General features: G+C 45.2%; 51 protein-coding genes (2 of these 51 only partly in view). 26 read left to right on the top strand and 25 right to left on the bottom strand.

All coding sequences use genetic code 11. The annotated features are described in order from the left end of the window. Positions 1 to 716, bottom strand: partial view of a nucleoside recognition domain-containing protein gene (locus tag HQQ92_RS08390; protein ID WP_173244546.1) — the 5' portion only. The gene continues 511 nt to the left of window position 1, outside the view; the window shows 716 of its 1,227 coding nt (coding positions 1-716); its start codon is at positions 714 to 716; the stop codon falls past the left edge of the window. A gap of 224 nt (positions 717 to 940) precedes the next feature. Between HQQ92_RS08390 and rsmF the strand changes: the two genes are divergently transcribed. Next, entirely contained in the window at positions 941 to 2,383 is a 1,443-nt protein-coding gene (gene rsmF, locus HQQ92_RS08385; RefSeq protein WP_217272618.1) for a 16S rRNA (cytosine(1407)-C(5))-methyltransferase RsmF, read from the top strand. Positions 2,384 to 2,625: 242 nt separating this feature from the next. Here rsmF and HQQ92_RS08380 read toward each other — a convergent pair whose 3' ends face one another. The 9 genes from HQQ92_RS08380 to apbC all read right to left on the bottom strand — a co-directional run bounded on the left by HQQ92_RS08380 (position 2,626) and on the right by apbC (position 9,707). Continuing rightward, positions 2,626 to 3,414: a TatD family hydrolase gene (locus tag HQQ92_RS08380; RefSeq protein ID WP_173244540.1), complete on the bottom strand. Its 789-nt coding sequence runs from the start codon at positions 3,412 to 3,414 to the stop codon at positions 2,626 to 2,628. 133 nt (positions 3,415 to 3,547) lie between these two features. Further along, on the bottom strand, positions 3,548 to 3,874 hold the full coding sequence (locus HQQ92_RS08375) for a PilZ domain-containing protein (protein WP_028759752.1): 327 nt from the start codon (positions 3,872 to 3,874) through the stop codon (positions 3,548 to 3,550). A 6-nt stretch (positions 3,875 to 3,880) separates the two neighbouring features. Continuing rightward, complete coding sequence (holB, locus tag HQQ92_RS08370; protein WP_173244537.1) at positions 3,881 to 4,837, bottom strand: DNA polymerase III subunit delta'; 957 nt, start codon at positions 4,835 to 4,837, stop codon at positions 3,881 to 3,883. Further along, a complete protein-coding gene (gene tmk / locus HQQ92_RS08365) occupies positions 4,831 to 5,457 on the bottom strand; it encodes a dTMP kinase (protein ID WP_028759750.1) in 627 nt (208 codons plus the stop codon). Before tmk ends, holB begins: the two co-directional genes overlap by 7 nt. A 22-nt stretch (positions 5,458 to 5,479) precedes the next feature. Then, entirely contained in the window at positions 5,480 to 6,517 is a 1,038-nt protein-coding gene (gene mltG / locus HQQ92_RS08360) for an endolytic transglycosylase MltG (RefSeq protein WP_173244534.1), read from the bottom strand. Beyond that, positions 6,514 to 7,323, bottom strand: coding sequence for an aminodeoxychorismate lyase (gene pabC, locus HQQ92_RS08355; protein ID WP_173244531.1), 810 nt, complete (start codon positions 7,321 to 7,323; stop codon positions 6,514 to 6,516). The genes mltG and pabC overlap by 4 nt, the downstream gene beginning before the upstream one ends. Positions 7,324 to 7,328: 5 nt before the next feature. Next, a complete protein-coding gene (gene dcd, locus HQQ92_RS08350) occupies positions 7,329 to 7,910 on the bottom strand; it encodes a dCTP deaminase (RefSeq protein ID WP_028759747.1) in 582 nt (193 codons plus the stop codon). Positions 7,911 to 7,941: 31 nt separating this feature from the next. Continuing rightward, positions 7,942 to 8,580: a uridine kinase gene (udk, locus tag HQQ92_RS08345; protein WP_028759746.1), complete on the bottom strand. Its 639-nt coding sequence runs from the start codon at positions 8,578 to 8,580 to the stop codon at positions 7,942 to 7,944. 11 nt (positions 8,581 to 8,591) lie between these two features. Next, positions 8,592 to 9,707, bottom strand: coding sequence for an iron-sulfur cluster carrier protein ApbC (apbC, locus tag HQQ92_RS08340; protein WP_006086266.1), 1,116 nt, complete (start codon positions 9,705 to 9,707; stop codon positions 8,592 to 8,594). A 160-nt stretch (positions 9,708 to 9,867) separates the two neighbouring features. Between apbC and metG the strand changes: the two genes are divergently transcribed. Both metG and HQQ92_RS08330 read left to right on the top strand, forming a co-directional pair. Beyond that, entirely contained in the window at positions 9,868 to 11,937 is a 2,070-nt protein-coding gene (metG, locus tag HQQ92_RS08335) for a methionine--tRNA ligase (protein ID WP_173244527.1), read from the top strand. Positions 11,938 to 12,233: 296 nt separating this feature from the next. Then, positions 12,234 to 13,190 carry an AEC family transporter gene (locus HQQ92_RS08330; protein WP_173244524.1) on the top strand — a complete coding sequence of 319 codons (957 nt, stop codon included), beginning with the start codon at positions 12,234 to 12,236 and terminating at the stop codon, positions 13,188 to 13,190. A gap of 152 nt (positions 13,191 to 13,342) precedes the next feature. Here the strand turns inward: HQQ92_RS08330 and HQQ92_RS08325 are convergent, their stop codons facing one another. Both HQQ92_RS08325 and HQQ92_RS08320 read right to left on the bottom strand, forming a co-directional pair. Next, positions 13,343 to 14,095, bottom strand: coding sequence for a Nif3-like dinuclear metal center hexameric protein (locus HQQ92_RS08325; RefSeq protein WP_173244521.1), 753 nt, complete (start codon positions 14,093 to 14,095; stop codon positions 13,343 to 13,345). A 70-nt stretch (positions 14,096 to 14,165) separates the two neighbouring features. Further along, positions 14,166 to 14,636, bottom strand: a complete 471-nt coding sequence (locus tag HQQ92_RS08320) for a glycine zipper 2TM domain-containing protein (RefSeq protein WP_028759742.1) — start codon at positions 14,634 to 14,636, stop codon at positions 14,166 to 14,168. Between the two features lie 54 nt (positions 14,637 to 14,690). Here HQQ92_RS08320 and aat point away from each other — a divergent pair, with 54 nt between their 5' ends. The 3 genes from aat to infA all read left to right on the top strand — a co-directional run bounded on the left by aat (position 14,691) and on the right by infA (position 16,402). Further along, positions 14,691 to 15,404, top strand: coding sequence for a leucyl/phenylalanyl-tRNA--protein transferase (gene aat / locus HQQ92_RS08315; protein WP_173244518.1), 714 nt, complete (start codon positions 14,691 to 14,693; stop codon positions 15,402 to 15,404). Then, positions 15,391 to 16,101: an arginyltransferase gene (locus HQQ92_RS08310; protein WP_028759740.1), complete on the top strand. Its 711-nt coding sequence runs from the start codon at positions 15,391 to 15,393 to the stop codon at positions 16,099 to 16,101. The genes aat and HQQ92_RS08310 overlap by 14 nt, the downstream gene beginning before the upstream one ends. 82 nt (positions 16,102 to 16,183) lie before the next feature. Further along, positions 16,184 to 16,402, top strand: a complete 219-nt coding sequence (gene infA / locus HQQ92_RS08305) for a translation initiation factor IF-1 (protein WP_006081934.1) — start codon at positions 16,184 to 16,186, stop codon at positions 16,400 to 16,402. 116 nt (positions 16,403 to 16,518) lie between these two features. Here the strand turns inward: infA and clpA are convergent, their stop codons facing one another. Further along, a complete protein-coding gene (clpA, locus tag HQQ92_RS08300; RefSeq protein ID WP_173244515.1) occupies positions 16,519 to 18,786 on the bottom strand; it encodes an ATP-dependent Clp protease ATP-binding subunit ClpA in 2,268 nt (755 codons plus the stop codon). Between the two features lie 43 nt (positions 18,787 to 18,829). Then, positions 18,830 to 19,138, bottom strand: a complete 309-nt coding sequence (gene clpS / locus HQQ92_RS08295; RefSeq protein ID WP_006081936.1) for an ATP-dependent Clp protease adapter ClpS — start codon at positions 19,136 to 19,138, stop codon at positions 18,830 to 18,832. Positions 19,139 to 19,332: 194 nt separating this feature from the next. On the opposite strand from clpS, the gene cspD reads away from it, so the two are divergent. Beyond that, positions 19,333 to 19,539, top strand: coding sequence for a cold shock domain-containing protein CspD (gene cspD, locus HQQ92_RS08290; protein ID WP_173244513.1), 207 nt, complete (start codon positions 19,333 to 19,335; stop codon positions 19,537 to 19,539). A gap of 321 nt (positions 19,540 to 19,860) precedes the next feature. Here the strand turns inward: cspD and HQQ92_RS08285 are convergent, their stop codons facing one another. After that, positions 19,861 to 22,086 (bottom strand): NADP-dependent isocitrate dehydrogenase, encoded by a 2,226-nt coding sequence (locus HQQ92_RS08285; protein ID WP_173244510.1) that lies wholly within the window; start codon positions 22,084 to 22,086, stop codon positions 19,861 to 19,863. A 343-nt stretch (positions 22,087 to 22,429) separates the two neighbouring features. Here HQQ92_RS08285 and rluE point away from each other — a divergent pair, with 343 nt between their 5' ends. The 6 genes from rluE to HQQ92_RS08255 all read left to right on the top strand — a co-directional run bounded on the left by rluE (position 22,430) and on the right by HQQ92_RS08255 (position 28,511). After that, a complete protein-coding gene (gene rluE, locus HQQ92_RS08280; protein ID WP_217272616.1) occupies positions 22,430 to 23,215 on the top strand; it encodes a 23S rRNA pseudouridine(2457) synthase RluE in 786 nt (261 codons plus the stop codon). Positions 23,216 to 23,260: 45 nt separating this feature from the next. Then, positions 23,261 to 23,755 carry an NUDIX hydrolase gene (locus HQQ92_RS08275; protein ID WP_105252674.1) on the top strand — a complete coding sequence of 165 codons (495 nt, stop codon included), beginning with the start codon at positions 23,261 to 23,263 and terminating at the stop codon, positions 23,753 to 23,755. Positions 23,756 to 24,079: 324 nt separating this feature from the next. After that, a complete protein-coding gene (mnmA, locus tag HQQ92_RS08270; RefSeq protein WP_173244504.1) occupies positions 24,080 to 25,198 on the top strand; it encodes a tRNA 2-thiouridine(34) synthase MnmA in 1,119 nt (372 codons plus the stop codon). Positions 25,199 to 25,201: 3 nt separating this feature from the next. After that, positions 25,202 to 25,819: a high frequency lysogenization protein HflD gene (gene hflD, locus HQQ92_RS08265; RefSeq protein WP_028759733.1), complete on the top strand. Its 618-nt coding sequence runs from the start codon at positions 25,202 to 25,204 to the stop codon at positions 25,817 to 25,819. 29 nt (positions 25,820 to 25,848) lie between these two features. Continuing rightward, entirely contained in the window at positions 25,849 to 27,219 is a 1,371-nt protein-coding gene (purB, locus tag HQQ92_RS08260; RefSeq protein WP_113940534.1) for an adenylosuccinate lyase, read from the top strand. 152 nt (positions 27,220 to 27,371) lie between these two features. Beyond that, positions 27,372 to 28,511, top strand: coding sequence for a cupin domain-containing protein (locus HQQ92_RS08255; RefSeq protein ID WP_173244501.1), 1,140 nt, complete (start codon positions 27,372 to 27,374; stop codon positions 28,509 to 28,511). A gap of 176 nt (positions 28,512 to 28,687) precedes the next feature. On the opposite strand, the gene HQQ92_RS08250 is transcribed toward HQQ92_RS08255, so the two are convergent. Further along, on the bottom strand, positions 28,688 to 29,137 hold the full coding sequence (locus HQQ92_RS08250) for a DUF4826 family protein (protein ID WP_011789106.1): 450 nt from the start codon (positions 29,135 to 29,137) through the stop codon (positions 28,688 to 28,690). Positions 29,138 to 29,418: 281 nt separating this feature from the next. Here HQQ92_RS08250 and HQQ92_RS08245 point away from each other — a divergent pair, with 281 nt between their 5' ends. Both HQQ92_RS08245 and HQQ92_RS08240 read left to right on the top strand, forming a co-directional pair. Beyond that, on the top strand, positions 29,419 to 30,453 hold the full coding sequence (locus tag HQQ92_RS08245; protein WP_173244498.1) for a Glu/Leu/Phe/Val dehydrogenase: 1,035 nt from the start codon (positions 29,419 to 29,421) through the stop codon (positions 30,451 to 30,453). A gap of 212 nt (positions 30,454 to 30,665) precedes the next feature. After that, positions 30,666 to 31,010, top strand: a complete 345-nt coding sequence (locus HQQ92_RS08240; protein ID WP_011789104.1) for a hypothetical protein — start codon at positions 30,666 to 30,668, stop codon at positions 31,008 to 31,010. 136 nt (positions 31,011 to 31,146) lie between these two features. Here the strand turns inward: HQQ92_RS08240 and HQQ92_RS08235 are convergent, their stop codons facing one another. The 4 genes from HQQ92_RS08235 to ppsA form a co-directional block, all read right to left on the bottom strand. Further along, the gene (locus HQQ92_RS08235) at positions 31,147 to 31,563 is read right to left on the bottom strand and encodes a MarR family winged helix-turn-helix transcriptional regulator (protein ID WP_028759729.1); all 417 of its coding nucleotides are present in this window, start codon (positions 31,561 to 31,563) and stop codon (positions 31,147 to 31,149) included. Between the two features lie 144 nt (positions 31,564 to 31,707). Continuing rightward, a complete protein-coding gene (locus HQQ92_RS08230; RefSeq protein WP_173244495.1) occupies positions 31,708 to 32,181 on the bottom strand; it encodes a DUF1285 domain-containing protein in 474 nt (157 codons plus the stop codon). Positions 32,182 to 32,307: 126 nt separating this feature from the next. Next, the gene (locus tag HQQ92_RS08225; RefSeq protein ID WP_173244492.1) at positions 32,308 to 35,349 is read right to left on the bottom strand and encodes an FAD-binding and (Fe-S)-binding domain-containing protein; all 3,042 of its coding nucleotides are present in this window, start codon (positions 35,347 to 35,349) and stop codon (positions 32,308 to 32,310) included. Between the two features lie 98 nt (positions 35,350 to 35,447). Beyond that, a complete protein-coding gene (ppsA, locus tag HQQ92_RS08220) occupies positions 35,448 to 37,817 on the bottom strand; it encodes a phosphoenolpyruvate synthase (protein ID WP_028759726.1) in 2,370 nt (789 codons plus the stop codon). Between the two features lie 124 nt (positions 37,818 to 37,941). Here ppsA and HQQ92_RS08215 point away from each other — a divergent pair, with 124 nt between their 5' ends. The 4 genes from HQQ92_RS08215 (at position 37,942) to HQQ92_RS08200 (ending at position 41,529) form a co-directional block, all read left to right on the top strand. After that, positions 37,942 to 38,754: a pyruvate, water dikinase regulatory protein gene (locus HQQ92_RS08215; protein WP_028759725.1), complete on the top strand. Its 813-nt coding sequence runs from the start codon at positions 37,942 to 37,944 to the stop codon at positions 38,752 to 38,754. Between the two features lie 182 nt (positions 38,755 to 38,936). Then, positions 38,937 to 40,001, top strand: a complete 1,065-nt coding sequence (locus HQQ92_RS08210) for a 3-deoxy-7-phosphoheptulonate synthase (protein WP_028759724.1) — start codon at positions 38,937 to 38,939, stop codon at positions 39,999 to 40,001. A gap of 180 nt (positions 40,002 to 40,181) precedes the next feature. Continuing rightward, on the top strand, positions 40,182 to 40,646 hold the full coding sequence (locus HQQ92_RS08205) for an acyl-CoA thioesterase (RefSeq protein ID WP_173244489.1): 465 nt from the start codon (positions 40,182 to 40,184) through the stop codon (positions 40,644 to 40,646). A gap of 220 nt (positions 40,647 to 40,866) precedes the next feature. After that, positions 40,867 to 41,529 (top strand): response regulator transcription factor, encoded by a 663-nt coding sequence (locus HQQ92_RS08200; RefSeq protein ID WP_028759722.1) that lies wholly within the window; start codon positions 40,867 to 40,869, stop codon positions 41,527 to 41,529. Between the two features lie 64 nt (positions 41,530 to 41,593). Here HQQ92_RS08200 and cysB read toward each other — a convergent pair whose 3' ends face one another. Further along, positions 41,594 to 42,577: an HTH-type transcriptional regulator CysB gene (gene cysB / locus HQQ92_RS08195; RefSeq protein WP_028759721.1), complete on the bottom strand. Its 984-nt coding sequence runs from the start codon at positions 42,575 to 42,577 to the stop codon at positions 41,594 to 41,596. Positions 42,578 to 42,805: 228 nt separating this feature from the next. Here cysB and zomB point away from each other — a divergent pair, with 228 nt between their 5' ends. After that, on the top strand, positions 42,806 to 43,585 hold the full coding sequence (gene zomB / locus HQQ92_RS08190) for a flagellar motor control protein ZomB (protein ID WP_028759720.1): 780 nt from the start codon (positions 42,806 to 42,808) through the stop codon (positions 43,583 to 43,585). Between the two features lie 225 nt (positions 43,586 to 43,810). Here the strand turns inward: zomB and topA are convergent, their stop codons facing one another. Beyond that, the gene (gene topA / locus HQQ92_RS08185) at positions 43,811 to 46,453 is read right to left on the bottom strand and encodes a type I DNA topoisomerase (RefSeq protein ID WP_173244486.1); all 2,643 of its coding nucleotides are present in this window, start codon (positions 46,451 to 46,453) and stop codon (positions 43,811 to 43,813) included. Positions 46,454 to 46,783: 330 nt separating this feature from the next. Between topA and astB the strand changes: the two genes are divergently transcribed. Continuing rightward, positions 46,784 to 48,118, top strand: a complete 1,335-nt coding sequence (gene astB, locus HQQ92_RS08180; RefSeq protein ID WP_173244483.1) for an N-succinylarginine dihydrolase — start codon at positions 46,784 to 46,786, stop codon at positions 48,116 to 48,118. Positions 48,119 to 48,221: 103 nt separating this feature from the next. On the opposite strand, the gene HQQ92_RS08175 is transcribed toward astB, so the two are convergent. Beyond that, positions 48,222 to 50,663, bottom strand: a complete 2,442-nt coding sequence (locus HQQ92_RS08175; protein ID WP_173244480.1) for a hypothetical protein — start codon at positions 50,661 to 50,663, stop codon at positions 48,222 to 48,224. Positions 50,664 to 50,885: 222 nt separating this feature from the next. Between HQQ92_RS08175 and HQQ92_RS08170 the strand changes: the two genes are divergently transcribed. The 4 genes from HQQ92_RS08170 to HQQ92_RS08155 all read left to right on the top strand — a co-directional run bounded on the left by HQQ92_RS08170 (position 50,886) and on the right by HQQ92_RS08155 (position 54,937). Further along, on the top strand, positions 50,886 to 52,208 hold the full coding sequence (locus HQQ92_RS08170) for a dicarboxylate/amino acid:cation symporter (RefSeq protein WP_105252686.1): 1,323 nt from the start codon (positions 50,886 to 50,888) through the stop codon (positions 52,206 to 52,208). Between the two features lie 171 nt (positions 52,209 to 52,379). Beyond that, entirely contained in the window at positions 52,380 to 52,739 is a 360-nt protein-coding gene (locus HQQ92_RS08165) for a hypothetical protein (RefSeq protein ID WP_105252687.1), read from the top strand. A gap of 183 nt (positions 52,740 to 52,922) precedes the next feature. Then, on the top strand, positions 52,923 to 53,597 hold the full coding sequence (locus HQQ92_RS08160) for a response regulator (protein WP_028759714.1): 675 nt from the start codon (positions 52,923 to 52,925) through the stop codon (positions 53,595 to 53,597). Next, positions 53,588 to 54,937, top strand: a complete 1,350-nt coding sequence (locus HQQ92_RS08155) for a sensor histidine kinase (RefSeq protein ID WP_028759713.1) — start codon at positions 53,588 to 53,590, stop codon at positions 54,935 to 54,937. Before HQQ92_RS08160 ends, HQQ92_RS08155 begins: the two co-directional genes overlap by 10 nt. Positions 54,938 to 54,952: 15 nt before the next feature. Here HQQ92_RS08155 and HQQ92_RS08150 read toward each other — a convergent pair whose 3' ends face one another. Further along, positions 54,953 to 55,648: a 2OG-Fe(II) oxygenase gene (locus tag HQQ92_RS08150; RefSeq protein ID WP_173244477.1), complete on the bottom strand. Its 696-nt coding sequence runs from the start codon at positions 55,646 to 55,648 to the stop codon at positions 54,953 to 54,955. 118 nt (positions 55,649 to 55,766) lie between these two features. On the opposite strand from HQQ92_RS08150, the gene HQQ92_RS08145 reads away from it, so the two are divergent. Beyond that, entirely contained in the window at positions 55,767 to 57,029 is a 1,263-nt protein-coding gene (locus tag HQQ92_RS08145) for an HD-GYP domain-containing protein (RefSeq protein WP_028759711.1), read from the top strand. 188 nt (positions 57,030 to 57,217) lie between these two features. Here the strand turns inward: HQQ92_RS08145 and corA are convergent, their stop codons facing one another. Further along, positions 57,218 to 57,671, bottom strand: partial view of a magnesium/cobalt transporter CorA gene (corA, locus tag HQQ92_RS08140; protein WP_028759710.1) — the 3' end only. The gene runs 494 nt beyond the window's last position; the window shows 454 of its 948 coding nt (coding positions 495-948); its start codon lies beyond the right edge, outside the window — the gene reads right to left on this strand; the stop codon is at positions 57,218 to 57,220.

Here is a 57,671-nt window from a genome sequence, read left to right as displayed (position 1 = left end):
CCATTGCCCATTGCCGTCGACACAGTGCCAATGGCCTCAGCACTTAAGGTCATCAGATAAAAACCACTCGCCACTAATCCTGAGAGCATCAAGGCGCCATAACCGAGCACCACTGAGTTTAATAATGAAATTCGCTGCACTAACGCCACAACCAGCAAGCCCGCCAATGTCGATGCCGAAGTAGCCAGTAAAATCGGCAAGAAAATATCCGCAGGCGCAGCGGCACCTTGCTGGGCACGGTAAAGGAATACCGTCACAGGCACTAAGGTCACAGAGGAAGTATTGAGTACTAAAAATAAGATTTGCGCATTCGTCGCCACGGTTTTTAGCGGATTTAAACTCTGCAAATCATGCATCGCCTTTAAACCAAGTGGTGTGGCAGCATTATCTAACCCAAAGATATTCGCTGTTAAATTCATCGTGATACTGCCAAAGGCCGGATGCCCCTTGGGCACTTCAGGCATCAAACGGCGCAGTAATGGCTCAAACACAAAGGCAATAGCGCCGACAACGCCAGCCTTTTCTCCTACCTGCATCAATCCCATCCACAGAGAAAGCACGCCAATCAGCCCAAGGGAAATTTCAGCGGCAAGCTTAGCGCTAGCAAATAATGCGACGACCGAAGCCGATAGGACTTCTATGTGCCCATTGAACAGTTGCACCGCTATTGCCAGCAATGCCGTGATAAAAAAAGCCAACCACACACGATTCAGCACGCTAATCCCCTTATTTTTATTTGTTTTTATTCTATTAGCTCATGGCTACTGAGTGCTAGCTTTATGGCGACTCATTCTGATATCGCTGAAATCGTCAAAGTATAAACATTAAATCACAATAGCAGCCTTGGCTGCTCGGGAGAAAATCTCAGACCCAATAAGGGATTATGATATACTCGCGCCAGTTGATACACAGTCTATTTTCCTATGGTTCAATGAAATCAATGGTCCAATTAAATCAAAATTTTATCGATACAATCACCCAAGAGCTCCCCGCCCATTTATCCATGGACGAGTTTATTGCCGCCTGCGACAGGCCGCTTAGACGTTCAATTCGGGTCAATACCTTAAAAATCAGCAGTGACGACTTTAAGACCTTGATGCAACCTAAGGGCTGGACGTTCGATCCTATTCCTTGGTGTGAAGACGGATTTTGGATCAGTTACGAAGAAGAACAACTCGGCAATGCCTTAGAGCACATTCAGGGCCTATTCTACATTCAAGAAGCCAGCTCTATGTTGCCGCCGACCGCACTTTTTACACCGAATGCACATTGGCAGTGCGTACTCGATCTCGCCTCCGCACCCGGTTCAAAAACCACTCAAATGGCCGCATTGATGCGAAACCAAGGCTTATTGGTGGCTAATGAGTATTCGGCGAGCCGCGTGAAAGTATTGCACGCCAATGTGCTGCGCATGGGCGCGAGCCACTGCGCCCTCACTCATTTCGATGGCCGTGTATTTGGCGAATACCTGTACGAAAGTTTTGATGCCGTGCTTATCGATGCGCCCTGTGGCGGTGAAGGCACAGTGCGTAAAGACACCGATGCTCTAAAACACTGGAGCCTAGACGATGTGCTGGCGATTAGCGAAACCCAAAAAGCCTTAATCGAATCGGCGTTTCTCGCCCTGAAACCCGGTGGCAGTTTGGTCTACTCAACCTGCACCTTAAACCGCCTCGAAAACCAAGGCGTGTGCGAGTATTTAAAGCAAGTCTACGGCGATGCGGTGCAGTTTGAATCCTTAAGCGATTTATTTGATGGTGCAGATCGAGCTACAACGCCCGAAGGCTTCTTACATGTCTGGCCACAGATTTACGACAGTGAAGGTTTCTTTGTCGCTAAATTGACAAAAACCGCCTCAGTGCCGCGTTTACAACCAGAGCCTACACTACAGAAAAATTTTCCCTTCACGCCCGCATCAGCGAAACAAGCCCAAGGGATCAAAGACTATTTTCAGCAGGATTTAGGCATCAGCTTACCGGACGAACTCATCATGGTTCGCGATGATGAATTCTGGCTATTTCCGCATGAATTCAACGCTTTTATCGGCCGTATGCGCTTTCAGCGTATTGGTATTAAACTCGCCGATAACAGTAAACACGGCTTTAAAGTCCGCCATGAAGCGATTATTGCATTAGCAGGAAAACAACTCAGCCCAACCGCAAAAACGGTCGATGTGAGCGATGTTGAAGCGAAAGAGTATTTGATGGGGCGAGATATTGCCCTAAACACCGCAGTGAAAGCTCAAGGTGAAGTGATCGTCTGTTATGGCGGTGCACCATTAGGCATGGCGAAACATTTAGGCAATAAGTTAAAAAACAACCTACCCAGAGACTTAGTGAAAGATAAAGTGTTACTACTACCAGAACAGGCGAAATCGTTATAATTTCGCTGTTTTTTAGCGATAAATAACCTAAAAAAGGGGGAAAGTGAGCGCGACTATAAGACAAAAGCTCGACTACACTCAGTCTATTGTAAAGCGCACTGCATGGCGCTTTCACCTGTAGCGCACGGCTCTTCAATGAGCCATTCCCCTAGGCCCAAGCAGCTTTAATCGTTTTGGGCCTTTTTTTATGCCTGTACGCTAACAATCACACAATCGCATAAAGTGATTCAAAGCACTTGCAGCTAACGGCCAACTAAACGCGCTGCATCTTTGAATAAATTAAAGAAGTTATTGCTGGTGTATTCAGCAAGATCTTCGTAACGCTCACCTCTAAGCTCTGCCACAAACTCAGCCACATCACGCACATAGGCAGGCTGATTTTCTTGTCCACGGTGTGGGATCGGCGCCAAATAAGGCGAGTCCGTTTCAACTAGCAGACGATCCTGAGGCACTTTGCGAATAACGGTTCGCAGATCACCCGCATTTTTAAAAGTGACTATGCCAGAAACCGAAATATAAAAGCCGAGATCAATCGCCGCTTTCGCCATCTCCCAGTTCTCGGTAAAGCAATGCAGCACGCCGCCAACGTTATCCGCGTTACCCTGCTTAAGCATAGTGATCGTGTCTTCACGTGCATCACGGGTATGGACAATTAGAGGTTTATTCACTTCTACCGCAAGGGCAATCTGCTGCTCAAAACATTGTTGTTGCAGCAGTTTAGTTTCGTCGGCATAAAAATAATCTAACCCCGTTTCACCAATCGCGACCACTTTAGGATCGGTGGCAAAGCGACGAATTTGCTCAACATCGAGGCCTTCTTTAACGTCTAATGGATGCACACCCGATGACAAAAATACCTGTTCGAAGGCTGCAACTTTATCTCGCATCGATTCAAATCCCTGCTGGCGTACATTCACGCACAACATATAGTCCACGCCACGAGCTTTAGCATTAGCAAGAATCTGTTCTAAGGTTTGTTGATCAGGCGCCGCTTTGAGGCGATCGAGATGGCAGTGTGAATCAATAAGCACAAGGATTTCCAAGCAGAGTAACAAAGGACGACAAGGATACCCAGCCAAGAGATCGAGGTCAAATTCAACAGAAGTAAATAGCCAGTTTAGGCAGTGAACAAACGTTTAAACCAGATCAATAATGCAGGCTAAGCTACATAGTGCAGGTTAGATCGCCGGAGGCGAGTTCGCGGGACAGTAACTTTTCGATATGGTGTTTATGGCTATCTGGCTCAGAAATAATTTTAATGCCAATCCCCACAGGGCGGCCACCCGACGCTCCTAAGGGATTAATCCACACCACAACACCACGAAATTCATTAGTGAGGGTTGCGCCGGGTAAACGATACGCAATCGTCAGCGGTTGGCCAAGATAATGACTTTCACTGGTCGCAATAAATAATCCTGCCGGCTTAATAAAAGGCATATAGGCACGATATAACTGATGTAAAGTATCAAAATTAACGACGAGATCTACCATGGCATATTACTTATTTGTTATCTCTCTATATTCTAAGACATAACTTTGACACAGGGCCAGATAATTGACGCTCGGCATTGTGCTTAAGCTATGACACATTCCCATGATCTTAGCCGCCAAATTCCCGAGCTGCGCATGAACAAACGCATCTTGATGGCTATTTTTCAGTAAAACCTGTCGTATAAGTAGGTACAAAACCTTAAGAACATCAATTATTTGTTGTTCACTTATTATTAACAAACTAGCACACAGATGACCAGACGACAAACTTTGTGCCCAATCTTTGCGAAATTGTAGCAAGGATTGATACCGACTCTGTTGGCTACCCTCAGACTGCAAACTCTCAGCCAACTTTAACGGCCCCCCCACCACACTCAAACACCAAGTCACATCCTCTTGAATACCACATCGCTGGGCAAGCCAGTTTTTGATGACCTCTCGACTCGGAACGACAAAGGGAATGCGTTGACAACGACTGCTAACCGTCGCCATCAAACGTGCAGGCGTATCCGACTGCAAAATCAGTAAGGTGTCTTTACCTGGCTCCTCAAGGGTTTTAAGGAGTGCGTTCGCGGCTGCGGAGTTAAGACGCTCGCTGTGGTGGATAATCGCTACACGCCTGCCACTTTGCTGTGCGGTGGCTGTCAGACGCGTACACAGCTCACGAATTTGATCGACTTTAATTTGATTGCCATCGGCGGCGATATGATAAAAATCAGGATGATTGCCCGCATCATAGAGCTGACAAGACTTACAAAAACCGCACGCTCCCACAGGCGTTGGCTGCAAACACATAGCCGCGCGCGCCATAAACACACTCAGCAACTCACCACCATAGGCTGAATCAATGCCCACGAGTTGTGCGTGAGGTATTTTTTGACGCGCTAATTGCGCTAAAAATGCCTGTCTTGGCCCTTCGAGCCAAGGTAATTGCTCAGCCGTAAATCCGGACTCGGCTACCATACCATCGCCTGAAGCACGGCTAAGATATCTTTGTGCACTTCAGCCATAGTTTGGCTCGCGTCTATAACCACGATACTGTCATCTTCGCTGGCAAGTTTGAGATATGTAGCGCGTGCTCGCTCAAAGAAATCAATCGCTTGTTGCTCAATTCTATCAAGCTCACCACGTTTAGCTGCACGGGTAAGCCCAAGCTTAGGATCTAAATCTAAGTACAAAGTAAGATCGGGTTTAAATCCCTTTAGTGTTGCAGTGCTCACCGCTTCCACTAACGGCATTAAACCTCTGCCACCACCTTGATAAGCTAATGACGATAGATTATGTCTATCACCCAATACCCATTGCCCTTGCGCAAGCGCGGGCTTTATGACATTAGCAACCAACTGAGCTCTGGCAGCATAAATGAGTAAACACTCGGCCTCATCACACAGGGGATCGTTCGCATCGGCAATCTTAACTAAATCACGGATACGTTCAGCCAATGGTGTACCGCCCGGTTCGCGGGTGCAAATCGGTGCTTTACCCGTATGTTTTTCAATAAAGTCGCGAATAAGGTTAATCGCACTCGACTTACCTGCGCCTTCTAAACCTTCAATAACGATAAATTTTGCAAAAACTGACATTGGATTTTCTTTCTCTGCATTTTTACTTTGGGGATTTTTCTGGCGTCGCTGGTTTTATCTTACGCTGATAGACGTCTACGGCGTGATTGTGTTCTTCAAGCGTGGTTGAAAACACATGGGTGCCATCGTTGCGCGATACAAAATAAAGGTAACTCACACTGGCGGGCTTAGACACGGCCATCAATGAGGCTTTACTCGGTGCAGCTATCGGCGTCGGCGGCAATCCAAAGATGCGATAAGTATTAAAAGGCGTCTCTTCGACTAAATCTTTGCGGGTGATATTACCCTTATAGCGATCACCCATGCCGTAAATAACGGTCGGATCGGTTTGCAGACGCATACCTAGGTTAAGACGATTAACAAATACACCGGCGATTTGCTCACGCTCATGGGCTTGGCCGGTTTCCTTTTCAACTATCGATGCCAAAATCAGCATTTCATAGGGCGATTTTAACGGCAAATTTGGCGCCCGTTCTGCCCACGCTTTGGCAAGCTCCTGCTCCATCATTTTATAGCTTTGAGTCAGCATGACTTTAGCATCCGCCTCGGCGGTATAATGATAAGTGTCGGGGAAGAATTTTCCTTCAGGCAAACCAGAATCATCGCCTTGTGCCATCAATACCGCTGCAAAAGCTTCTGGTGACATTTGTAAATGCGGAGCACTGGTAAGCTGTTGTTCCCATTCCACAATAGTTTTACCTTCAACTAAGGTCAAACTGAAGGTTTTTACTTTCCCAGCGATCAAATCATTGAGTAAATCAGTAATCGTTTGTGAAGGTGATATTTCATAAAGTCCCGTGCGAATTTTGGCAAGCTCAGGACGAAACTTAAGTAGCCACTTGAGTTTCCACGTATCTTGAATAACGCCGTCATCGGCAAGTTGCTGCGCCAGTTGATTTACACTGGTGCCGCGTTCAACCTTCAACTCTTTAGGCTCGCTGAGACTCAGCGGCGTTTGACTGTATTCGACAACCGTTTGATAGCCCCAAAAGGCACCCAAACAGACTAAGGTTAGCAAGGTCAACAGGGTTGAACTGGCGATAATAATGATTTTTTTCATAGAGTGAGTGAAAGTGTCTGTCTAAGTTGCGCGGTAATCGGAGCACGGGTGAACTTGAGCGAGTCTATCGCCAGTACATCCACAATCCCTAAAACGCTGTTAGTGATAAACGCTGAGTCAAATTCGATTAAACGCTCGGCGCCAACGGGCAAACATTCGATATTCATGTTCTGTTCAAGCAAGGCCAACATTATCTGTTCGCGCATCACACCCGCCACGCCACACAGGGCTAATGAAGGCGTGATAATGCGATTATCTTTGATAAAAAACACATTCGCCATCGAAGATTCAATCACATTCTCCTCGATATCTTTGACTAACCAGTCATCAAATCCCTGCGGTAAAGAGTGTGATTTAATCAAAACTTGTTCGAGTCGATTTAAATGCTTCATCCCTGCCAACAGAGGCTGCAAACCCAATCGTACCGACGAAGTTTTAAGGCTAATACCCTGTTGCTGCCACTGAGCATAATGACCGGGGATAGTATGAACTGAGACGATTTCGGTAGGATTAACATTTTCTGGCGGTGTATAGCCACGACCACCAACACCACGGGAAACGATTAACTTAATGCAATGATGCGGATATTCAATGGCTAAGATATTCAGTTGCTGTTGCAATGCTTCACTCATTTGCCATTGAAATCCAAGCCTTGCGGCGCTTGCGGTTAAACGGGCTTGATGGGCTTCAAAAAAAATAATCCCCTCAGCGTCCGTTCGCATCGTTGCAAACAGACCATCACCGTAGGCAAGCCCTCGATCGGAAGGGTCGACACTTGCCTGCGATGCGCCATTCACCCAGAACACGCGTGTTAGTCCTGACTGATACGGCTAGCCACCGCTTCTTGCTGATCTTTGTACTTGGCACTTTTACGGGTGTTATAAGGACGTGCAACCGCATGATTTAAGCGTTCAAAGTTAAGCGCACCTATAGTCATGCGTGGGCGCAAGGCTAAAGGTAACTTGCCGCTGTTATAAAACTCGAGCACAATTTTACCTTGCCAACCCGGATCGATACGGTGCGCCGTTACGTGTACCATCAGGCCTAAACGCGCTAGAGACGAACGGCCATCAAGCCAACCGACGATATCAGCAGGTAAAGTTACGCTCTCGTAAGTCACAGCCAAAGCCAATTCTCCAGGATGCAAGAAAAATGCTTCGCCATCGGGGATTTCGATAATCTCACTCATCACCCGATCAAGCGCCGCTTGCATCTCAGCACTTGGACCACTCAAGTCGATAAAAGGCGCGGTATGATCTTTAAAGACGCGAAACTGTCCACCTAAGCGCACATCAACACTGACGCCTGAAATAGCTTCTATGCCTGGGCGAGGTTCTATTACGATAGTGCCGTTATCAAGGGCCTGTTCAATTTCGATATCGGTTAAGCGCATCTTGCCTATTACTCCTTGAGTTTTTATGTCGTTATTTTGCCAGTAAATGTTGGATACGAGTCTTTAAAATATCAGTCGCAATACGATTTTTGCCGCCACGGGGAACGATAATATCAGCGTATTGTTTCGAGGGTTCGATAAACTGTAAGAACATAGGACGCACGGTTTTCTTGTACTGTGAAATCACAGATTCCATCGTACGGCCGCGCTCGGCCACATCACGAGTTAAGCGACGTAGGAAACAAATGTCCAGCGGCGTGTCCATAAACACACTCGCGTCCATCAGAGCACGTAACTTAGGATCGGTCAGCAATAAGATACCTTCTAAAATGATCACCTTTTTCGGTGTCATCTTTAAGGTTTCTGCAGTGCGTGTATGTTCTGTATAGCTATAACAAGGGATATCAACAGCTTCGCCAGACTTGAGCAACTGTAAATGCGTGCACAGCAGTTGATGGTCCAGCGCTTTTGGATGATCGTAATTCGTTAATACCCGTTCATCCATGGATAAATGACTCTGATCGCGATAGTACGCGTCTTCATTAATTACCCCAATTTGATCTGTGCCTAAATCGCGGCGCAATTCGTCAAAAATCGTTTTGGCAATTAAACTTTTGCCCGATGCTGACGCGCCAGCAATTGCAATAATGACACACTGCTGAGAATTCATACCCTTAAACCTTACTCGTCATCTGAAACACTAATAGAAACTGTTTTCTGGCTTTGTTTTAAAGCCAATTCTGCGCCCACTTTACGGGCAATTTCCCGATAAAGAGCTGCGACTTCACTGTCGGGATCGGCAACGACGGTCGGCGCACCATTATCCATGGCTTCACGGATATTAATGTGCAGCGGCAAAGCGCCTAACAGTGGAACTTGATAGCGTTCAGCGATTTTACTGCCGCCGTGTGTTCCAAATGGATGTTCTTTATGACCACACTCAGGACATAAATGGAAACTCATGTTCTCGACTATACCCAGCACAGGAATGTTCACTTTCTGGAACATATTGATGCCCTTCTTGGCATCAGCCAGCGCGATATCCTGCGGTGTAGTTACGATAACAGCGCCGCTCACAGGGACTTTTTGCGATAACGTGAGCTGAATATCCCCTGTGCCTGGTGGCATATCAACGACTAAATAATCCAGTTCTGGCCATTGGGTTTCATTCAGTAACTGGGCCAACGCGCCCGCAGCCATTGGGCCACGCCACACGGCAGCTTCATCACCACTGAGCATAAAACCAATCGACTGCGCGGCAATACCATGGGCACTGGCGGCTGTCATATGTTTGCCATCGGGGGAAAGCGGTCTGAAATTAGGAATACCTAACATCATAGGCACTGACGGGCCGTAAATATCCGCATCGAGAATACCCACCTGCGCACCTTCAGCCGCTAATGCCAAGGCTAAGTTCACCGCTGTGGTTGACTTACCCACGCCGCCCTTACCTGAGGCTACGGCAATCACTTGCTTCACATTGGCAATCGGCGCAATAGAAGATAACGCTGAGTAGGCTTTAGGTTGAAAATCGATTTCACACTCGACTTCATCAATAGCATCGAGCACCGCTAACTTATTCGTCAGCGCCATGACAGTGTCGCGATACTGAGTCATACAAGGGTATGGATAGACTAAGCCAAGCTGCAAACGCTTACCTTCCAATGCCAGCTTATTTACGCATCCTGCGCTCACTAACCCTTTCGCGAGATACGGGTCAACAAATGAATCGAGAATAGCCAGAACTGGCCCGAGAAGATCGTCATTTAAACGATAATCAGTTTGAGTTGAAGACAAAAGAATTACCCCCACCAATAAATTTGCCCAAGTGTACCAGATAATGCAGAAAACATTAGCGCAGATTTAGCTCAATTGGCTCAGGTTTTGATGAAAATCATCCTGTAATCGGTTAGTATCTCTACCAATATTTTTGGCCCACCACGATATTTGAGACAAGATGGCAACTTCACAACGTAAAATTCTCGTGACCAGCGCACTTCCCTATGCAAACGGACCGATACATTTAGGTCACATGCTGGAATACATACAGACAGATATCTGGTCGCGTTATCAAAAGCTTCGTGGACATGAGTGCCACTATATTTGTGCCGATGACGCCCATGGCACGCCAATCATGCTTAAAGCACAGCAATTAGGCATAGCGCCAGAAGACATGATTGCCCAAGTGAACAAAGAACATCAGCAGGATTTTGCCGATTTCAATATCGCCTTCGATAACTATCACAGCACCCACAGCGATGAAAACCGCGTACTGGCGAGTGATATTTATCTCAAGCTACGTGCGAATGGCTATATCAAGAGCAAGAGTATTTCTCAGCTGTTCGATCCTGAGAAATCCATGTTCCTGCCAGACCGCTTCGTAAAAGGCACTTGTCCTAAGTGTAAGTCACCGGATCAATACGGCGATAACTGTGATGCCTGCGGCGCGACTTACAGCCCAACTGAGCTCATCAATCCAAAATCAGCGGTATCGGGTGCGACACCAGTGATGAAAGACACTGAGCACTTTTTCTTCGACCTGCCCGCCTTCGAAGGCATGCTAAAAGAGTGGACTCGCTCTGGTGCCCTGCAAGTCGAAATGGCCAATAAACTCGACGAATGGTTCGAGCAAGGATTGCAGCAATGGGATATCACCCGTGATGCACCGTATTTTGGTTTCGAAATTCCCGATGCGCCAGGTAAGTATTTCTACGTTTGGCTAGATGCGCCTATTGGTTATATGGGTTCGTTCAAAAACCTCTGTGACAAACGCCCTGAGCTGAGCTTTGAGGAATTCTGGGGCAAAGATTCAACCGCCGAGGTTTATCACTTCATCGGTAAAGACATAGTCTACTTCCACAGTCTGTTTTGGCCTGCCATGTTACACGGCTCTGGTTACCGCCAGCCAAACAGCGTCTATGCCCACGGCTATGTGACGGTCAACGGCGCTAAGATGTCAAAATCCAAAGGCACTTTCATCAAGGCGCGAACTTATTTAGATCATTTAGATCCTGAATATTTACGTTACTACTACGCCGCCAAACTCAGCAGCCGTATCGACGATTTAGATTTAAATCTCGAAGATTTCGCCCAGCGCGTGAATTCAGACTTAGTCGGTAAGCTAGTGAACTTAGCCTCGCGCACCGCAGGTTTTATCACTAAACGTTTCGATGGCAAGCTAGCGAAAATTAACGACACCACACTGACTGAGGCGTTTCTAGCCAAGCAAGAGGTGATTGCCGAATTTTACGAAGGCCGCGAATACGGCAAAGCAATGCGCGAAATCATGGCACTGGCGGATATTGCTAACGGTTTTGTAGCCGATGCTGCACCTTGGCAAATGGTGAAACATGACGATCAACAGGAAGCGGCCCATCAAGTGTGTTCAAATGCCTTGAATCTGTTCCGTATTCTCGTGACGTATCTCAAACCTGTATTGCCACGTTTAGCCCAAGATGTGGAAGCCTTCTTCCAACTACCGCTCACTTGGAATGCATTGAACCAAGATTTAGCGGGTCATGAAATCGCGCCATTCAAAGCCATGATGCAACGTGTTGAGCTGGATAAAGTCAATGCTATGGTTGCCGACTCTAAGGATAACCTGCAAGTCACGGCCGATGCACCAAAGACGGCTGCGCCTGAAAAAACAGCTAAAGTTTCATCGGTTAGTAGTGAGCCACTGATTGACGATCCTATCAGTGAGACCATCAACTTTGATGATTTTGCGAAAATCGACCTGCGTATCGCTCGTATCGTGAAAGCCGAGCATGTTGCTGACGCCGACAAGTTACTGAAGTTACAACTCGACATCGGTGGCGAAACACGCCAAGTGTTTGCAGGGATCAAATCGGCCTATTCGCCAGAAGACCTTGAAGGCAAACTAACTGTGATGGTGGCTAACTTAGCGCCACGTAAGATGCGTTTTGGCATGTCAGAAGGCATGGTTTTGGCCGCTGGCCCTGGTGGCAGCGACCTGTGGATTTTAGAACCCCATGAAGGCGCACAGCCTGGCATGCGGGTTAAGTAATCTGCGCTAGATAACGCTCGAAAAATCAATAAGGCCGCATTTTATGTGGCCTTATTTGTTGGTATCGATTGTTTGAGCCGATTCGTTGCTTCGAGTGTCACTTTGTCTTTTAAAAGACTGAGTTTACGCCACTAAGTTTAGCCGACAGGTTTAATCGAATGCTTTAAGTGACAGGTTTCAGAAAACGAGTTAATGCTCGTATTTCTATCGACAAGGCATTCGCTGCAGTGTGATATTCATATCTGTGACAGGTCTAAAATCGACGCGGTGTTCAGTGAGTCATTCGAGGAGTAGTTATGGGAAATATCGTTGAGCAGTTGCTGTTTTCTGCCTCGATTACGGGTCCAATCTGTTTGATGTTAGCGCTCGGTATGATCCTAAAACGCACCCAAATCATCAATGAAAACTTTATTGATGTCGCCTCAAAATTAGTCTTTAACGTGACGCTGCCAGCCTTGCTGTTCCTTAGCATCATTAGCTCAAATCACGATCTCGCCTCCAGTGCGCCCTTAATTGGCTATGGTTTAGCAGCCAATTTCCTGTTTTTTATACTCTCCACCTATGCAACTGGGCGGCTATTTCCCAAGCACAAAGACCAAGGAGTGATCATTCAAGGGGGTTTTAGGGCTAATACCGCCATTATCGGCTTAGCTTATGTTTCCAACGCCTATGGGAGTTCTGGTGTTGCCTTAGCCGCGGTCTATGTTGCCTCGATGACGCTGCTGTATAACATTCAAGCGGTTATTTGCCTAAGCCCTAAAGGCGAAGAATCCAGCCAACGTGCATTTGGCGTGATCATCAAGACCATCACCAAAAACCCGTTGATCATTGCCATTATGGCAGGCATCTTTTTCTATTTGCTTGCTATTCCAGTACCGAAAATGGTGCTCGATGCGGGACAATACTTTGCCAATATGACCCTCCCATTAGCGCTACTGTGTACCGGTGGTTCGCTCGATGTTGGTTCACTCAAACATGAAAAGCATACAACTTGGTTCTCGAGCGCATTGAAACTGATCTTTGCCCCGCTTTTTATCACTATTGGGGCCTTGCTGTTGGGTTATCGAGGAATTGAGTTAGCAATGGTCTTTTTAATGAGTTCTGCGCCCACCGCAGCCGCAAGCTATGTGATGGCGCGCGCCATGGGTGGCAATGCGCCCCTTGCGGCCAATATTATTGCGCTAACCACAGTCTGCTCGCTGATCACGTGCACCTTAGGCATCTTTGTATTGTCTACTTTGGAGCTGATCTAGCAGCAGCTACGAGCTGATTACACAAACGCTAGAGAAAGGGATTTAAGTGACTATAAGTAATAATAAACCACAATAAAAAAGGCGAGCCATGCTCGCCTTTCGTTTAGGAATAAAACAGTTAGATGGTCATCATAAGCCGCTTTATGAATGGATTAGACCGGATTGGTGATATCCACAAAATGGTGCACGAGATCAAACTCGCGGGCGAGGTGACGGCCTAAGGCTTGAATGCCAAAACGTTCTGTCGCATGGTGCCCCGCCGCAAAATAATGTATGCCCTGCTCTACCGCACTATGGAACGTTCGCTCGGACACTTCGCCACTGATAAACGCATCCACACCTAAATTCGCCGCAACATCGATATAATCCTGTGCGCCACCAGTACACCAAGCTAAATGTTGGATCTTTGCATCGCCATCACCAATATGCAGTGGGGCTCTGCCTAACGCATTCTCAAGGGTGTGAGAAAATTCGCTAGCACTGACTGCAAGATCAAGTTTTCCACGCCACAGTAGCCCCTGAGCCACCTCTTCGATGGCTTCTGCGTCAATGATCCCAAGCTGCCTCCCCAAAGTCGCGTTATTACCGAGCATTGGGTGGGCATCTAAGGGTAAATGATATCCAAACAAGCTAATATCATGCTTGAGCAGCGCCTTAATTCGGCGTTGTTTCATGCCTGTGATCACTTCAGGCTCATTCTTCCAAAAAAAGCCGTGATGAACCAATATCGCATCGGCGTTTAATCGAATCGCTTCATCGATCAAGGCCTGACACGCTGTCACGCCCGTGACTAAGGTGCGGATCTCATCCTTGCCTTCTACCTGCAGCCCATTGGGTGCGTAATCCTTAAAGGCCGACACATGTAAAAAATCGGCTAAATATTGGCTTAGTTCTGTCCGTGTCATTGCATTACCGTCCGTTACTCTAGATGACCATTTACTGAAGATGAGCACTTATTCAAGATGAGACAATCGCTTACATCGCGATATCAACACGCACGCCACCTTGCAGGTACACCACTCGAACTCTGTCACCCGCGTTAAACGTCATGCCAGCATCGTAATCTTGGATCACCATGACCTGAGTACCATCTTCTTGATTGATCATCAGTTCCACCAGCTTAAACGATTGCACGCTAGTACCGCTGCCATAACGGTTACCGATACCCCCACCAATCAAGGCACCTAAAATCGTCGCCACATCTCGACCCGAACCGCCACCAAACTGATTACCAATCACCCCACCCGCTAAGGCGCCGCCGAAGGTTTTCCAACCTTGATTACGGTCTTCAATTAACTGGGTTTCGGTGATATTACGTACCGAAGTGATATCGCCATAGAGTACTTTCTCAACTGGCACGGCTTGATTGCGATCATAGCCAGCATTAGCGGGACTAATGATAAAAGCAAAAATAAACATAAAGCTTGCTAGAGTAGGTTTCCACATATCTGAATTTCCGCTAACTTAATAATAAGGTCTATAACTAAATCATACTCAATTGTGAAGTCACTGTCTTTCCTGAATCACGAATTTGACGCTTTTCCTTCGCCCGAGCTCGCCTTAACCGATCCTAATGGTTTATTGGCTATCGGCGGCGACTTACGTCCTGAACGTTTACTCTCTGCTTACTACAACGGTATTTTTCCTTGGTTTAATTCTGACGATCCCATCCTGTGGTGGTCGCCGGATCCCCGCGCCGTGTTTATTCCAGGTGAAATTCACATCAGCACCAGCCTGCGTAAATACTTAAAAAAACAACCTTGGCGGATCACAATCAATCACGCTTTCACCGATGTGATGGCGGGATGTGCGCAGCCAAGAGAAAAACAGAGCGGCACTTGGATCACCCAAGAAATTCAAATGGCCTATCGCGAATTGCATCAAACAGGTCATGCCCACTCCATTGAAGTGTGGGAAGGTGAACGTTTAATCGGTGGGCTTTACGGCTTAGCGATCGGCCAAGTATTTTGCGGCGAATCCATGTTTCACCGTAAAACCAATGCGTCCAAGGCCGCCGTTGCAGCACTGCAACAACATTTACTCAAGATGGGATTCAAACTCATCGACGCACAAGTGATGAATCCCCACCTAGAAAGTTTGGGAGCTAAAGCTATTAAACGCATTGATTTTATAACGTTACTGAGCGAACTGAGAAACAATCCCGTGGACCCAAATACTTGGGCCACTAAAGAGGTCATCCTTGAACTCGAGTAAAGCGTCGATCGCTATCGGTATCAGTCAAATATTTCCCTGCAGCTACCTTGATGGCCAGCAGGAGCAGCTACTCGTCATCCAAGAAGATACGCTCGATCCCATTTTATTTGAGCGTTTGCTCGCGGTGGGTTTTCGCCGCAGTGGTAGCTCTATCTACAAACCTCGCTGCCCTAGATGCAGTGCATGCCAACCAATCCGTGTGCCAACGCATGAATTTGTCCCATCGAAACGCCAAAAACGCACTTTAGCAAAAAACCAAGATCTGACTTGGCGTATAACATCGGAGCAAACCGCCGAGCAATATACGCTATATGAACATTACATTCGTGGGCGACATTTTGACGGCCCCATGTTTCCCCCGAGTGAAGATCAATATAATCACTTTCTTTTTTGCCATTGGTTACCGCCAACGTTTATCGAAGTCTATGATGGAAATAAATTATTGGCAGTTGCGGTCACTGATAGTTTGCCCAATAGTCTTTCGGCAATTTACAGCTATTTTGACCCCGACGAAGAACATCGCTCCCTCGGTGCACTGTTAATTTTAATTCAGTGTCGACTGGCGAAACTCATGAATAAAGAATTTGTTTATCTCGGATATCAAATAGATGAAAACCGTAAGATGTCTTACAAGCGTTTGTATCGCCCTTATCAAATTCTGACACCGACGGGCTGGGAGTATTCCCAAGTTTGCTAAGTACTTCCCCTTTACAGCGGGGGGAATTTGGGGCATGATACGCCCGTTTTTTATATTCGAAGGCTAATGGGATAATTAATTAATGGCGAAAGAAGACAACATTGAAATGCAAGGCACTATCCTTGAAACCTTGCCAAACACAATGTTTCGTGTAGAGCTTGAAAATGGTCATGTGGTGATAGCCCACATTTCAGGCAAAATGCGTAAAAACTACATCCGGATCCTCACTGGCGATAAAGTTACCGTCCAGCTGACTCCTTATGATCTGACCAAAGGTCGCATTGTCTTCCGCGCACGCTGATATAGCCTCTTAGATTTAAAAACCCGGCAAGGCCGGTTTTTTTTGTTTGCGAAAGATGAAAAAAATGGCTGCAATTGCAGCCATTTTTATGTCTAAAACTAATGGATAATCAAGCATTAAGCTTTTGTTGTCGCTTTTTCGTGACGTTCGGTACGAATGACAATCTCGCCCTCCTTCACATCCACATGCGCCACTCCGCCTGACTCTAAGACACCAAATAATATCTCGTCAGCCAATGGACGTTTGATCAATTCGGTCACGACCCGAGCCATTGGACGTGCGCCCATGTTCTTATCGTAGCCTTTCTCGGCCAACAAGGTTCTGGCTTCGTCGCTGACTTCCAAAGTAACGTGTTTTGCATCCAACTGAGCCTGCAATTCCACCAAGAATTTATCGACCACTTTGGCGATAATCGTCATATCCAAATGATTGAACCAAATGATGGAATCGAGACGATTTCGAAATTCTGGCGAAAATACTCGATTAATTTCAGATAATGCATCTTGGGTGTGATCTTGCTGGGTAAAGCCAATAGACTTACGAATAGTCTCCTGTACACCCGCGTTAGTGGTCATCACCAAAGTCACATGTCTGAAGTCAGCCTTACGACCATTATTATCGGTCAAAGTACCGTGATCCATCACCTGCAACAGCAGGTTATAGACATCACGGTGGGCCTTCTCAATTTCATCCAATAGCACGACACAGTGCGGATTTTTAATCACTGCATCCGTGAGCAAGCCACCTTGGTCATAACCCACATAACCAGGAGGCGCACCAATCAGGCGTGACACTGTATGGCTTTCCATGTACTCAGACATGTCAAAGCGCACCAGTTTCATCCCCAAGCAGTTGGCCAGTTGGTTAGTGACTTCGGTTTTACCCACACCGGTGGGACCGGCGAATAAGAAGCTCCCCACAGGTTTTCGGTCAGCACCTAAGCCACTGCGCGATAAGCGAATGGCCGAACTCAGACTCTCAATGGCCTTATCTTGGCCAAAGACCACCATCTTAAGGTTGCGCTCAAGGTTACGCAGTAAGTCCTTATCAGTAGCGGATACCGACTTCTCAGGGATACGTGCCATTTTCGCCACAATCGACTCAATCTCGGCCTGGCCTATGGTCTTTTTACGTTTACTCATAGGCAGCATCACCATACGCGCACCCGCTTCATCAATCACATCGATGGCTTTATCGGGTAAATGCCTGTCGTTGATGTGCTTGGCCGACAATACTGCAGCGCTGCTGATCGCGGCCTGAGTATAACGAACCCCATGATATTCTTCGTATTTAGACTTAAGCCCCATCAAAATCTTAGTGGTTTCTTCCACTGAAGGCTCATTGATATCCACCTTTTGGAAACGACGTGCAAGTGCGCGATCTTTCTCAAAAATACTTTGATATTCTTGGAAAGTAGTCGAGCCCATGCAACGCAAATTGCCGCTAGATAGCAAAGGTTTCAGCAGATTAGAGGCATCCATTACGCCGCCAGAGGCCGCGCCCGCACCGATAATGGTGTGGATCTCATCGATGAATAGGATGGCATGCTTATCCGCCGCCAGTTCTTTTAACAGGTTCTTAAAGCGTTTTTCAAAGTCACCGCGATACTTAGTTCCCGCCAGCAGTGAACCTAAATCTAAGGAATACACTGTCGCTTCAAGCATTACATCGGGTACTTGTTTATTGACAATGCGATACGCTAACCCTTCAGCAATCGCTGTTTTACCTACACCCGCCTCACCCACTAACAGTGGATTATTTTTACGGCGACGGCACAGGGTTTGAATCGCGCGCTCAATTTCTTGGTCGCGACCAATCAAAGGGTCGATGATCCCTTGCTTTGCAAGTTGATTTAAGTTGGACGCAAATTGCGACAACATACTACGCTCTTCGCTGCCTTCGCCCTGCTCTTCGACACGTTCTTGATCTTGATGTGACTCAGCATCATCATTTTTGGCGAAACCATGGGAAATAAAATTCACTACATCGAGGCGACTAATGTCGCAGCGGCGCAGTAAATACACGGCTTGGGATTCTTGCTCACTGAAAATGGCAACTAACACGTTAGCGCCGTTCACTTCATTGCGACCCGATGACTGCACATGGAATACTGCCCGTTGCAGCACTCGCTGGAACCCAAGCGTCGGCTGAGTTTCTTTGTCATCATCAATATCGGCAATGATTGGGGTTGTTTGTTGGATAAAGCTTGCCACTTCATCTCTGAGTTTATCTAGATTCGCTCCACAGGCGATTAACGCTTCTTGAGCCGCAGGATTGTCGATCAGAGCTAATAACAGATGTTCCACTGTCATATACTCGTGACGCGCGTCTCTGGCTTGCTGAAACGCCAGATTTAAGGTGACTTCCAGATCTTTGTTCAGCATAAGCACCCCCAAAATTAACAACAGACTACAGAGTAAAGCGGTTTTATGCTTTCTCTAACGAACACAGTAACGGATGTTGGTTTTGTCTTGCAAATTGATTTACTTGTATCACCTTAGTTTCTGCAATCCCAAACGGGAAAATACCGCAAATCCCTTTTCCTTGGTGATGGATCGTCAACATGATATCGGTCGCTTCCTGCTCGTTCTTGCGAAAGAAAACCTGCAAAACTTCAATCACAAAATCCATTGGGGTGTAATCATCATTATTGAGTACCACCTTATACATCGAAGGCGGCATTAACTCTGATTCGACACGTTCTTCAACGTGTTCAATATTTCCTATCTTTGCCATTTTTTAATACTAGCCTCTCGTGTTGGCCTCTTCCAATTGATCCGTTCAAATTAATCAGTTGTTACCCCTTTGTTAATTTTAGCTTGACTTCCGCATTTACTCCTTACATTCTGTTGTGCAGACGGTGAACGAATACCCGTCTATACAGGTTTTACTATCTTACTGGTAAGTAGACAACAGAAGGAAGTGGAAGTATGGCAAGCGGAACTGTTAAATGGTTCAACAACGTCAAAGGATTCGGGTTTATTTGCCCTGATCAAGGTGGTGAGGACGTTTTTGCACACTATTCTACCATTGAAATGGAAGGCTATCGAACTCTAAAAGCAGGCCAACCCGTTCAATTTGAAGTAGAAGCCGGTCCAAAAGGGATGCACGCTTCAGCCATTTCACCAACAAAATAACGTTTGGTGAGGCCAATGATCTAAAAGGCAGGGACTTGTCCCTGCCTTTTTATTGCTGCGTGTTTCATCAATTCTCACCACTTAATGCTGCATCGCTCATCATCATTTCGCATGAATTTAATTCAAGTTCAATCGCCACACATCATCCATTGCATCCCAGAAAAAAGTTTTTATCATCGGTCTCGACAGCAAATTTAGGGTATAAAAAAGGATCTGCAATGCAGACCCTTTTTTAAAATCAGTCTAATGACTTACAACTTTACATCAACTTAGATGGCCAACACTGACGCGCACGCCATCTAAAAGTGATAACGAGCGGGATTAAGCAATCAACAGCTTGTTCAACGTCTCGCTTGGGCGCATGGCTTTTTCAGCCTTAGCCGCATCTAAACGGTAGTAACCACCTAAATCGACTGGTGCACCTTGTGCCATCGCTAATTCAGCCACAATCACTTGCTCATTCGCCGCGAGCGCATGCGCTAACGGAATAAAGTGTGCTTGTAACTGCTCATCGCTGGTTTGCGCTGCTAAGGCTTGTGCCCAGTACATGGCTAAGTAGAAATGGCTACCACGGTTATCCAGCTCACCGACTCTTCTTGATGGCGATTTATTGCTATCTAAGAATTGGCCAATGGCTTGATCTAAAGTATCGGCTAATACTTGGGCTTTTGGATTGCCCACTGTTTGGCTTAAATGCTCAAGAGACGCCGCCAGAGCCAAGAATTCACCGAGCGAATCCCAACGTAAGTGACCTTCTTTCTCAAGCTGTTGCACGTGCTTAGGCGCACTACCACCCGCACCTGTTTCAAATAGACCGCCGCCGTTCATTAATGGAACGATTGACAGCATTTTAGCACTGGTGCCTAGCTCAAGGATAGGGAACAAGTCAGTCAGGTAGTCACGTAGAACGTTACCCGTAACTGAAATGGTATCTTTGCCTTCTTTGATGCGAGCCAAAGACAAACGCGTCGCGTCTTCTGGAGACATAATGCTGATATCTAAGCCATCAGTGTCATGTTCTGGCAGGTACTGCTGCACTTTTGCAATGATTTGCGCATCGTGGGCACGTTTGCTATCTAACCAGAATACCGCAGGGGTATTGCTTAAACGGGCACGGCGCACGGCCAGTTTTACCCAATCACGGATAGGTGCGTCTTTAACTTGGCACATTCTCCAGATATCGCCCGCTTCCACGTTATGGCTCATCAATACCTTACCGCTGGCATCGACAACGTTAACCACACCGTCAGCAGGAATTTCAAAGGTCTTATCGTGGCTGCCGTACTCTTCGGCTTTTTGCGCCATCAAGCCCACGTTTGGCACGCTGCCCATGGTTTTAGGATCAAAAGCGCCGTGCTCTTTACAAAAAGCAATCGTTTCTTGGTAAATACCGGCATAGCAACGATCAGGGATCATGGCTTTAGTGTCATGCAGTTGACCGTCTGGTCCCCACATTTGGCCAGATGAACGAATCGCAGCAGGCATAGACGCATCGATAATGATGTCGCTTGGTACGTGTAAGTTGGTGATACCTTTGTCAGAATCAACCATAGCCAATGCGGGACGCGCAGCGTAAACGGCGGCGATATCGGCTTCGACTTCGGCGCGGCTATCAGCAGGTAATGTCGCTATTTTGGCATAAACATCACCAAAACCGTTGTTAACATCAACGCCTAATTCAGCGAAAAGCGCCGCATGTTTGTCAAATACTGGCTTGAAGAAGACCTTCACAGCGTGACCAAACATAATAGGATCAGACACTTTCATCATAGTGGCTTTCAGATGCAGCGATAACAGCACATCTTCAGCTTTGGCGTTTTCGATTTCACGCTCATAGAAGCTCACTAAGGCTTTTTTACTCAACACCGCAGCATCGATAATTTCGCCAGCCAGCAGCTTAAGACCCGATTTGAGCACCACTTCTTGACCATCTTTTTGGGTCAGCACGATATTCACGCTGCCCGCATCAGATAAAGTCACAGACTGCTCGCTACCGTAGAAATCACCGTCAGTCATGTGGGCAACGTGTGACTTGGAATCTTTGGCCCATTTCCCCATGGAATGCGGGTTTTTCTTGGCGAAGTTTTTCACCGATAATGGGGCACGGCGATCTGAGTTACCTTCACGCAGTACTGGGTTTACCGCACTGCCTTTAATCTTGTCGTAACGTGTTTTAATTGACTTTTCAGCGTCGGTTTTTGGCTCATCCGGATAATTAGGGATGTCGTAACCTTTTTGCTGCAGTTCAAGGATACAGGCTTTTAATTGTGGGATCGAAGCACTGATATTTGGTAACTTGATGATGTTCGCTTCTGGCTGATTCGCTAACTCGCCAAGCTCTGTCAGATGGTCGCCAATCTTTTGTGCTTCAGTCAGTTGCTCAGGGAAACTGGCAATAATACGGCCCGATAACGAGATATCACGGGTTTCAACCGCAACGCCCGCGGCGTCGGTAAACGTTCTGATAATAGGTAAGAGTGAGAGGGTGGCCAGTGCTGGCGCTTCGTCTGTTTCAGTGTAAATAATTGTTGATGAGTTATCTTTCATGTTACATCCTACATTATTGTAAAATTTAATATTTTTTATAATAATTTTATAGCATGGCGAACAAATCTGAGCACAGGAAAAATATCAATCAAGGCAATCGACCACGCCCTCATCTTTCAAATTCTCAATGCCCTTCTGTCTTTGCGCGCAAGCTAAAATTTGTTACAACGACTCATTAAAACCTAATAAACATTTAGGCACAGATCACATTTTCTGGCCGACATCATAGAGCATTCGCAATAATATTCAAATTCCACTAACGGCGAATGCCAAGTACACTATGACCACATTAACGACTCAATCAAGTCAGGTAAGCGTGTCTCAACCTCCTGTTAGCAAAAGTATGAACAAAAACAAGTTTCAACCTAAAGGTGCCAATGCCAGCGCAAGTTCCCCAGCCAAGAGCCCGATTAAACCCGCTAAGCCCGCCAGCAGAGGCCCTGCCAACCGCGCTACCGCCGTAGATAGCAAAGTGGCGCCAGTACGAAATGCCAATGGCAGTTTAAAGAAAGAACCCTTTAAAAATCCTAATCGACGCGCAATTGCGGCGGCAAAACCGGTGCAGAGCCAAACCCTCGCACCGATTATTGTGCTGTTTAATAAGCCTTTTGATGTACTTTGCCAGTTTACCGATGAACAAGGTCGCAAGACCCTAAAAGACTATATCCCCATTCCTGACGTGTATGCCGCAGGCCGCTTAGACAGAGACAGTGAAGGCTTGTTGTTGCTGACCAATGACGGTCAATTACAGGCAAGACTGACAGAGCCGAAAAAGAAAACCTTTAAAACCTATTGGGTGCAAGTAGAAGGCGTTCCGACGGAAGATGTACTAACAAAACTGCGCCAAGGTGTTGAATTAAATGATGGTATAACGCTGCCTGCTAAAGTCAAAATCATGGATTCACCTGACATTTGGCCACGTAATCCACCGGTGAGAGAGCGCAAAAATATCCCAACAACTTGGCTAGAAATCCAAATTCATGAAGGCCGCAACCGCCAAGTCAGACGCATGACAGCGCATATCGGTTTTCCGACCTTAAGATTAATCCGTTATAAAATAGGCCAATGGAGTCTAGATAATTTGCCATCGGGTGAGCACAAATGCATCCGTCTCGGTGATGAAGTCTAAATTTCAGCCTAATTTTTGCGTTCCAATCCACTCAAAGGAGGCTCCATGAGTCAAAGATATAAACCCCATGTGACCGTCGCTTGTATTGTTCATGCAACTTCACAGGACAAATATCTGATGGTAGAAGAGTGGATTGAAGGCGAGCAACGCTTTAATCAACCCGCGGGTCACTTAGAAGCGAATGAAAGCTTGATCCAAGCCTGTGAGCGCGAAGTGTTTGAAGAAACGGGGTTATCACTCAAAGCCCAAGGACTCGTCGGTATTTATCAACTCAGCGCCAGTGAAGACTTAGCCTTTGTGCGCTTTACTTTTTTCGTGCAGTTAGATGATATGCCCTCACCTGCGCCGCAGGATAAAGCGATCCATAGTGCGCATTGGTTAAGTCTTGCGCAGATAGAAGCCAAGTCCTCTTTACTGCGCAGTCCCTTAGTACTCGATTGCTTAAAAGACTATCTCAATCAGGCACAAAATGGCCAAACTTATCCCCTTAGCCTACTCAATAGTGACCGCCTCACGATAGCCCAAGCGAGCAAGGCGTGATAGAATACCGCCCCGCATAAACGGCTGGCTAAGCTTAATGCGTGTGCTACTGCAGAGGCCTTGTACAACAAATAAATAGTTGGCCGTAAATGAGAGGTTTACTGACAGTTTGCGGACTCATTTTATTTGATAGCGCTGGCAAAGTTTGATTTAGCAATCAGCAGCACAGCACCTAGATGTAAAGTTAGCTTGGATTTAAAGTTAGCTTGGATTTTTAGTTAGCCCATATTTTTAGTTAGGTTAGGTATTTTTGTTACGCGCTCAATGTCGCGGCTTAAATTCATCCACCTAGCCAACACACATACTCAATGGTTTTTAGGATTTATGACATCAATCGAACCCACTCATACAGGAAAAAAAGTCATTGTCGGCATGTCCGGCGGTGTAGATTCATCTGTTTCAGCCTATTTGCTTATGCAGCAAGGCTATCAGGTTGAAGGCCTTTTCATGAAGAACTGGGAAGAAGATGACAACAACGAGTACTGCGCGGCCGCAGAAGATTTAAAAGATGCCCAAGCCGTATGCGACAAGCTCGGGATCAAGCTACACACAGTCAACTTTGCTGCCGAATATTGGGACAATGTATTTGAGTATTTCCTCGCTGAATACAAAGCCGGGCGCACGCCAAATCCCGATATCATGTGCAACAAAGAAATCAAATTTAAGGCATTTTTAGAATTTGCCGATGAAATCCTCGACGCCGATTACATCGCAATGGGCCACTATGTTCGCCGTCGCGATAACAGCGACGGCAGTACGCAAATGCTCCGTGGCGTTGATGGCAATAAAGATCAAAGTTATTTCCTCTACACCCTTAGCCATGAGCAAGTTGCCCGAAGCCTGTTCCCTGTCGGTGAGCTCGAAAAACATCAAGTTCGTGAAATTGCGAAAGAAATGGGCTTAATCACCCATGACAAAAAAGACAGTACTGGCATCTGCTTTATCGGTGAGCGCAAGTTCACTGAATTTCTAGGGACTTATTTACCGGCGCAGCCTGGCAATATTGAAACCCCAGAAGGCGAAGTCATAGGCACGCACCAAGGACTCATGTACCACACCTTAGGCCAACGTAAAGGCTTAGGCATTGGCGGCATGAAAAACAGCAATGACGATCCTTGGTATGTGGTCGATAAAGATCTTGAGCGTAACGTATTGATCGTGGGTCAAGGCGGACACCATCCCCGTTTGATGTCGACCGGCATGACAGTTAACCAACTGCATTGGGTAGATAGAACTGGGCCTGTCGATGGTTGTCATATCGCAGTGAAAACCCGTTATCGCCAACAAGATGTGCCTTGTACATTAACCTACACAGATGAACACACCTTGCGCGTGGTCTTCGATGAACCTGTTGCGGCGGTGACGCCTGGACAGTCTGCGGTATTTTATGATGGTGAGGTCTGCCTAGGTGGCGGCATCATAGATCAATTAATCCGAGGGTAAAGCGTGAACGAGCAACTCATTAATCGGACTATGGCGTTTGCAGGCATACTGCAAGCCATTGCCCAAGTTCAACATTTAGCGCGCCATGGCGAATTGGATAATGCCGAGCTCGCAGCGAGCTTAAACACCATTCTCGTCACCAATCCTGACAATACGCCCGATGTCTACCAAGATAAAATCGTATTGCAAAAAGGCTATAAGCTGATCCTGAACCAGCTCGGTGACAGCAGCCAAAAAGATGTTGAAATCACCCGCTATTTAGTGGGCGTGCTTGCCCTTGAGCGTAAACTCGTGCGCTCTAACAGTGGCTTAGGCATGTTGGCTGAACGTATTAATCAAGTGAATCGCCAGCTACATCATTTTGCCATCACAGATGAGCAAGTTGTTGCCAATCTTGCCAGCATTTACAGTGACATCATCAGTAATTTAGGGCCAAAAATCCAAATATCGGGTAATCCTGTGTGTTTGCAGCGCCCTATTGTACAACATAAAATTCGTGCTCTGCTGCTTGCCGCTATACGCAGCGCAGTACTGTGGCGTCAGTTGGGCGGTAAACGTCGACACTTAGTCTTCGCCCGCAAAGCCATAGTCGATACAGCCAAGAAAAGTCTTACCCTATAATAAAATTAGCGTTCATCAAGGAGCTACACATGGATCTTTCCGCACTAACTGCTATCTCTCCGGTAGACGGTCGTTATGGTAGTAAAACCGCGTCATTGAGAGGGATTTTCAGCGAGTTCGGTCTTACCAAGTACCGTGTTCAGGTTGAAATCAATTGGCTAAAACTGTTAGCCGACTGTCCAGACATTAGCGAAGTGCCAACATTGAGCGCGTCAGCTATCGCCGTACTCGATGGCATTAAAGACAATTTCAACGAACAAGATGCGCTGCGTGTTAAGGCTATCGAAAGCACCACTAACCACGATGTAAAAGCGGTTGAATACTTCATTAAAGAAAAAATCGCGGGCAATAGCGAATTAGCCGCTGTGGGTGAGTTTGTTCACTTTGCCTGTACTTCTGAAGATATCAACAACTTAAGCCACGGTTTAATGCTGACTGAAGCCCGTGAGCATGTATTACTGCCTTACTGCAACGAGTTGCTGACGGCAATTAAAAAGCTGGCGATTGAATATCGCTCTGTGCCATTAATGTCACGTACCCATGGCCAACCCGCATCACCTTCGACGCTCGGTAAAGAAATGGCGAACGTCGCAGTGCGCCTTGAACGTCAAATCAAACAAATCGCCAATGTTGAAATCATGGGCAAACTGAACGGTGCCGTAGGTAACTACAATGCTCACCTGTCAGCCTACCCTGAAGTTAACTGGCATGAGCTATCTGAGCGTTTTGTGACTAGCCTTGGCTTGCACTGGAATGCCTACACGACGCAAATCGAGCCACACGATTACATTGCCGAATTGTTTGATGCGGTTGCCCGTTTCAACACTGTGCTGATTGACTTTGACCGTGATATTTGGGGTTACATCGCCCTAGGTCACTTCAAACAACGCACTATCGCCGGTGAAATCGGTTCATCGACTATGCCGCACAAAGTTAACCCCATCGATTTTGAAAACTCTGAAGGTAACTTAGGTATCGCTAACGCCCTGATGCAACATTTAGCGTCTAAGCTGCCGTTATCAAGATGGCAACGTGACTTAACTGACTCGACTGTACTGCGTAACTTAGGTGTAGGTATTGCCCATGCGTTGATCGCGTATCAAGCGACCTTAAAAGGCATCAGCAAGTTAGAAGTTAACGAAGCGCATCTGCGTGATGAGTTAGATCACAACTGGGAAGTGTTAGCAGAACCCGTACAAACGGTAATGCGTCGTTATGGTATTGAAAAGCCATACGAAAAATTAAAAGAACTGACGCGCGGTAAACGTATCGACGCGCAGCAACTGTCAGTGTTTATTGACGGACTTGAATTACCAGACTCAGTGAAGGCTGAACTGAAGAAAATGACGCCAGCCAACTACATTGGTCGTGCCGAAACGTTTGTCGACGAACTGAAGTAAGTTATTAATTAAAATTGGCGATTAACTAATATTAAGCTATTGACTGAAATTAGTTATTAACTGAAGTTGGCGACGGACAATACTCTTTCTTAAACAGAAATAAGGATTAAGGCGACCCACATCACCGTGATGTGGTCGCCTTTTTTAACACTATGTATACACTCAATCTCGATATCGCCCAGTTTCTTAGTGAATACTGGCAAAAGAAACCCCTGTTGATCAAAAAAGCATTTCCGCAATTTGAAGATCCTATCAGCGCCGATGAATTAGCAGGCCTTGCCTGTGAAGAAGAAATCTCTTCACGCATCGTCGTCACCAAAGACAATGATTGGGAAGTGGTACAAGGTCCGTTTGAAGATTACGACAGCTATGGCGAAACCCATTGGCAATTATTAGTGCAAGCCGTCAACCATTGGTACCCAGATTCGCAACCATTAGTTGAAGCGCTGCGTTTTTTACCTGACTGGCGCTTCGATGACTTGATGGCATCATTTGCAACCCCAAGTGGCGGTGTCGGCCCACACGTCGATAACTACGATGTGTTTATCATTCAAGGCGAAGGTGAGCGTCGCTGGACTGTGGGTGACAATACCCCGCAACAACGCCGTGGTGGCAATCCCAACTCGCCGCTGGTTGAAGACTTTACGCCCATTATCGATGTAGTGTTAGAAAAAGGCGACATGCTTTATATTCCACCCGGTTACCCGCATTGCGGCGAAACCCTAACTGTGGCAATGAGTTACTCGATTGGTTTCCGCGCTCCTAGCCAGCAAGAATTAGTCAGTGAAGTCGCCGATTATTTGCTCGACAATAACTTAGGTCAGCAGCGTTTCACCTCGCAAACTGAACCGAGTTCAGCCGGTATCGTCAGCCAAGACCATCAAGTGGGCATCATGTCACTCTTGAGCCAGCTGAGCCAAGATCCTAATAGCTACCAAATCGTGTTGGGCAAGTTGCTTAGTCAAAACCGTTTCGAGCTTGATTTGTGTGAAGGCGAAGAAGCTTACAGCATGGAAGATTTGCAAGATGCCTTCGCCCAAGGTGCTGGAGTGAGCCGTATCGGTGGTTTGAAAGTATTGCGCCTTGAAAATGACGCCACGCCGCGATTATTCATCAATGGTGATGTACACGAACTGCCCCAAACACCGGCAGACGTAATCGCACAGTTGAGCGATAACGTCAGCTTAAACGCCGATGAAGCGACTGAAATATGTCAGCATGAAGAAGTCCAAGCCTTACTGTTGAAACTCATCAATCAAGGTTTCTACTACTTGAGCGACAGCGAAGAATAAGCCCTATCGACTTTGTTCGATGACCTTGTTCTTAACATAGGAAATCAACATAAAAGTGAGTATAAAAAAGGCACTCAACTGAGTGCCTTATTGTTATTTCAATTATCAGTATCAATCAACACAAGTGACTGTATTAACTCAATACTATCTAAATACAATCCTCAACTCATTTGAGTTTAAGCATTCCACAGTTTATCGTCGTTGTGCATACGATATAAACTCTCGGCACGCGATACTAATAGTTGAGCAAATTTAGCCTGAGTGGCATCACGGGTTGCACCCGAACGCACTAAGTTTTCCGCCTGCATTTGCCACATCATAGAGAAATGACGCACGGCATCACGGGCCGTCGCCGCCACTTTGACATCGACAAAATCCGACGGTAAATCACCTGACATCACCCAATAGGTTTTGTTGCTTGGACGCTTTGATTCCATCTTCCAAATCGCCATATAAGGCGCAAGATAACGGCTTTCATCGGCTAGGACTTTGCTTGGTATCACGCCTTTTTCAGCGAGAAAACGATTGGCTTTTTGAAATTGAGTTCTGACCCACTCTTGACGCAGCTTTTCTATTTCTTCAGCTGATAAATTTTGTTGAGTTTGGTCGACAGCTTGTTCAGTCATACTTCCGTCCTATCTTATTGTTATAACGCGAGCCTAATTCTTGGGATCAGTACGCGATTCATTCTATTCGTTACGTTAAATTCAGTACAATCCATTCTTACATCGCAAAGCTTACGTTTACGTAAAGTGGAAAGCTAAATTGCCACAAATAATGTATTTATTCGGTCATTATGCATGGTTGAGAGTATCGCTAAATGCTATGGTTCTGCAATAAATATAACAAGCAGTCGATAGAGGCTCACCTCGTCGGCTTTTTCATTGTGTATAGCGGAGAAATTCACGTGGCTGTATTTAATCATGTATCCTTTGACGAACATGAACAGGTTGTATTCTGTCATGATAAAGAAAGTGGCTTAAAGGCCATTGTCGCCATCCATAACACTAACCTTGGTCCTGCCGTGGGTGGATGTAGGATGTGGAACTACCAATCGGATGATGAAGCCCTGACTGACGTATTACGCCTTTCTCGTGGCATGACTTATAAAAATGCCCTAGCAGGTTTAACCATGGGCGGTGGTAAATCCGTGATAATTGCCGATCCGAAAAGACAAGATCGCGAAGCCCTATTCCGCGCCTTTGGCCGTTTGATTAACAGCCTAGGTGGCCGATACTATTCAGCGGAAGATGTTGGCACTACTACGGCTGATATTATGATCGCCCATGAAGAAACCCCTTATATGGCGGGTCTTGAAGGCAAAAGTGGCGATCCATCACCGTTCACAGCCCTTGGCACTTATTTAGGCATCAAAGCTGCGGTTAAACATAGACTTGGTTTAGACAGCCTAAGAGGCCTTAAAATCGCCGTTCAAGGCGTCGGTCACGTTGGCTATTACCTGTGCAAACACTTGCATAACGAAGGCGCTGAACTGATTGTTACCGACATTCATCAAGCCTCGTTAGATAAAGTCGCTACCGACTTTGGTGCCATTGTTGTCGCGCCTCAAGAAATCTACGCGCAAGATGTGGATGTGTATGCCCCTTGTGCCCTTGGCGCAACCTTAAACGATGCGACCTTACCGCAACTGAAAGCCAAAATTGTTGCTGGCTGTGCCAACAACCAATTAGCCGAAGTACGCCACGGTGAACAACTGAAAGAAATGGGCATACTGTACGCGCCAGACTATGTGATCAACGCAGGCGGCATTATCAACGTGTCGTTCGAAAAAGATTACGACGCAGCAAAATCGACGGCTAAAGTAGAAGAAATTTACAACACGCTGCTTAAAATATTCAGCCAAGCCGATGCGCAGAACCGTACAACCGGCGCCGTGGCTGATGAAATGGCAAAAGCCATTATCGAAGCCGCTAAGCAGTAATTTTTCTACGCGTTTATTATTTTTTATGCCCGTCAAATATTGAAAAAAGCGACCTCTGGTCGCTTTTTTGTTATCTAAAATTTAATCTATCACTAAGCTCATGGTTTAACCGCGCTTTTAATTTCGACACAGAATATTCATTTAATCACGCTGGAAAACGTCATATTTGTCTGCTTGAATTAGTCTATCAGGTCCCAGCACAGGATAGCGCTATGATCCGTTTCAAATATGATCTCAACCAAGATGTCGTAGAACTGCAAGCCAGCAATTGGAGTGGTTTAGAGCGGGTCTTCGTTAATGGCCAGATGGTGTCGCACAAGCTTAACTTTAAGCCTCAAAGCGAGCATACCATTCAGCTTAAAGACGGCGCGCCTTGCAAGTTTGAACTGCTTATCGATCCCCAAACCGATGAACTCATGTGCCGAATTTATAAGCAACATAGACTCGTCGCTAGCCTAAAACAAGGCAAAGAAAATTTATTAGCCAGCCGGCGTTATTTACAGCACTCAGTGATAGCCGTCAGTCTGCTTTGCGTCTTTGCACTTTACTTGAATTAATCAAACCAGTTTAATCCCGCAAAGTGAGGCATAGTGGGTGGGATTAAACTGGGAAAATGATTTAGATAACCACATACAGATAGCAGTGAAAACGGCTAAACCACAGTTTCCCTCCATACCCATTAGATTCAACATTTCAAGCCAAACGGTTGATTTTATTTAATAGTAAAATGAATGTCTGTTGTTCATCTTCACTTAGATTTGACAGGAATTTTTCATTGACCCGCTCAGCTTCGCAAATAAGATCTTGCTCTAATGCTTTGGCTTCATCGGTCAAAAAGATTTGGAAGGCACGCCGATTATCGACTTCTTGATGACGAGTAATAAGACCTTGCACCTGCAACTGATCGAGTAAGCGCGTCATAGTGTAATTTGCCACATCGCAACGCTTAGACAATTCAGTTTGGCTTATGCCCTCTTCTTGCCACAAAGCAAACAGCACAGGCCACAGTTTTATATCGAGTTGATATCGCTTAAGATGCAGATCAAGCTCATTTTGCAGCTCGATATTTAAGTGGGATACAAGATAGCCTAAGCTTTCATGACGATTCAAACAGCACCTCCTACAGCAAAGGTTTAACGCGTTTACACTTACTCTGCACGCCATCATAGGAACCCAGAGTTAGTTTTAATACTACCACTTAACCCATAATAAACTAGCTTAGACCACAGCAAATTATGCGATTAACCTACGAGCTCATTCCCCATCTAGATCAGATAAATTGAATTCATTCACAAAATTATAGTAACAGGCCCGACCTAATTTGCCCCATAAACCGCGCTCAAGCGGCAAATAAACACTGTCATCGGTGAGCTTCATCTGTTTTATATCGACTTTATGGTGCTGTGTTTCAATACTGGTTCTTACATTGAGCAGCGAATGGGGTTGCGCTCGCTCGAAATCGACAATCAGTAAGGGAGCATCTTCAACCCGCACTCGCACCTTCTCCACTGGGGTAATTAAGAAATACTCATCATCGATGCAATGCAAAATACTGGCGAACAACTTAGCAAACTTTGCTGGTAGCGATGTGCCTAGATAGGTCCAATCACCCAAGGCGTTAATGTCAAACAATGGGACTTCACTGCACAATGGCACAACCGAGGTTAGCCTACTATCGGCAGCGAATTGTTTGAGCATGTGTTGAATACTGTCAGTCATCTTTTCCATCTTCGGCCTCCACCATTCATAAAAAAACCAGCCTTGCGGCTGGCTTTAGTGTGACATTCAACACTGGGATATACCAGTGAGGATAATTACGATCTGACTAGCGCAATCAAAACGGCATAAACACCACTAGATATTTGCTAACTCGAGTAAGGCCTCAAGTGGATGCTTTGGCTTGTATCCGGCAAAACGTTTTACCTGACTACGGCACGAATAGCCAGACACTAACACTTGCGGCTGCTCAATTTTCGCTAGCGTTTGCTGCCAAGACATGTCGAACAAGGCCTTAGAGCGCTCGAGGTTTTCCGCCTCATGACCATAGGTTCCCGCCATACCACAACAACCTAAATTGACTGCGGTTAACTTAGCGCCAAAATGGGCAAAGATTTTAGTCCACTCATTGGCGGTATTTGGCTTGGCCGTCGATTCGGTACAATGACTAAACCAAGTATATTGCTTATCTTGCGCAGCTTTTGCAGGTAAATCTTTGATGACATTCAGTAGCCATTCGTTGGCTAACTTGACCTCAAAATTACCGCGATTAGCCCCTAAGACTTCACGGTATTCATCGCGATAACACAAGACTAAGGCAGGATCGATACCGACCATGGGCATGCCCAGTTTATGGACTTGGTTCAAAAAGTCTGCACTCGACTGCGCCGTTTTAGCAAACTTATCTAAAAATCCCTTGATATGTGTTGGCTTACCATTGGGTTTGTAGGGCAATAACACCGGCTTTAAGCCGAGTTTTTCAATCAATTGGATAAAGCGCAGCACAAGACCTGAGTCATAGAAACTGTTAAAAGGATCTTGTACCACCAACACAAACTGCGAGCGCTTCTCTTCAGGAATCGCTTGCAACGCAGCTAAGTCGTAACCACGGCTTGCATGACCATCGAGTCTTTGCTTCAAAGTCGGCACAGATAACGCAGGCGCATCCACATAACCAATCGCCTGTTTAATCACCCATTGGCTCAATGGATTTTGTGCAACAAAGTTAGTGAGACGCGGTGCCGCGGCCATCAGTGGCAAGCTATCTTCAATTCCTGCAACGAGATAGTCTTTCGTGGGTCTTAAATAGCGTTGATAGTAAATATTGAAGAACTGCGCCCTAAACTTAGGCACATCCACTTTGACCGGACATTGTCCAGAGCAAGCTTTACAGGCTAAACAGCCCTTGAGCGATTCCATCACTTCGTGGGAGTAATCATAATCACGTTTGGCATTGATGGTATTTTGTATGCGCTGCAATATACCAAAAGGTTTCGCTTTTGCGAGGGCATTAACATCAACCCCTTCAGCCTCAAGCAGTCTTAGCCACTCTCTCATGAGCCCTGCACGCCCCTTAGGTGACTGCACTCTGTCACCCGTCACCTTAAACGATGGGCACATGGGCGAATAGCTACTGTAATTAAAACACAGGCCATTACCGTTACAATTCATCACATCGGGGAACGCATCACGCACATCAACGGGGATTTGTCGATCAAACTTACCGCGCTTAGCACTGTCGACATCGTAATAGAGGGCTCCTGTATCTTTAGGCGCCACCAGCTTGCCGGGATTGAGTCGGTTATCGGGGTCGAACAAACCTTTGATATCTTGCAATACACCGAAAAGTTCATCACCAAAGACAGCTGGACCGTATTCACCGCGCACGCCTTTACCGTGCTCGCCCCACATTAGGCCACCGTATTTAAGCGTCAGTGCCGCTACTTGATCAGAAATGACTCGTAGTAATTTTTCATCTTCAACATCGCACATATCGAGCGCTGGACGAACATGCAACACGCCCGCATCCACATGGCCGAACATACCGTATTGCAGATTATGCCCGTCGAGTAACGCGCGAAACTCCATAATGTAATCGGCGAGTTTTTCCGGTGGTACAGCAGTATCTTCAGCAAAGGCGATGGGCTTACGGCGTCCTTTAGTTGCACCTAATAGACCAACGGCTTTTTTACGCATGCCGTAAATTTTTTCGATACTCGGCTTGTCTTGCGTCACTTGGTAACCCAATACACCGCATTCGCCTCTATTGATCTGCTCAGTTAATACCGCTTCAAGACTCGCAAGCTTTTGCTCAACTTCTACAGTGTCGCCTGCAAATTCGACCATATTGAGGCCATCAATCACTTTACCCGGCACTTCTTGGATAAGATCAGCAACCGAATGCCAGACAATATCCTCTCGGGCTAAATTCAGGACTTTAGAGTCGACGGTTTCAACCACAGTCGCCCGCGCGGCAACTAAGGATGGCGCATGACGCAATGCCGATTGGAACGAATCGTACTTAATGTTCACCATAGCGCGCTCAGTCGGCAGCGGGGTGAGATTAAGTTTGGCTTCGGTTATCACCGCAAGCGTGCCCTCTGAGCCCGTCAGAATTCGTGATAAATCGAATTGCGTCAGGTTGTCGTTCCACACGTGTTTTAAGTCATAGCCAGTGAGGAAACGATTGAGCTTAGGAAATTGGTTTTCTATCTGAGTTCGCTTTTCGCGGCATACCGCCGCCACAGCAGAAATCAGTTTCTGCCCCAGCGGATTATCACTGACATTATCAGGGTTACACAGTAGTCTCGCATCTAGGGGATGCGTATCCAGCACACTGCCATCGATCAACACGCTACGCAGCGCCAGCACGTGATCTGACGTCTTACCATAGACCAGTGAGCCTGCACCCGAGGCATCGGTATTGATCATGCCACCAATAGTGGCGCGGTTTGAAGTGGATAAATCGGGACTAAAAAAGAATCCATGGGGACGCAATGCATCGTTAAGCGCATCTTTAATCACGCCAGCTTCGACTCGAACCCAACCTTGCTCAGCATTCACTTCGAGCACACGGTTCATGTAACGCGACACATCCAAAATCAAACCATGGGTCAGAGATTGTCCGTTAGTGCCTGTACCACCGCCCCGCGCACTGAAGGTCACGCTGCGAAATGCATCCGTGGCAGCCAGCGTCAATGCAATTTGAATATCCTGCTGATTTTTAGGATAAAGCACGGCTTGAGGTAAGAATTGATATACAGAGTTGTCGGTGGCTTGCACTAAACGGGCGCTGTAACGTTTGTCTATATCACCGGAATACTCACTTTGCTCCAGTGCATCAAGGTATGCCAAATACACTGGCTCTAATGTTTGTTGATGTGATAGCAGGGGTAGCATAGATGGCTTCTGTCAATTATCGTTATGGCGCCATTATAAACAAAAAAAAGCCGCTAAAAAGCGGCTTTTTTAACAAGTTTATAAAATTACTATCTAGATCAACCGTGCGCTTCGGCTAAATACAACCAAGTATCAATCACAGTATCAGGGTTTAATGACACTGTATCTATGCCTTGTTCTACCAACCAAGCGGCAAAATCAGCGTGATCTGAAGGACCTTGACCACAAATACCTATGTAAGCGCCCTTCGCTTTAGCCGCTTTAATGGCTAATGAAAGTAGCATTTTAACGGCTTCATCACGCTCATCGAATAAATGGCTAATGATACCTGAATCACGGTCAAGGCCGAGTGTCAGCTGAGTTAAATCGTTTGAGCCGATAGAGAAACCATCGAAATGCTCAAGGAATTGGTCTGCTAACAGGGCGTTTGAAGGCACTTCACACATCATGATGACACGTAAACCGTCTTTACCACGTTCTAAACCTTGCTCTTTGAGCAAGCCGACCACTTGCTCAGCTTCTTTCACTGTGCGAACGAATGGGATCATGACTTCAACGTTTTTCAGACCCATGTCATTACGAACGCGTTTAATCGCTTCACACTCAAGGGCAAAACAGTCACGGAAGGATTCAGAGATATAACGGCTCGCACCGCGGAAGCCCAGCATTGGGTTCTCTTCTTCTGGCTCGTATCGGTCACCACCAACCAAGTTTGCGTATTCGTTAGACTTAAAGTCTGACATACGTACGATCACTTTCTTCGGATAGAAAGCTGAACCGATAGTCGCAATACCTTCAACCAGACGGGCAATGTAGAACTCAACGGGTGATTCGTAACCAGCAATCATTTCGTTGATTTCAGTTTGCAGCGCTGCATCCTGTTGATTGAATTCGAGCAGTGCCTTTGGATGGATGCCGATCATACGGTTGATGATGAATTCTAAACGCGCTAGACCCACACCTTCGTTTGGCAAACGGGCAAAATCAAATGCACGATCAGGGTTACCCACGTTCATCATGATTTTCATTGGCAATGCAGGCAGAGAGTCAACACGGTTTGAAATCACTTCAAACTCTTGTTTACCTTCGTAGATAAAGCCAGTGTCACCTTCGGCGCAAGAAACAGTCACGATTTGACCATTCTTGATACGGTCAGTCACGTCACCACAACCCACCACCGCTGGCACACCTAATTCGCGGGCGATAATCGCCGCATGACAGGTACGACCGCCACGGTTTGTGACGATAGCACTTGCGCGCTTCATGATAGGTTCCCAATCAGGATCTGTCATGTCTGTCACTAACACATCACCAGGTTGGATTTGATCCATATCGGCGATTGACGTTAATACTTTGGCTACGCCAGTACCCACTTTATGGCCAATAGCGCGACCTTCACAGATCACAGCGCCACGGCTCTTTAAGTGATAACGTTCAATCAATTGCACATCTTCACGGCTACGAACCGTTTCTGGACGCGCTTGAACGATATACAATTTGCCATCGTTGCCGTCTTTTGCCCATTCGATGTCCATTGGACGACCGTAATGTTTTTCGATCACCATGGCTTGTTTGGCTAATTCTTCGACTTCAGCGTCATTGATAGAGAATTGACGACGTTTGTCAGCAGTCACGTCTTCAATTTTGACTTGTTTGCCGTGAGCAGCATCATCTGAATACACCATTTGGATGAGCTTACTACCGATATTACGGCGCACAACAGCCTTGTGACCTAAGGCTAAAATAGGTTTATGAACATAAAATTCATCTGGGTTTACCGCGCCTTGAACAACCATTTCACCCAGACCAAAAGATGAAGTGATAAACACCACATCGTTATTGCCAGATTCAGTGTCCATAGTGAACATCACACCTGAAGCCGCTTTATCTGAACGAACCATGCGTTGTACGCCAGCAGACAAAGCTACACCGTGGTGCTCATAACCTTGATGCACACGGTAGGAAATAGCGCGATCGTTAAAGAGTGAAGCGTACACATGCTTGATCGCTGTCAGTACGGATTCAAATCCTTTTACGTTTAAGAAGGTTTCTTGCTGACCCGCAAAAGAGGCATCTGGCATATCTTCAGCTGTTGCAGAAGAACGTACCGCGAATGACGCTTCGCTAGTTTCAGCGGCAAGTTTATCGTAAGCTTCACGAATCGCTTGCTCTAATGCTGGTTGAAATGGAGTGTCGATAACCCACTGTCTGATCTGTGCACCTACTTTAGCCAGCGCATTGACATCATCTACATCCAGTGTGGCTAGAATGTCATAAATCTTCTGGTTAACTCCGCTTTGTTCAAGGAACTCGTTGAACGCATGGGAAGTTGTCGCAAATCCGCCAGGTACTTGAACACCGGCATTGGCCAGATTGCTGATCATCTCGCCTAGAGAAGCATTTTTACCGCCAACCAAGTTGACGTCACCCATGCCTAATTCTTGATACCAGAGTACGTATTGCTGCACAGTTCTATCTCCGCAAGTTTATTTCAGTGGCCCCTTCACACGAGGGCAGCGGCATTTTACACTCCTGTCGAACACGCGTAAATCTATAATTTTATTTGTAATTTTATTACTACAAGAGGTCAGTATGGCACCAAAAGTATTCTATATCTCCGACGGGACAGCGATCACAGCTGAAGTTTTTGGTCATGCGGTTCTCTCGCAATTTCCATTAGAATTTGAGTCACTTACGATTCCATTTGTCGAAACATTGACGAAAGCGGAGCAAGTTAAGCGACAAATTAATGATTGTTTTATTACAACAGGTGAGCGGCCGTTAGTATTCCATTCCATCGTAAAAGCCGAGATCCGCGACATCATCTACTCGAGTGAAGGGGTTGATTATGATTTTTTGAATACTTTTGTGGCCCCACTCGAACAACATTTAGGTGTTTCTGCCTCTCCAGTTGTACATAGAACCCATGGAAAAGCGAATCACGGCTATGAAGCGCGTATTGATGCAATTAATTTCGCCATGGATAACGATGATGGCCAGACCATGAAACATATGGATCAAGCCGATCTGGTTTTACTTGGGGTCTCTCGCTGTGGCAAAACGCCATCGAGCCTGTATTTATCAATGCAGTTCGGCATAAAAGCGGCAAACTACCCTTTCACCGAAGATGATATGGATAACCTTAAGTTACCTGAAGCGCTGAAACGCAATAAGAAAAAACTGTTTGGTTTAACGATTGATCCCGTGCGTTTACATGAAATCCGTCAGAGTCGAATGGAGAATAGCCGCTACTCATCGCTCAAACAGTGCCGCTTAGAAGTCAAAGAAGTGGAAATGCTGTTTAAACGCGAACGCATTCCTTACATAGACACCACTAATCATTCCGTGGAAGAAATTGCCACTAAAATATTAGATGTCACGGGCCTAGAACGGCATATGTTCTAAGCCTAATAAGCCAAAATCAGCAAAAGAAACCGAGTGAATTAAGTCTAAAAGAAACTAACTTAAATCAAATTCATTGCACAGTTGCCGACAATTAACGCAATTGGCACTGTGCAACTCGGTTCGATTCGTTATAATCCGAGGCAATCTGGCGAAAAGCGCCGCACGCAAGCTCGGTATTTTGAATGACCATAAAAACAGACGAACTACGCACTTCCTTATTAGCAAAAGTCATCTCACCTGCGCAACTGGCATCTGAGTTCCCATTAACTCAAGATGCAGCCGATTATCTGGTTCAGCAACGTCGTGAAGTCGAAGCCATCATTATGGGTGAAGACCAACGTCTATTGGTGATCATAGGCCCATGCTCAATCCACGATACTAAAGCGGCATTAGATTATGCTCAACGCTTAGCCGCGTTACACCAAGAATTGAAAGATGACTTGTGTATCTTAATGCGCGTCTATTTTGAAAAACCCCGCACAATTGTCGGTTGGAAAGGATTAATTTCAGATCCCGATCTCGATGGCAGTTTCGAACCAAACAAAGGTTTACGCATTGCCCGCGAGTTGCTGCAACAAATCACTGAATTAAAATTGCCTATCGCCACCGAATTTTTAGATATGGTGAACGGTCAGTACATAGCGGATCTCATTACTTGGGGTGCGATTGGTGCGCGTACTACGGAAAGCCAAGTCCACCGTGAAATGGCTTCAGCACTGTCCTGCCCTGTTGGTTTTAAAAATGGTACTGATGGGAACATTAATATTGCCGTTGATGCAGTGCGTGCCGCACAAGTGCCACATGTTTTCTATTCACCGGATAAAGATGGCGCTATGGCGGTCTATCGCACCCACGGCAACCCGTTTGGCCATATCATCCTACGTGGTGGCAAAAAACCTAATTATCACGCACAAGATATCGAAGAAGCGCGTCAACAGCTTGCATCTGTTGGGGTAACTCAACGTATGGTTATCGATTTCAGCCACGGAAACAGTGAGAAGAACCATCTCAAACAGCTGATGGTCGCCGATGAAATTATGACTCAAATGCGTGCTGGCAGCACTGCCATCGCAGGTATTATGGCTGAAAGCTTCTTACAAGAAGGTAATCAAAAAGTCGTTGAAGGCCAGCCACTCTGTTATGGCCAAAGTATCACAGACGCCTGCTTACATTGGGACGACTCTGAAATTCTGCTACGTAAGCTCGCAGCGGCTTCCCGCGAAAGAAAAGCACTGTTAACCAAATAAATCTGAAGTAAAATAAATCGTCCAATAAAAAACCGATCTCATTTCGGTTTTTTTATTGGAAGCATGACATTATCCTCAGTCATATGCCTACTGCAGGTTAAAGCCTGTAGTTTTCTATCTTTAACCACCATAAATCTTTATAATTCGAGCTTATTTTGCTGCATTACCTTAGGTTGCTGTATGTCGCTTACGCCCATTTCTCCAAACACCGAAAATACCTCACGAATCGAAGCCGCTGAAACACCCTTTTCTGACGCGATTCAAACTCGAATTGATTCCTCAGAAGCGCGTGTGATTAAAGCAGTATTCCCCTCTATCACCAACCATCACAATACGTTATTTGGTGGTGAAGCTTTAGCGTGGATGGATGAAACAGCCTTTATTGCGGCAACTCGTTTCTGCCGTAAAACCTTAGTCACAGTGAGTTCCGATAGAATTGATTTTAAAAAGCCTATCCCAGCAGGCACACTAGCCGAACTCATCGCTCGTGTAATCCATGTAGGTAATACGTCATTAAAAGTTGAAGTCAACATCTATGTCGAAGACATGTATCAAGACCATCGAGAGCATGCCATACGTGGTGTGTTCACCTTTGTTGCGGTTGACGAACAACGAAATCCCACAAAAGTGTGGACATATGGGTAGTTTTTAGACGATTTTAAAGTATAGGTAAGCCCGTACTTTCGGGCTTTCAATTGAAACTATACTGTCCATCTTTTTCCCCGTAAAACACCGACCAAAGTCTAACAACCAGAAACATATCAAAATTTTGTCCTTATTCCTGAATAAAGCAATAGGATCCTTGATTACTTTTCTGTTACATTGAGTTCAATCTTCACGCGCACCGAACATAATCATAAAAGCCATGAAGCTAGAAAACTTAAATATTATTATCGCAGACGATCATCCATTGTTCAGAAATGCACTACGTCAAGCGCTGACCAGCGCTTTCGAACATGCACAGTGGTTTGAAGCAGACAGTGCTGACGCACTGCAATCTGTATTGGATGTTCGAAGCGTCGATTACGATCTTGTACTGTTAGATCTGCAGATGCCGGGGTCCCACGGCTACTCCACACTTATCCACCTACGCTCACATTATCCTGAGTTACCCGTTGTGGTGATTTCAGCCCACGAGGATATCAATACCATTAGCCGTGCGATTCATTATGGCAGCAGTGGTTTTATCCCTAAATCAGCTTCAATGGAAACCCTAAAAGAGGCGCTAAGTGCGGTGTTATTCGGTGATATTTGGTTGCCTAAAGGCACTGAGATTATTGCTATCAATGACGATGCCATTGATAAAATGGCCAGCAAGTTATCCGATCTCACGCCGCAACAATATAAAGTGTTGCAGATGTTTGCCGAAGGTTTATTAAATAAACAAATAGCCTACGATCTTGGCGTGTCTGAGGCGACCATCAAGGCGCACGCGACTGCCATATTTAGAAAACTTGGCGTTCGCAACCGCACTCAAGCAGTTATTGCCCTTGCGCAACTCGAGATGGATAAAGTCGATTTATCTTAATCGCTAAACCCATAAAAAATGCCGCTTTTATTAGCGGCATTTTTATGTTTGTAAATCATCCACGTTAACGCATTGGCAGATTTTTATCGGCAAACATTTCATCTATGAGCTGTTGATCCCGTAATGCTACGGCTTTCTCCACCACATCACGGGTTAAATGCGGCGCAAAGTGCTGAATAAAATCATACATATAACTGCGCAAGAAACTGCCCTTCCTAAAACCAATTTTAGTCGTACTGTGGGCAAACAAATGGCCAGCATCAATAGCGACTAAATCTTTATCAACATTTGGATCAATGGCCATAGACGCGATGACCCCCACGCCTAATCCTAAACGAACATAGGTTTTAAGCACGTCGGCACTGGTCGCACTAAAGACAACACGCGGCTCTAAATTGGCCCGATTGAACGCTTTCTCAATTTCAGAAGCACGATCAAAACCAAAGACATAGGTCACTAAGGGGAAACGGGCTAAATCTTCGATACTAATCAAGCTGCCTTGATTGCGGGTCGCAAGAGGATGATCTTTGGGCACAACGATAGAGCGGTTCCAGTGGTAACAAGGCAACATGATCAGATCTGAATATAAATGCATTGCTTCGGTCGCAATGGCAAAATCTGCATCACCGCGAGCCGCCTGTTCGCTGATCTGAGACGGTGTCCCTTGGTGCATATGCAAGTTCACTTTAGGATAGCGATCAATAAACTGACGAATTATCGTCGGTAATGCATAGCGTGCCTGAGTATCTGTTGTGGAAATATTTAACTCACCTTGATCTGGCTTAGTATATTCTTCAGACACTTTTTTGATACTTTCAACTTTACCTAAAATATCATTGGCAATGCTGATCACTTGCAAACCCGCAGGTGTGACATGGGTTAAATGCTTACCGCTACGGCCAAATATTTGGATCCCCAACTCATCTTCAAGCATACGAACTTGTTTACTGATCCCGGGTTGAGAGGTATACAAGTTTTCAGCTGTCGCCGATACATTGAGGTTATGTTTTACGACCTCAGCAATATACCTGAGTTGTTGCAGTTTCATCTTATTTCCTTGTCTCAAACACGCAAAATGCCATTAACAACTGAGCCCTCAAAGCACTCTCAGCTATAATCAATCGTTATAGTATATAGTAAAAATTAAAGCAAATAGGAATATAGAGCACAAGTCTACAGATTCATACGACAGAAATGATAACCTAGGCTAAGATAACTATGCTAGTTTATTGATTTATTGTAGCATTAGCTCAATTGGATAAATAATGGAACATCTATGTCATTCACCTTGGTTCTGATCCTCATCGGTGCGCTTTTACTGCTTGTTATCGGAATTAACGTATTACAGCAACAAAAAGAACGTGTAGAGGCTGAGCGTCGCATTGAATTTGCCCGTCAAAGAGCAATTATCGATGAAACTGAAACTGTGTTATCAAACACAGGAATGATGCCTTGTAGCACGAATATAGTGTTGGTTTTGTACCGGCGTGTACAAGATGCCTTGCAATCTGCAACAGCGATCAGTAATGGCCAACAACAGTCAGACTACCAACGCCGCTTAGCCGATATCAATAATCAAATAACAAGCTTACAGTCTGGACAACCTCAAACTCCTCCAATTGAGAATTTCAGACTACCCGATAATGACAAGCAAATTTTAGCGCTTGTTCAAACCTTAAAAAAATTAAAGGCGATACTCAGAGCCGAGCATAATAAAGGTAAAGTCGATCCGAGCATTTTTGCTCAAGAAGAAAGCCGCATCGACAGTTTACAGCTCAGAATCAATGTCGATTCTATGCTTTCTCGTGCCCGCGCGGCCAGCTTTATGAAGCAATATGGCTCATCAAAACAAATGGTAACCAAAGCCCTATCAACATTACACGCCATTAAGGCACAAACGCCTAATGATCCCTTCATTGGGCGTAAAGTCGATGAGGCTAAACAATTACTTGATGAAATTATGGGTGCACAGAAACAATCTGAGCCCAGTGCGCCTAGACCTAAAAATGAAGAAGATGATATCGATATGCTGTTTCAACCTAAAAAGAAATGGTGATCAGTCTCTATTTGCTTACCGTTAAGTTGAATTAGCGACACATTTGCCACTCATGCTACCGTGTCATTGTTAGTCAGTTTGTATCTGTACGTGTAAAGTACTCAACATGTTTGAATTATTATCTATAGCAACAAATTAATATCGAAAAAATGCAAACAAAAAGCCAAGTCATATTTGACTTGGCTTTTTGTTGTTCTATTAGCGTTAAGCTAGCTTAATCAGTCACTATGCGCCTTTCTTGGCCTTCTTGGTAGATTCACTCACCCACTTACCATTGACGTAATGCGCAGACCAACCCGTGGCTTTGCCATCGACTTCAGTCGCAACGTATTGCTCTTTCGTCTTACGGCTAAACTTCACCGCAGCCTTATTGCCTTCATCATCAGTGACTGGCGCATCCGCTAAATACTGATACTTAGGCCATAGCAGCTCACGGTATTGAACCAGCTCCTCAACCAGAGGTGCACGGGTTTCACGTGATTTAGGGAAAGTACTGGCCGCTAAGAAGATACCCGCTGCACCATCACGTAATACGAAATGGGCATCCGATTTACTGCATTTCAGTTCGGGTAAATAAATAGGATCTTCTTTTGGCGGCGCCGCCTCACCATTTTTCAACAGTTTACGAGTATTTTTACATTCCTCGTTAGTACAACCGAAATACTTACCAAAACGACCATTTTTCAGTTCCATATCGTGACCACAGCGATCACACTCAATCAGTGGACCTTCATAGCCTTTGATCTTGAATTGGCCTTCTTCGACTTCATAGCCTTCACAGATTGGATTGTTACCGCAGACGTGTAACTTACGCTTCTCATCGATCAGGTAACTGTCCATTGCCGTGCCACAAATACTACAACGGTGCTTCGCACGCAGTGCATCTGTTTCGGCATCTTCACTGTTTTCGCTAATCGCCTCAACGCCAGGCGTGAGGTTCATCGTCGTCTTACAGCGTTCTTTAGGGGGCAATTCATAACCAGAGCAACCAAGGAAAACCCCAGTCGTTCCCGTGCGGATACCCATAGGACGACCACAGGTTGGGCACTTGATATCCGTCATCACCATTTGGTTAAGACGCATGCCACCTTCTTCAGGATCCAGCTCCGCTTTTTCTAATTGCTTAGTAAAGTCAGCATAGAAACCATCGAGTACTTTTTTCCAGTCTAACTCGCCCCGAGCCACATCATCTAATGTTTGCTCCATGCTGGCAGTAAAGTCATAGCTCATCAAATCAGCAAAACTGCTCACCAATCGTTCGCTGACAATTTCACCCATTTTTTCGGCATAGAAACGACGATTCTCAACTTTTACATAACCACGATCTTGAATCGTTGAAATGATGGTTGCGTAAGTTGATGGGCGGCCAATGCCGCGTTTTTCTAATTCTTTTACTAAAGAAGCTTCGCTGTATCGTGCTGGCGGCTTAGTAAAATGTTGTTTAGGCAGCAATTCTTTTAATGCTAATACATCGCCCTGTGCCACGAATGGTAAAGTATTGTCTTCTTCGTTTTTCTTCTTAAGCGCTGTTTGTACGCGAGTCCAACCATCAAAACGTAAGGTACGTCCCGTGGCTTTGAGCTCATAATCACCCGCTTTTACGGTCAACTTAGTGGCATCATATTGTGCAGGTGTCATTTGACATGAGACAAACTGGCGCCAAATAAGCTCATATAAGCGCTGAGCATCACGCTCCATGTCAGATAAGGTCGCTGCTTGCACTTGAACGTTTGATGGGCGAATCGCTTCGTGAGCTTCTTGTGCGCCTTCTTTTGATCCGTATCGAATCGGTTCGGCGGGTAGATACTTATCACCAAATTCTTTGGCAATCATATCGCGCAAGTTTTCAACGGCTTCTTGACTCAAATTGGTCGAGTCGGTACGCATATAAGTGATATGACCAGCTTCGTAAAGTCGCTGCGCCATCATCATGGTCTTCTTTACACCAAAACCTAAACGTGTACTCGCGGCCTGTTGCAGTGTCGACGTAATAAAAGGAGCCGATGGTTTACTTTGAGTCGCTTTATCTTCGCGGGCCAGCACAGTAAAACTTGCCGCAGATAACGCTTGAACCGCAGCCATCGCTTGCTGTTCATTGATAGGATTAAAGGCAGCATCTAGATGCTTAACCACTTCCATCCGCAAAGCTTCTTGAGCGGGCGTATTGAGCTCTGCGTGTACATCCCAAAATTCTTCAGGCACAAAGGCTTTGATTTCGCTTTCGCGTTCGACCACTAAACGCACGGCAACCGACTGCACTCGCCCAGCGGATAAACCACGAGCGACTTTTTTCCACAGCAGAGGCGACACCATAAAACCGACAACTCTGTCTAAGAAGCGGCGCGCTTGTTGGGCATTAACCATGTTAGTGTCGAGTGTCGACGGTTTACTAAAAGCATCTTGAATCGCAGACTTAGTAATTTCGTTGAAAACAACACGTTGATACCGTGAAGGATCACCACCAATCACCTCTTGCAAATGCCAGGCGATAGCTTCTCCCTCACGGTCTAAGTCGGTTGCGAGATAGATTTGGTCAGCAGAATCGGCAAGTGCCTGTAACTCTTTAACGACTTTTTCTTTACCCGGCAAAATTTGGTACTTAGCCGCCCAGCCCTTTTCAGGGTTTACGCCCATACGAGACACTAGCGCTTGCTGATCTTTCACCTTTTTATATTGAGCTTTTTCTTCTGGCGACATCTTCTTAACTTCGGCAGCGGATTTAACCTTTTCATTGCCTTCTGAAGTCGATGATGTCGGCAGATCACGGATGTGACCTACGCTCGATTTAACGATGAATTCTTTGCCAAGATATTTATTAATAGTCTTAGCTTTGGCCGGTGATTCGACAATAACTAGCGATTTACCCATAGTTTAATTTGCGCCAAAAAATCTCAAGAAGGTGGAAATTGGCACCATATATAGAGGGTTGTACTGATAGTTTCAAGTTAATCCCTCTTTTATATGTACCAGCGAGTCACTTTTTAATCAAAGTTGAAAAAATGTAAAAATATAATATGCGTAATTAAAAACTAATATTTCATTATTTGCCAGCAAGCAAGAAATAGTTATGCATTTATCGTGAAAAAGTCGCTTTGAGCACAAAACCGTCCGCTTGTGCACTCGAAAAGCTTCAGTATACTGGGTTCCCTCAGGGACCATATGAACAAATAATAACTTTCCCTATCACAAGGATAAGCAATGAAGCACTTTGAAGCGAATTTTGATGGACTCGTTGGACCAACACACAATTACGCAGGGTTGTCTTTTGGCAATGTAGCCTCACTTAGCAATGCCGCCTTAGTTTCCAACCCCAAAGCTGCAGCAAAACAAGGACTCCAAAAAGCCAAAGCACTAGCCGATATGGGCATGGTTCAAGGAATATTAGCTCCTCAAGAGCGCCCAGATCTCTATACATTGCGCCGAATTGGATTTTCCGGCTCTGATGCTAATGTATTAAAACAAGCGGCAAAAGAAGCGCCTATGTTACTTAATGCCTGTTGCAGTGCTTCCAGTATGTGGACAGCCAATGCCGCTACCGTCTCACCAAGTGCAGATACACGTGACGGCAAACTGCATTTCACCCCAGCAAATTTAGTCGACAAACTGCATCGCAGCATCGAGCCTTTGACAACGGGGCGCATATTAACAGCAACTTTCAGTGATCCCCACTATTTTCATCACCATAGTCACTTACCTGAGCATAATAGCTTCGGTGATGAAGGTGCCGCAAACCACACTCGTCTCTGCAATGAATACGGCCATGCTGGTGTTGAGCTGTTTGTTTATGGACAAGAAGCCACTAATCCCAATGCACCTAAACCGCAAAAATATCCAGCAAGACAAACCTTAGAAGCGTCGATGGCAGTCGCACGCTTACATCAGCTGGAAGACGATAATTGCGTCTTCATCCAACAGAATCCTGATGTGATTGATCAAGGTGTATTCCATAACGATGTTATCGCAGTAGGTAATCAAAATGTCCTGTTCTACCACGAACAAGCCTTCTTAAATACCCAGAATAAGATCGATGAAATTAAACGTAAACTCGACACTGAGCTGTATTTCATTGAAGTGCCAACCGCGAAAGTAGCAATTAACGACGCAGTCAAAAGCTATTTATTCAATACTCAAATTATTACGTTGCCATCCGGTGAAATGGCGATTATTGCCCCAACAGATTGCCAAGAAAATCCCGCGGTATTTGCCTATTTGAACGAATTACTCACGTTAAACACGCCGATTAAGCAAGTGCTTTATTTCGACGTAAAACAAAGCATGCAAAACGGTGGCGGTCCTGCTTGTCTTCGTTTACGTGTCGCCATGAATGAAGTGGAAGTCGCAGCGGTAAATCAACACACTCTGATGAATGATGCTTTATTTACTCGTTTAAACCTTTGGGTAGACAAACATTATCGAGACAGATTAACCACCCAAGATCTTGCAGACCCTCAGCTAATCATCGAATCTCGAACAGCTCTGGATGAACTGACACAGATTATGAAACTAGGCAGCGTGTATCAGTTCCAGCGTTAGGAATTATTCCTAACGCTGGAACTACATCATTATAAAATTCGACAGACCTACAATAGAAAAGAGCACCTTAGATGCTCTTTTTATTTGGATAAGGTCCTTAAAACTAGCTGATTCTAATCGGAATAGATAGAACCTGAGTCACTGACCCATTAGGGGTTTCAACCTCAACAATAAGAGTACCTGCATTAGGTTGCTCTTCACCTTTCAGTGTCACACTAAACTCACGTCCCGCGTTATAGTTACTACTTGGCCAAATATATTGAGCACTGCTAGCAACAGAACCTGCGCTTGCTTTAAATCTAACAATACTACCAGCAGGCATTTGTTGGTTATGTAAGTCAGATATAGTGAAATAAACAGTAGCGGCATCTTTACCTATTAAGTCAATACGTTGGTCTTTGCTGATGCTGTAACTATCGTCGATAAGCACATCAGCAATCGGAGTCGCATAAGCAGTACTTCCTGACATGACAATCACTAAACTGCCTCTCACATATAGTGATTTTGAATCTGTAATACCATCAGCACAAGCAGCATGTGCAGGCTCAGAGCAGAGTACACCGTTATATTTACTATCTTTTATATCAAAAACACCATTAGAATTAAAATCAATTAACTCTTCTAATTCCCCACCAATTTGTCCACCCGCTTGCTGAGGATTAAAAATGCCATCTTCATTATAATCATTGAAAGCATCATCCAAATCAAATGGCTTACCACTTACATCTTTTTGAGTTAAAAATGCTGTTGCTTCAGAAGAATCAAAGCGACCATTGCCATTAAGATCTGGGAAGGATTCTTCGCCAATCGCAGTAGCAGTAATAGTTGCTCGACCACCATATTTCTGGCCATAATAATTACCTAAATTAGGCGCAAGTGTCGCAATAGGATTGCGAATTAATGCGCCTGTTGCGTCAATAAGAGACTGCCCTTCAGGCCTAGTTAACTGACTCGTCCAAACAACACTACATGTACCTTTAACAGTCTGACAAGCATCTTCAATAGAGCCACCTTCAGTGGTAAAAGATACTGTTGTGCCATCTGGAACAGGGTTATTGAATGCATCGGCTAGGCGTGCAGTAACGGTCACTTTGGTGCCATCAACGTTCCAACCTTCAGCATTGAGTACTGTTGCAGAAAGTGAAAAACTGTCTTGATCGGGTATCCCTGTCGAGATGATGAGCTGACTTGATTGACTTGAAATAACTGGCGAAGAGCCAGCAATAGTGCCTGTTACTCTTACCGAAGTAGCAACAGTCCCTGTTCTTACAACTGTCTGAACAATGCCTTGATTGTTAGTCGTTGCACTTGATGGGTCAAGCACTATGCCTCCCGTCGTAGTGTTCAAACTAAAGTTAACTAACTGGTTACTTACCGGATTACTATTTGTGTCAAGTACCTTAAATTTAACTTCAGAAGATTCTGAGCCACCTGTACCTAAAATGGCGATATTTTGCGGTGTCGCAGACATAAATATAATGCTTCCCACGTTAGCAGGAAGTACTTTAATAGTGCCCGTAGCTGAAAGATTTAATCCACCTGCGTTAGCAGTAACATTAATAGGATCATCTCCAACGCAGCCCTTTGCAAGGTAAGTCGTTGTAGCTACGCCATTCACAGAGGGTACGGGTGAACTTATTATGGCTTCTGGTGATGATTTAGTTGAACAGGCCGATGAAAACTTAACATCCACAGGTTGGGTAAAAGGCTTACCTTGATCGTCCTGGATAACGACAGAAATAGTCGCGGTGCCACCTGCAGTTAAATCACTTGAACTAACACTTGCTTTACCAGCAACAAAAGGACTTCCACTACCCATGACTACATTTGTAGCACCAACCACCACTACTGTATTACCTTTTTCACCACTAGCTAAAGAGGCAACGATAGTTCCTGCACCTAACGTATTACCAGCATAAATATCAACACTAGCCTTTCCCTGACTATTTGTTACAGCAGTTTTGATAGGAAGGTCCCCAATATCATTGTCAAAGGTCACTATCGTGGGTTTATTAATGCCGGTGATAGTAGCAGTTAACTTACCTGGATTTAAGGATGTAATAGTTTGAATAGGTAAGCCTGTAATATCAGTTAAGGCTAAATTAACTTGTGCACCTCCACCCGCTTCACCGCCATCACCTTTCATCACAAAACCAATTTTCCCAGACTCCCCAGTATCAACTTTGCCAGTGACAGTACCTGCACCCGCAATAGTTGCTGTATTTAAAATAATAGTAGCAACACCTTCGGTATTCGTTAATGCCGTTGCCGTACTAGGATCAAAAGACCCAATATTAGAATTACTCAGAGTAAAAGTAACTAATTCACCAGCCAAGGAACCGAGTTTCGAATCAACAACTTTAGCTGATACTGTGGCAGGTGCTAAAGCAGAAATATCCGTATTAGTAATACTCAGAGTGACAGTGACGACACTTGGCGTCGGCGGAGTACCGGAACCATCATCAGAGATACTGCCCCCACCACCACATGCTGATAATAAAAGCGAACACAATCCTGCGAGAAAAACCTTATACGCTGACTTCATTGTCAGGCTCCCTGTTACTCTGATGATAATACCTAAGCGAGACGCTTATTACTTATAGGCTAACATTACACAATTTTCACGCAACTTTCCCATAACTATCTTATTTTATTTCGCAAATCTGATAAATACTTTAACATTAATTGTCATTTCATCTTCACGATTTTCTTGCTAGTCTTGTGAGCGCCAAAAAATAGAATGTATAAAAAACACACAGGACTCTCTATGGCAATTTCTATAAAAAATAAACTCGGCCTTACAAGTAAAATTCTGATCGGTATGGGAACAGGTATTGCTTTAGGCCTCATTCTCCGCAATGCCTTTCCAGAAAGCGATATAGTAAAAGATTATATTACTGAAGGTTTCTTGCATGTTATCGGTACTATCTTCATCTCCAGCTTAAAAATGTTAGTCGTTCCTTTAGTCTTTATTTCATTAGTTTGCGGAACTTGCTCACTGAGTGAACCTTCAAAATTAGGCCGCTTAGGGGGGAAAACCCTCGCCTTCTATTTATTCACAACCGCCATTGCCTTAGTGATTGCGATTGTCAGCGCAGTCCTTATACATCCTGGAAACGCCTCACTGGCGTCAGAAAAAATGGAGTACGTCGCAAAAGAAGCCCCAAGTCTTGCTGATGTGCTGATAAACATAGTGCCTACCAATCCGATGCAGGCATTGAGCGAAGGTAATATGCTGCAAATTATTATTTTTGCGGTCATTTTTGGCTTTGCTATTGCCCATATTGGTGAGCGCGGCAAACGTATTGCGGCGTTGTTTGAAGATTTAAATGAAGTCATCATGCGTGTCGTGACACTGATCATGCAACTCGCGCCTTATGGTGTGTTTGCGCTGATGGCAAAACTTGCATTAACACTCGGTTTAGAGACCTTTGGTAGTGTGGTTCAATATTTCTTCGTGGTCTTAGGTGTATTACTGGTCCATGCGTTTATCGTTTATCCAATCCTTTTAAAACTTTTCTCAGGCCTCAACCCCTTAATATTCATTCGTAAAATGCGCGATGTGCAGTTGTTTGCTTTTTCAACCGCCAGTTCAAATGCCACTTTACCCATTACCATAGAAGCGTCTGAACATAGATTAGGTGTCGATAATAAAATCGCCGCTTTTACGCTACCGTTAGGCGCTACCATTAATATGGATGGCACAGCAATCATGCAAGGCGTTGCCACTGTGTTTATTGCGCAGGTTTTTGGCATTGAGCTCTCACTAACCGATTATGCCGTTGTTGTTGTGACAGCCACGTTAGCATCAATTGGTACCGCGGGTGTTCCAGGTGTCGGACTTATCATGCTGGCCATGGTGTTAAATCAAGTTGGCTTACCAGTGGAAGGGATTGCCCTGATTATCGGTGTCGATCGCTTACTCGACATGGTACGTACTGCTGTAAACGTCACTGGTGATTGCGTAGCAACTGTAATTATTGCTAAATCAGAGGGCGAATTTAACGAGCAAGTGTTTAACAACACTCAAGCGGGTAAAGTTGCTAGAAGTTTTGATGAGCAAGTTCATCATTTAGATAAATCGAACTAAACCTCACAAAGACCAAAATGACGCCCAGCTTCAGTGTTGGGCGTTTTTGTTTGAACGCAATACAGTTAACATGTCTATTGTTAGCAAAATGTGAACGCACCAATAGTACGGAAGTTTGTTTTTAGATACATTATGTTTACTATTTTAATACGTTTAATGGGAGGGGTATAAATGTGGTGGAGAAGTCTTTGGATCCTGATTGCATGCTGGTTATTGAGTGCCCACTTCGTACGTTACGAACAAATTAACTTTGCTATTCCTTTTGCACTTGCGCCTTTGGTCTTATTTTTTAACTCAGTTTACTTACTTCGTTTATTACAAATTTTATTATTTATAAGTGTCTTTGCCGTATGGGGCGTCACAACCATTGAAGCGATACATCTGCGATTAGCGCAAGAAATGCCTTGGTTGAGATTGTCTTTTATCATGATGGCGGTGATGTTATTTACCTTAGGCGCGATTATGTGTGGCAACGGCATTTTGCGGATCAGAAAACAAAAATCGCCTTGGGGAAATTCCCCGATACGCTAACACTTTAACGGAAAAACCTTCTTATTCAACAATTAATTAGTACTTATTTTGACCACAAGTTCAACTCGGTCAGCAAAGGTTAAGTTCAACTAAGATATGCTGATCCTCTATTTGGTTATCAGTGTGATTTTGCGTAGACTAGTTTGCTAAAGCTTTAGCTCATACACTTTAAGGCATTATATTATGAGAATTTTGGTTGTTGAAGACGATCCTATTTTATCCCACCACTTAAAAGTGCAATTAAGCGATCTCGGCAATCAAGTTCAAGTGGCACTGACTGCCAAAGAAGGTTTTTATCAAGCCACTAATTATCCCATAGATGTCGCCATTGTCGATTTAGGGCTACCCGATCAAGATGGTATTAGCTTAATTCAACAACTCCGTGAAGCGGGTCTTAAAGCACCGATATTAATTCTCACGGCACGAGTTAATTGGCAGGATAAAGTTGAAGGCCTAAACGCCGGAGCCGATGACTATTTAGTGAAACCCTTTCAAAAAGAAGAGCTTGTCGCAAGGCTTGATGCCTTAGTGCGCCGTAGCGCAGGTTTTGTTAAACCCGTGATTTGCAGTGGAGAATTGAAACTCGATCTCGCCGCCAAACAAGTCACTCTGGGTGACGAAGTCATGGAGGTCACTGCCTTTGAATATTTAATCCTCGAATATTTGATGCGCCATTGTCATGAGGTTGTCGCCAAGCAACGTTTACTCGATGTGATTTATGGTGATAAGGAAGGCGATCCCAATACGATTGAAGTCATGGTCAGCCGCCTGCGTAAAAAACTGACCCGCGATGGTATCGATAACCCCATAGTGACCATCCGCGGCCAAGGATATAAATTTAACCTGCCATGCAATTAAGATTAAAATTCAAGAAACGTCTGCTGACACGGATGTTTCTCACCTCGCTATCAATTATTACCTTAGTGGGTTTTGGTCTCGCATGGATGGTTAATATTCTGCATGCGCAAAATAGTTATAACGAAGAAACTGCCCAACTCATTGCCGAAATTCCCCAAGTCGCCGCCGAATTACGGGAGCACGATCTTATCCCCGATACCAGTGCTTGGTTAGAAGAAAATAATAAACAAGAGCGCTATGTAATAGCGAGTTGCGATGACAAATTTAAGCAGGTTTGGACCTCATCCCTCGCAGTAGATCGTGGCTTATTTGATACCTGTGAGCGTTTTAACGAAATCCGTAACGACTCCCCGCCCTACTACCTCACCATGGCTGACGACAGAGGTTATTTCGTCTATTTGCTCGCGGTCGAAATTGCCAGTGTGCATTACAACCTCCTCGTCATGAAAGATGCCGCCAAACTGGAGCAAGAATACAGTAAGTTCAGTAAACGTACTTATATTCGTTTAGCTATGGTATTGGCCTTAGCCTTAATTCTATTGGTCAGCGCCGCCTATTGGGGCATGCGTCCCTTGGTACGGATGCAAAATGAACTGCAATCAATTAACCAAGGTAAGAGTAAATCACTTTCTGAGGGCTATCCTGTTGAACTTGAAGGCGTAACGCAAGCACTCAACCAGATGTTGCAACAATCTAGTGCCCAACAACAGCGCTATCAAAATGCTATGAATGACTTGGCACACAGTCTTAAAACCCGCTTAGCCGCCGTGCATGCCATTACAGATGACGCCAGTTTGAGTAAACAATCGGCAAGCGAAAAGATCATGGAACAAGTCAGCCAGATGGATCAGCTGGTCAAATACCAATTAAAACGGGCCATGTTAGGCCGCCAAGGCCTGAAGCAAGAACAAACTGTTATCGCGCCCTTAGTCGATCAATTAGCACAAATGTTGTTTAAAATTTATCGAGAAAAACAAGTGCAGTTCTCGGCCAACATCTCCCCCTCTTTGATGTTCCCCGGTAACAAGGGTGACTTAATGGAGCTTTGTGGCAACCTTATGGAAAATGCTTTCCGACTGTGTATCAGCCAAGTGCATGTATCGGCTAAAATTAACTCACAAGGTGAGTTTGAACTCATTGTTGAAGATGATGGCCCTGGTGTTGAAGAAAGCTTAAGACAGAAGATTATCCAACGTGGCGTGCGTGCCGATACTCAGTCTCCTGGGCAAGGGATCGGATTAGCTGTCTGTGATGAAATCGTTCACAGCTACGGTGGCAGCTTAAAAATTGAAGAAAGTCGCTTAGAAGGGGCACTCTTTAGGATCCGTATCCCAGTGTAATAAACTGGGATACTATCAGGCAATCACCGCATATAACTGTTCGGCTCGATTAAACATGATCCAAGAAGTGGCAATATATTTGTCACCACTCACAGGTTTATTTCCCCGATGTGAATGAGTAAATCCCGCAGGCGCTATCACCATAGTGCCTTTTTTGGGGGAGATTTTACGCTGTTGATAATAAAATTCGGTTTCGCCGCCCTCTTCCACATCATTTAAATAAAACATATAGAGCACGACGCGATGCAGAGCTTCATTGTGGCCATTCTGCGGGAATTGCTCCGAATGCCAATGGGGATAACCGCCTTTATTTTGCTGATACTTTTGAATATTAATACTGCCACTGCGATACAAATACTTCACTAAGCCATCGGCCCTAGGCGCACCCAGCGTCGCAAAATTAGTCGGAGTTAACGTCACTGGTTGGCCCTGCTCATCACTCACTGACACAGCAACCGCACCCATTAATGCCATTGAATATTTTGTAAAATAATCTACTGCGCCCTTTAAGGTATAACCTAAGAGTTCGTTTCTGATGGGCTGCAGGTCGACGAAACTATCTAAGGTCAAATCGCGGCTGATCTTCTTCTCCAAATCGACGCCATTGCCCGTTTGTCCATCAACAACGCCAGCATGTTGCTCAAATGCCAGAATGAGACGGTCACACAAGTCATTCGGCAACGCATTAGGGTATACTTCAATAAAGTCCATACTTCCTCAATGGAGTGGCTACTTTCTAGGCTTACTATGCTGACATGTTAGTTAAGTAATTGTAAAGCAGCATCATTGAGATAAAATAACCCACATTACGCTTCACGATAACAAGAATATGAAAAAAAGCTGTAAAGTTTCAGTCCATCAACTTCAAGTCGGCAACTTTGTGCGTTTGCCCGTGGCTTGGAAAGATCATCCCTTTTTATTCAGTAGCTTTCATATTAAACAAGCTGCGCAAATTGAGTTGATTAAAAATCTGGGCATCGAACATGTCATCGTCGATTTAGAACGCAGCGACGTCGCCCCGATACATGCTGATGCGGTCAACCCTATCAAATTGCCGCCAAGTGCTGAAATCAATGTGCTTAAAAACGACATGGATCAATACAAGGCTGAGCAAATCGAAGTACAAAAAAAATTACGCCGTGACATTAATAAAACTGAGCAAAATTTTACCCGCTCAGTAGCCATGATGCGCAGCCTCATCTCTAAGCTACGTAATCGCCCCTTAAATGCGGTCGATGACGCCAAAGATTTAGTTCACACCATAGTCGAACAGCTGCTCAACTCAGATAACTTAGTGCTGCATTTGATGAGTGATGCTAAGCAGGATGAAAGCATTTACTACCACTCCTTGAATGTTGCGATCCTCTCTATGCTGATCGCCAAAGAAATGGAATGGGATAGAAGTGAAATCGAAACGGTCGGTCTCAGTGCCCTGTTCCACGACGTGGGTAAATTAAAAATCCCACCACAAATTCTAAAAAAATCGACACCTTGGTCAGCACCAGAGCTTAATTTTATCAAGCAGCATCCATTACTTGGGATTGAACTGCTCAAATTAGCCGATAATTTTCCCCAAGCAGCCTTACCTGCAATCACCAATCACCACGAGTTTCTCGATGGCAGTGGTTATCCCAAAGGCCTAAAGGAAGAGGCTCTCGATAAGGTATCGCAACTGATTGCGGTAGTGAACGAATATGACTCCTTGTGTTACCCAAGCCAACAGGGCAAAGCCAGAATGCCCTACGCCGCACTAGGGCATTTGTATAAGCAATATAAAACTAAGCTAAATCAAGAGTATATTGGCAAGATGATCAAGATGCTGGGCATTTACCCCCCAGGCAGTGTGGTGGAATTATCCAGCGGTCAATATGCCATGGTGATGTCGGTTAACTTAACTAAACTGCTATGTCCAAAAATATTGGTTTACGATGCCTTAGTGCCTAAAGATCAGGCGCCTATCGTTGATCTGGAAATTGAAGGGATCAGCATAGTGCGCTGCTTACCACCTGCGGCGCTTCCTGAAAAAGTCCACGAGTATTTGAATCCGCGCGAGCGAGTGAGTTACTACTTTGGCGGCGATAGTCGTAAGTAGTTGATTAAGAAACTGGCTTAACGATTATGTCTAACGAGCTTCACTCATTTAAGCAAAGTCATCGAGTCTCACTCATTGAATAAAAGTCATTGAATTAACATGATTAATAAAAGTGATAACAATAAGGGTCGAATATTGCATTCGACCCTTATTGTTAATTCAAGAAATAAACACAGCTCGCGCCAGGCTTATAACCAATGCTTACGTTTAAAGAAGAAGTAAGTACCTGCGGCACTGGCTAACATCATCACAATCGCCATAGGATAACCGTATTGCCACTCAAGCTCAGGCATGCTGGTAAAGTTCATCCCATAACTACTGGCAATCAAGGTCGGTGGTAGAAACACCACTGCGGCAACCGAGAAGATTTTGATGATTTTGTTCTGTTGCAGACCACTGAAACCCATGGCCGCATCGAGCAGAAAGTTTAACTTATCGAAAATAAACTGACTGTGGGGCATCAGCGACTCGATATCCGACAACATTTCCCGCAAGTCCTTTAAATGTTCATCGGATAACTGGCCACGATAATAACGCTGCATATAACGCAGTGAACGCTGAGTATCGAGCAAACTTAATCGAATTTTACCATTAGAGTCTTCTTGCAGAGTGATGAGCTTAAATACATCGTCAAGTTCATCG

This window comes from Shewanella sp. DC2-4 (assembly GCF_013248875.1).
GTDB lineage: Bacteria > Pseudomonadota > Gammaproteobacteria > Enterobacterales > Shewanellaceae > Shewanella > Shewanella oncorhynchi.
Note: the sequence above shows the minus strand (reverse complement) of the source record. Positions and strands in the feature narration are given on the sequence as shown.

What these genes read in the sequence shown, in the direction of transcription:
- dcd (WP_028759747.1), bottom strand. Translation starts at nt 7,910, where the DNA reads ATGCGCTTAACCGATATCGAAATTGAACAGGCCCTTGATAACGGCACT.
- metG (WP_173244527.1), top strand. Translation starts at nt 9,868, where the DNA reads ATGGCAACTTCACAACGTAAAATTCTCGTGACCAGCGCACTTCCCTAT.
- cysB (WP_028759721.1), bottom strand. Translation starts at nt 42,577, where the DNA reads ATGAAACTGCAACAACTCAGGTATATTGCTGAGGTCGTAAAACATAAC.
- cspD (WP_173244513.1), top strand. Translation starts at nt 19,333, where the DNA reads ATGGCAAGCGGAACTGTTAAATGGTTCAACAACGTCAAAGGATTCGGG.
- rluE (WP_217272616.1), top strand. Translation starts at nt 22,430, where the DNA reads ATGAACAAAAACAAGTTTCAACCTAAAGGTGCCAATGCCAGCGCAAGT.
- infA (WP_006081934.1), top strand. Translation starts at nt 16,184, where the DNA reads ATGGCGAAAGAAGACAACATTGAAATGCAAGGCACTATCCTTGAAACC.
- HQQ92_RS08375 (WP_028759752.1), bottom strand. Translation starts at nt 3,874, where the DNA reads ATGGTAGATCTCGTCGTTAATTTTGATACTTTACATCAGTTATATCGT.
- udk (WP_028759746.1), bottom strand. Translation starts at nt 8,580, where the DNA reads ATGAATTCTCAGCAGTGTGTCATTATTGCAATTGCTGGCGCGTCAGCA.
- topA (WP_173244486.1), bottom strand. Translation starts at nt 46,453, where the DNA reads ATGGGTAAATCGCTAGTTATTGTCGAATCACCGGCCAAAGCTAAGACT.
- HQQ92_RS08205 (WP_173244489.1), top strand. Translation starts at nt 40,182, where the DNA reads ATGTCGCTTACGCCCATTTCTCCAAACACCGAAAATACCTCACGAATC.
- HQQ92_RS08210 (WP_028759724.1), top strand. Translation starts at nt 38,937, where the DNA reads ATGACCATAAAAACAGACGAACTACGCACTTCCTTATTAGCAAAAGTC.
- HQQ92_RS08215 (WP_028759725.1), top strand. Translation starts at nt 37,942, where the DNA reads ATGGCACCAAAAGTATTCTATATCTCCGACGGGACAGCGATCACAGCT.
- HQQ92_RS08230 (WP_173244495.1), bottom strand. Translation starts at nt 32,181, where the DNA reads ATGGAAAAGATGACTGACAGTATTCAACACATGCTCAAACAATTCGCT.
- rsmF (WP_217272618.1), top strand. Translation starts at nt 941, where the DNA reads ATGGTCCAATTAAATCAAAATTTTATCGATACAATCACCCAAGAGCTC.
- HQQ92_RS08175 (WP_173244480.1), bottom strand. Translation starts at nt 50,663, where the DNA reads ATGAAGTCAGCGTATAAGGTTTTTCTCGCAGGATTGTGTTCGCTTTTA.
- mnmA (WP_173244504.1), top strand. Translation starts at nt 24,080, where the DNA reads ATGACATCAATCGAACCCACTCATACAGGAAAAAAAGTCATTGTCGGC.
- holB (WP_173244537.1), bottom strand. Translation starts at nt 4,837, where the DNA reads ATGGTAGCCGAGTCCGGATTTACGGCTGAGCAATTACCTTGGCTCGAA.
- HQQ92_RS08285 (WP_173244510.1), bottom strand. Translation starts at nt 22,086, where the DNA reads ATGAAAGATAACTCATCAACAATTATTTACACTGAAACAGACGAAGCG.
- HQQ92_RS08150 (WP_173244477.1), bottom strand. Translation starts at nt 55,648, where the DNA reads ATGGACTTTATTGAAGTATACCCTAATGCGTTGCCGAATGACTTGTGT.
- HQQ92_RS08155 (WP_028759713.1), top strand. Translation starts at nt 53,588, where the DNA reads ATGCAATTAAGATTAAAATTCAAGAAACGTCTGCTGACACGGATGTTT.
- HQQ92_RS08275 (WP_105252674.1), top strand. Translation starts at nt 23,261, where the DNA reads ATGAGTCAAAGATATAAACCCCATGTGACCGTCGCTTGTATTGTTCAT.
- HQQ92_RS08160 (WP_028759714.1), top strand. Translation starts at nt 52,923, where the DNA reads ATGAGAATTTTGGTTGTTGAAGACGATCCTATTTTATCCCACCACTTA.
- HQQ92_RS08325 (WP_173244521.1), bottom strand. Translation starts at nt 14,095, where the DNA reads ATGACACGGACAGAACTAAGCCAATATTTAGCCGATTTTTTACATGTG.
- purB (WP_113940534.1), top strand. Translation starts at nt 25,849, where the DNA reads ATGGATCTTTCCGCACTAACTGCTATCTCTCCGGTAGACGGTCGTTAT.
- HQQ92_RS08145 (WP_028759711.1), top strand. Translation starts at nt 55,767, where the DNA reads ATGAAAAAAAGCTGTAAAGTTTCAGTCCATCAACTTCAAGTCGGCAAC.
- tmk (WP_028759750.1), bottom strand. Translation starts at nt 5,457, where the DNA reads ATGTCAGTTTTTGCAAAATTTATCGTTATTGAAGGTTTAGAAGGCGCA.
- HQQ92_RS08320 (WP_028759742.1), bottom strand. Translation starts at nt 14,636, where the DNA reads ATGTGGAAACCTACTCTAGCAAGCTTTATGTTTATTTTTGCTTTTATC.
- HQQ92_RS08225 (WP_173244492.1), bottom strand. Translation starts at nt 35,349, where the DNA reads ATGCTACCCCTGCTATCACATCAACAAACATTAGAGCCAGTGTATTTG.
- HQQ92_RS08165 (WP_105252687.1), top strand. Translation starts at nt 52,380, where the DNA reads ATGTGGTGGAGAAGTCTTTGGATCCTGATTGCATGCTGGTTATTGAGT.
- HQQ92_RS08250 (WP_011789106.1), bottom strand. Translation starts at nt 29,137, where the DNA reads ATGACTGAACAAGCTGTCGACCAAACTCAACAAAATTTATCAGCTGAA.
- clpA (WP_173244515.1), bottom strand. Translation starts at nt 18,786, where the DNA reads ATGCTGAACAAAGATCTGGAAGTCACCTTAAATCTGGCGTTTCAGCAA.
- HQQ92_RS08330 (WP_173244524.1), top strand. Translation starts at nt 12,234, where the DNA reads ATGGGAAATATCGTTGAGCAGTTGCTGTTTTCTGCCTCGATTACGGGT.
- HQQ92_RS08240 (WP_011789104.1), top strand. Translation starts at nt 30,666, where the DNA reads ATGATCCGTTTCAAATATGATCTCAACCAAGATGTCGTAGAACTGCAA.
- astB (WP_173244483.1), top strand. Translation starts at nt 46,784, where the DNA reads ATGAAGCACTTTGAAGCGAATTTTGATGGACTCGTTGGACCAACACAC.
- HQQ92_RS08255 (WP_173244501.1), top strand. Translation starts at nt 27,372, where the DNA reads ATGTATACACTCAATCTCGATATCGCCCAGTTTCTTAGTGAATACTGG.
- mltG (WP_173244534.1), bottom strand. Translation starts at nt 6,517, where the DNA reads ATGAAAAAAATCATTATTATCGCCAGTTCAACCCTGTTGACCTTGCTA.
- clpS (WP_006081936.1), bottom strand. Translation starts at nt 19,138, where the DNA reads ATGGCAAAGATAGGAAATATTGAACACGTTGAAGAACGTGTCGAATCA.
- zomB (WP_028759720.1), top strand. Translation starts at nt 42,806, where the DNA reads ATGTCATTCACCTTGGTTCTGATCCTCATCGGTGCGCTTTTACTGCTT.
- HQQ92_RS08170 (WP_105252686.1), top strand. Translation starts at nt 50,886, where the DNA reads ATGGCAATTTCTATAAAAAATAAACTCGGCCTTACAAGTAAAATTCTG.
- HQQ92_RS08200 (WP_028759722.1), top strand. Translation starts at nt 40,867, where the DNA reads ATGAAGCTAGAAAACTTAAATATTATTATCGCAGACGATCATCCATTG.